The following is a 56,682-nucleotide window of genomic DNA, read 5'->3' as shown; positions in this document are numbered from 1 at the left end:
TATCACCGGCACCGGCAGCTATCTGCCCCCGCGCCGCGTGACCAATGACGATCTCGCCAAGGAATTGGCGTTGCGCGGCATCGAAACCTCCGATCAGTGGATCGTCGAACGCACCGGCATCCATGCGCGCCACTTTGCCGCGCCGGATGTCGGCAGCAGCGACCTCGGCCTCGAGGCCGCGAAGCACGCACTCGAAGCGGCGGGCCGCAAGGCCAGCGACGTCGACCTGATCATCGTCGCGACCTCGACGCCCGACATGGTGTTTCCGTCGTCGGCTGCCATCTTGCAGAACAAGCTCGGCATTGCCGGTTGCCCGGCATTCGACGTCCAGGCTGTCTGCAGCGGCTTCGTTTATGCGCTGACCGTGGCCGACGCCATGATCCGCACCGGCACCGCGCGCTGTGCGCTGGTGATCGGCGCCGAAGTGTTCTCCCGCATCCTCGATTTCAATGACCGCACCACCTGCGTGCTGTTCGGCGACGGCGCGGGCGCCGTGGTGCTCGAGGCCAGCGACGAGCCCGGCATCCTGTCGAGCGACCTTCACGCGGACGGCAAGCACGTCGGCATCCTGTGCGTGCCGGGTCATGTGTCCGGCGGCAACGTGCTGGGCACGCCGCTGCTGCACATGGATGGCCAGGCCGTGTTCAAGCTGGCAGTCCGGGTGCTCGAAGAGGCCGCGCGCGCCGCGCTGACCAAGGCCGGCAAGACCGAGGCCGATATCGACTGGCTGATTCCGCACCAAGCCAACATCCGCATCATGGAAGGCACGGCCAAGAAGCTGAAGCTGCCGCGCGAGAAACTGATCGTCACCGTCAACGAGCACGGCAACACATCGGCCGCCTCGATCCCGCTGGCGCTCGACGAAGCGGTGCGGTCCGGCAAGGTGAAGAAGGGCGAAACCCTCATGCTCGAAGGTGTGGGCGGCGGTTTCACCTGGGGCGCCGTGCTATTGAATCTGTAGCGTGTTGCAGTCCTGCCGGGGCTGCGATGCGATATGACGCATAGAACAATGAAATCCTTTGCTTTTGTTTTTCCGGGTCAGGGCTCGCAGGCTGTCGGCATGCTCGACGCCTGGGGCGACCATCCGGCCGTGGCCGAAACGCTGCGCGAGGCTTCCGAAGCGCTGGGCGAAGACATCGGAGCGCTGATCAAGAACGGCCCCAAGGAAGATCTGGCGCTCACCACCAACACGCAGCCCGTGATGCTGGTCGCCGGTGTCGCGGCCTGGCGCGCCTGGCTGTCCGAAGGCGGTGCAACGCCTTCCGTCGTGGCCGGCCATTCGCTGGGCGAGTACTCGGCGCTGGTGGCTTCCGGCGTGCTGACGCTGGCGCAGGCCGCGCCGCTGGTGCGTTTTCGTGCGCAGGCCATGCAGCAGGCTGTGCCTGTCGGTGTCGGCGCCATGGCTGCCGTGCTGGGCATGGAGTCCGGCAAGGTCGTGGCAGGCTGCGCGGAAGCGACGGCCTCCTTCGGCGCAGGCAGCGCCGAAATCGTCGAAGCCGTGAACTTCAACGATCCGGCGCAGACCGTGATCGCCGGCAGCAAGGCCGCGGTCGACAAGGCCTGCGAGCTGCTCAAGGCCAATGGCGCCAAGCGCGCGCTGCTGCTGCCCGTTTCGGCGCCTTTCCATTCGAGCCTGATGAAGCCCGCCGCCGAGGCGCTGCGCGAAAAGCTCGCCACCCTCACGCTCGCTGCGCCGCAGATTCCGGTGCTGAACAACATCGACGTGGCCGTCGAGACCGACGCAGACCGCATCCGCGACGCCCTGGTGCGCCAAGCCGCCGGCCCGGTTCGCTGGGTCGAGAGCGTGCAGGCCTTGAAACTGCGCGGTGTAGCCGCCATCATCGAGTGCGGGCCCGGCAAGGTGCTGGCCGGCATGGTCAAGCGCATCGCCCCCGATCTGGAAGCCGCGTCGGTGTACGACCCGGCGACGCTCGCAGACACCCGACAATCGCTCGCCGGCTGAACGGCGCAAGGCCCCGATACTTTTTATATGAGCATTCCCAAATTCGAAGGGCAAGTCGCCCTGGTCACCGGCGCGTCGCGCGGCATCGGCGCAGCGATTGCGCTCGAGTTGGCGCAGCGTGGCCTGAAGGTCGTCGGCACCGGCACCACCGAAGACAGCGCGGCGAAGATCACTTCGGCACTGAGCGCGTTCGATGGCCGTGGCCGTGCACTCAACGTGAATGACGCCGCCGCCGTCGAGGCGCTGATCGACGAGATCGTCCAGGCCTACGGCGCGATCCACGTGCTGGTCAACAACGCCGGCATCACGCGCGACACACTCGCCATGCGCATGAAGGACGACGACTGGGATGCGGTGCTCGACACCAATCTCAAGGCCGTGTTCCGCCTCTCGCGCGCTGTGATCCGCCCGATGATGAAGCAGCGCTACGGCCGCATCATCAGCATCACGAGCGTGGTGGGCGCCTCCGGCAATGCCGGCCAAGCCAACTACGCCGCCGCCAAGGCCGGCGTCGCGGGCATGACCCGCGCCCTGGCCCGCGAACTGGGCAGCCGCAACATCACCGTCAACTGCGTCGCGCCGGGCTTCATCGAAACCGACATGACGGCGAGCCTCCCCGAGGCGCAGCAACAAGCACTTCTGCAGCAGATTCCGCTGGGACATCTGGGCAAGCCGGCCGACATCGCGCATGCGGTGGCGTACCTCGCATCGCCCCAGGCGTCCTACGTGACCGGGCAGGAGTTGCATGTGAATGGCGGCATGCACATGTAGCCGCAAGGCGCAATCTTTCCCGTACCGGGGGTGCGGCAAATGCCACAATCCGCCCGGCTAAAATCCACCGATTACCTACAACCCTCAGAGGGAACCAAATGAGCGATATCGAAGCACGTGTCAAGAAAATCATCGCCGAGCAACTCGGCGTGGAAGAGTCCCAAGTGACGAATGAAAAGGCTTTCGTGGCCGACCTCGGCGCTGACTCGCTCGACACGGTCGAACTCGTGATGGCACTCGAAGACGAGTTCGGCATCGAGATCCCCGATGAAGATGCCGAGAAGATCACCACGGTGCAAAACGCCGTCGACTACGCCACCAAGAATCAAAAGGCCTGATTGGCCAGCTGACACTGCGACTGCGGCCGGCGGCTTTTTCCTGAACCGCACGCGCCGACCAGCAACTGTTCAGCGCTTCCAGAAAGGTTTGCCGGCATGACCAAACGCCGCGTCGTCGTGACCGGACTCGGTTGCATCGCTCCTGTCGGAAACACCGCAACTGAATCCTGGGCCAACTTGTTGGCCGGGAAGTCGGGTATTGCGAACATCACCGCGTTCGATGCAAGCGCCTTCGCCTGCAAGTTCGCCGGTGAGGTGAAGGGTTTCGACATCACCAAATACATCTCGGAGAAAGAAGCGCGTCACATGGACCGCTTCATTCATCTGGGGCTTGCCGCCGCCATCCAGGCGGTGCAAGACAGCGGACTGCCGACCGGCGAAGCGCTGTCCTATGAAGAGGCCGTTCGCATCGGCTGCAACATCGGCTCGGGCATCGGCGGTCTGCCGATGATCGAACAGACGCATGGCGAGTACGCGAGTCGCGGCCCGCGCCGCATCTCGCCGTTCTTCGTGCCGGCGTCGATCATCAACATGATCTCGGGCCACGTGTCGATCAAGTACGGCTTCAAGGGCCCGAACATCGCCGTCGTGACCGCCTGCACCACGGGCCTGCATGCCATCGGCACGTCGGCACGCATGATCGAGTACGGCGATGCCGACGTCATGATCGCCGGCGGCGCCGAGTCGACCATTTCGCCGCTCGGCATCGGTGGCTTCACCGCGCCGCGCGCGCTGAGCACGCGCAACGACGATCCCGCCACGGCCTCGCGCCCGTGGGACAAGGATCGCGACGGCTTCGTGCTGGGCGAGGGCGCAGGCGTGCTGGTGCTCGAGGAGTACGAGCATGCCAAGGCGCGCGGCGCCAAGATCTACGCGGAAGTCGCGGGCTTCGGCCTGACCGGCGACGCGTACCACATGACCGCGCCCGACGTCGACGGCCCCCGCCGTTCGATGGCGATGGCGCTGGCCAATGCAGGGGTCAATGCCGACCAGGTCCAGTACCTGAACGCGCACGGCACCTCGACGCAGATCGGCGACCTCAACGAGACCAACGCGGTCAAGCTCGCCTTCGGCGATCACGCGAAGAAGCTCGTCGTGAATTCGACCAAGTCCATGACCGGCCACTTGCTGGGCGGCGCGGGCGGCATCGAATCGGTGTTCACGGTGCTTGCGCTGCACGAGCAGAAGAGCCCGCCGACCATCAACATCTTCAACCAGGATCCGGAGTGCGATCTCGACTACTGCGCCAACGAGGCGCGCGATCTGAAGATCGATGTCGCGGTCAAGAACAACTTCGGCTTCGGCGGCACCAACGGCACGCTGGTGTTCAAGCGCGCTTGAGCATTGCTCTCCCATGCACAGCGCGCCGTCGGTGACCTATCCGGTGGGGCGCTCACGCGGTGCTACCCGGATTCTTGTTGTTCTCTGGACCTTGGGCGCTTGCTGCGCGGGCGCATCCTGCTATCTCTTCGATAGCGCTGGATGGCGCCAGCTGCTGCTGGTCCTCAGCGTCGTGTTCTCTGGCATTGCCGCGGGCTTCGGCTTGCGGCGCGAAGGCGCTGCCACGCTGCACTTCGACGGGCTTCATTGGTCCCTGACGGGGGCTGATCCGACCCGTGGCGTTCGCGCGGCGCGGGCCACGGTTGCGCTCGATTTCCAATCGCTGATGCTGGTCAGGCGCTCGGAGCCGGGCCGCGCTGCGCGCTGGGTCTGGCTCGAGCAGAGCTCCATGCCCGAGCGCTGGCGCGATGTGCGCCGCGCGGTGTATGCACGCGCGCCCGCCGCTGAGTCTGCCGGCGATCCGTGGCGCGCGACGGCCCCCGCCGACGCGCCCTGAAATCCCGTCGATGACAACTTCTCCCCCGCCAGTGCCACCGGATTCCGGCCTGACCGACGCGCCGCCCGAGGCGCCGCGCCCGGGCGAGGTCGATTTCCAGCTGGTCCAGCGCACGGTCGCGGGGGACCAGAAGGCTTTCGAGCTCTTGGTCATCAAGTACCAGCGCCGCATCGAGCGGCTGATCGGCCGCATGGTGCGCGATGTCGACCTGGTCGAGGACATCGCCCAGGAAACCTTCATCCGCGCCTACCGCGCGCTGCACCAGTTCCGCGGCGAGGCGCAGTTCTACACCTGGCTCTACCGGATCGCGGTCAACACCGCCAAGAAGGCGCTGGTGGACATGAAGCGCGATCCGACCATCTCCGAAAGCGCGCTGCGGCCGTCTTCTGACGACGACGATGAAACTTACCGTCCCGGAAACGAACCAATCAGCGACGAAACCCCCGAATCGGTCATGGCAGCGAACGAAATCGCCAGTGCCGTCGAGGCAGCCATGGAAGCGCTCCCAGCCGAGTTGCGCCAGGCAGTCACGCTGCGCGAGATCGAGGGAATGAGTTACGAAGAAATTGCCGAGGTCATGGATTGCCCTATCGGCACGGTGCGCTCACGTATTTTCCGGGCGCGCGAAGCCATTTCGGCCAGGGTCAAACCGCTTCTGGACAACCAGTCCGGCAAGCGTTGGTAAGTAAGCAGGTGAATGAAATGAATCAGACGATGACGGTTCGTGAACAGGTGTCCGCACTTGCGGATGGTCATTTGCAGGGCGAGGCGTTCGCGCAGGCGATCGATGCGGTCTGCACCGAGGGCGATTCGCGCGCAGCCTGGCACACCTACCACGTGGTGGGCGACGTGTTGCGTTCGGGCTCTCATTCGACGTGCAGCGACAGCTCGGCGTTCCTCGCGCGTTTCCAGCAACGACTCGCCGCCGAACCCGTGATTGCGATGCCGGCGCTGGTGCCAGCGGCCGCGCCTGCAGCGATCCAGATTCAGCGCAGGGTCGATGCGGCCAACGAGCCGGTCTTCCGCTGGAAACTGGTGGCGGGCGCCGCTTCGATGGTGGCCGTGGCCGCCATCAGCTGGACGCTCATCGGCAGTGGCACCGCTGGTTCGCAAGCTGGCGCGCAGATTGCGGCCCAGCAACAACCTGCGACGAATTCGGTCCTGGCGGCAGCGGCTATCGGCAGCCAGCAGCCGGCCGGTGCCACGTTGACGCCGACCCGCGTGATGGTCGGCAACGGCAATCCGCAGGTCATGCTGCGCGATCCGCGTCTCGATCAATTGCTCGAAGCGCACCAGCAGGCTGGCGGTGCTTCGCAAATGCCTTCCGGTTTCCTGCGCAACGCCACCTTCGAGGGACCTACGCGCTGAGGCGCGTCCGTAACCGCCCGCAATGACCGTTCAGATGCCGATCTCCGCACGCGCGTTCGTGCTTGTGTTTGCAGCCTTCTGCTTCGCGCAGGTTGCCACCGCACAAAACCGCTCCGGCCCGGCGACCGCCAAGGGTGCGGCTGCGGCGCAGACGGACGAGCCACCGGCGATGAGCGTGGCCGACTGGCTGCAGCGCATGCACACTGGCGCGCGGCAACGCAACTATGTGGGCACCTTCGTGGTGTCGGCGCCCGGCGGCGACCTGTCGAGCGCGCGCATCTGGCATGTGCGCGACGGCGATCATCAGATCGAGCGCATCGAGGCTCTCTCAGGCCCGCCGCGCTCGACCTTCCGGCGCAATCGCAATGTCATGACTTTCCTGCCCGAGGCGAAGGTCGTGAAGGTCGAAAAGCGCGAGAACCTCGACCTCTTCCCCAACCTGCCGGACAAGACCGATTCGTCGATCGGCGACTTCTACGACGTGCGCGCGATCGGCAAGGACCGCGTGGCCGGCTTCGATGCCGACGTGGTTCAGTTGGTGCCGCACGACGGCCTGCGCTTCGGCTACCGCATCTGGAGCGAGCGCCGCTCGGGCCTGGTGGTGAAGCTGCAGACCATCGACAGCGAATCGCGGGTGGTGGAGCAATCGGCATTCTCCGAACTGCAGCTCGATGCGCCCGTGAAAGCGCAGGCGCTGGCGCAGATGATGACCAACACCTCGGGCTACCGCATCGAGAAGCTGGAGCTCGAGCGCACCACGGCACAGGACGAAGGCTGGACACTCAGCGCGCCCGTGGCGGGCTTCAAGCCCCGCAGCTTCTTCCGCCGGCCGACCGCTGGTGGCGACAAGTCGAAGCAGGATGCGGCAACGGTCCAGTGGACTTTTTCGGATGGCTTGGCCTCGGTGTCGCTTTTCATCGAGCGCTACGATGCCGCCCGTGCGCCGCGCGACGGCATGCTGACCATCGGCGCCACCAATGCGATCCGCCGGCGGTTGCCCGAACCCGCGAGCGACTGGTGGCTGACCGCGGTGGGCGAGGTGCCGCCGCAGACGCTCAATGCATTTGCCCAAAGCCTTGCACGCACACGCTGACAAGCCATTCAAGCGCAGATGGCGCTGAACCAAGCGCGCAGCGCCAACTCATAGCTTCTGTTGTTTAGCCGCTCTCTGTTCTTTTGAAAGAAAACCGATGATGTTCAAAGTCGAGGGACACAAGCTTCGTTCCGGTGTGCTGGCTTTCGCGCTCGCATTGACAGCCGGAGCCACCTTCCTTCCCGTGGAGCCCGTCCACGCGCAAACGCGCACGCTGCCCGACTTCACCGACCTGGTCGACCAAGTCGGTCCCTCCGTCGTCAACATCCGCACCGTCGAGAAGGTCGCGCAACGCGGCACCGGCAACGGCGAGATGGACGAGGAAATGCAGGAATTCTTCCGTCGCTTCTTCGGGCAGCCCGCGCCGGGCACGCCGCGCCAGGGGCCGCGCCCCAACAGGCCGCAGCAGCCCCAGGAAGAGGAGCGCCCGCGCGGTGTCGGCTCCGGCTTCATCCTGACGGCCGACGGGTACGTCATGACCAATGCGCACGTGGTGGAAGACGCCTCCGAGGTGCTGGTCACGCTGCCCGACAAGCGCGAGTTCAAGGCCAAGATCGTCGGCGCCGACAAGCGCACCGACGTCGCGGTCGTCAAGATCGAAGCCACCGGCCTGCCCGCGGTGAAGGTGGGCGACATCTCCAAGCTGCGCGTTGGCGAATGGGTGATGGCCATCGGCTCGCCCTTCGGCCTGGAGAACACCGTCACGGCCGGCATCGTGAGCGCCAAGCAGCGCGACACCGGCGAATACCTGCCGTTCATCCAGACCGACGTGGCCATCAACCCCGGCAACTCGGGCGGTCCGCTGATCAACATGCGCGGCGAAGTGGTTGGCATCAACAGCCAGATCTACTCGCGCTCGGGTGGCTTCATGGGCATCTCGTTCTCGATCCCGATCGACGAGGCGATCCGCGTGAGCGAACAGCTGCGCACCACGGGGCGTGTTTCCCGCGGCCGCATCGGCGTGCAGATCGACCAGGTCACGAAGGACGTGGCCGAAGCCATCGGCCTGAGCAAGGCGCAGGGCGCGCTGGTGCGCGGCGTCGAAGCCGGCTCGCCCGGCGAGAAGGCCGGTGTGGAGCCGGGTGACGTCATCACCAAGTTCGACGGCAAGCCCATCGAGAAGCCGAGCGATCTGCCGCGCCTCGTGGGCAACACCAAGCCGGGCACGAAGAGCACGCTCACGGTGTCCCGTCGCGGCAGTTCGCGCGACCTGAGCGTGACCATTGCCGAGATCGAGCCCGACAAGCCAGCCAAGCGTGCCTCCGATCGTGACGAACCGGCACCGAAGCCATCGGCCTCCGCGGCGGCCAAGTCGCTCGGTCTTGCTGTCAGCGATCTCAACGATGCGCAGAAGAAGGAGCTCAAGCTCAAGGGCGGCGTGAAGGTCGACACGGCCAGCGAAGCTGCTGCGCGTGCCGGCCTTCGCGAAGGCGACATCATCCTGGCCGTGGGCAACATCGAGGTGGCCAACACCCGCGAGTTCGAGTCGGCGCTCGCCAAGGCCGACAAGAACAAGGCGCTCAGCGTGTTGTTCCGGCGTGGCGATTGGGCGCAGTACGCTTTGATCCGCCCCACACGCTGATCCGGCGCCGCCGTCAAGTGGCCCCACCCCGCAGTCGGGTTTGGGGCCATTTTTTTGAGGTGTTTACGACGTTCGGGCGTGGATCCCTAAAAAAATCTGAGACTCCAAAAGTCCTGATTTTGGTTTGCAGCCACTAACTTTCTGAGAGGCTAAGGACGGTTTTCGGTAGAATAGAGCACTTGCAGCGGCCGGTCAGCGCATAAGGAGTGCAACGACCTTCACGATGCGAGATGTCAGACAGCAGTCCACCGGTGCTCCACAGATCGCCCACAAGTTGTTCAGTGAGTGCTCCACCGATCCTGTGGATAACCTGTTTGTATCTTTGATGTTGTGGACCCGCAACGAGCCCTTTGGACCCTGTTCCCGGATGTACGTGCCTCCCTTTTTGCCTACAATGAAGTTCCAACTACTGCAGTTGCCATTGCTTGTTGGTTCAGGGCGCGTCTCCAGAAGACGCGCCCTTTTTTCTTGCCCGCTCACCGCTGGGCACGAGCCAATTCAAGTACTTAAGCGTTCCCGTTGATGAATCACATCAGAAATTTTTCGATCATTGCGCACATCGATCACGGCAAGTCGACGCTCGCAGACCGTTTGATCCAGCGTTGCGGCGGCCTCGCAGAACGCGAGATGGAAGCGCAGGTGCTCGACTCGATGGACATCGAAAAAGAGCGTGGGATAACCATCAAGGCGCAGACCGCTGCGCTGCACTACAAGGCACTCGATGGACAGGTCTACAACCTCAATCTGATCGACACGCCGGGCCATGTCGACTTCTCTTATGAAGTGAGCCGCTCGCTGTCCGCATGCGAAGGCGCGCTGCTTGTCGTCGATGCATCGCAAGGCGTCGAAGCGCAGACGGTGGCCAACTGCTACACCGCGCTCGACCTCGGCGTCGAAGTGGTGCCGGTGCTCAACAAGATGGATTTGCCGAACGCCGATCCCGACAACGCGCGCACCGAAATCGAAGACGTGATCGGCATCGACGCGACCGATGCGATTCCGTGCTCCGCCAAGACGGGCCTGGGCATCGACGAGATCCTCGAAGCCATCGTGCACAAGATGCCGGCGCCGCGCGGCAATCCCGACGGGCCGTTGCGCGCGATGATCGTTGACAGCTGGTTCGACGCCTACGTCGGCGTCGTCATGCTGGTGCGCGTTGTCGACGGCCGACTGGTGAAAGGCGAGCGCATCAAGATGATGGCGTCCGGCGCCATGTACAACGCCGACAACATCGGCGTCTTCACGCCGGCCACCGAACCGCGCGCTTCGCTCGAGGCGGGCGAGGTGGGCTTCATCATCGCGGGCATCAAGGAATTGCAGGCCGCCAAGGTCGGTGACACCGTCACGCTGATCAAGGCGGGCACAGGTGGTGCGGCCGCCACCGCCACCGAGGCGCTGCCGGGCTTCAAGGAAATCCAGCCGCAGGTGTTTGCCGGCCTCTACCCGACCGAAGCGAGCGAGTACGACTCGCTGCGCGACGCGCTCGAGAAGCTCAAGCTCAACGATTCGTCGCTGCGCTACGAGCCCGAGGTGAGCCAGGCGCTGGGCTTCGGTTTCCGCTGCGGCTTCCTCGGCCTGCTGCACATGGAAATCGTGCAGGAGCGGCTGGAGCGCGAGTTCGACCAGGACCTGATCACGACCGCGCCGAGCGTGGTTTACCAGGTGGTGCGCAACGACGGCGAAGTCATCATGGTGGAGAACCCGTCCAAGATGCCCGACGTCGGCAAGATGAGCGAGATCCGCGAGCCGATCGTGACCGTGCATCTCTACATGCCGCAGGAATACGTGGGCGCTGTCATGACGCTGGCCAACCAGAAGCGCGGCGTGCAGATGAACATGGCCTACCACGGCCGCCAGGTCATGCTGACCTACGAGATGCCGCTCGGCGAGATCGTGCTGGACTTCTTCGACAAGCTCAAATCGGTCAGCCGGGGCTATGCCTCCATGGACTACGAGTTCAAGGAGTACCGCGCCTCGGACGTGGTCAAGGTCGACATCCTGCTGAACGGCGAGAAGGTCGATGCGCTGTCCATCATCGTGCACCGCACCCAGTCGCAGTACCGCGGCCGGGCGGTGGTCTCGAAGATGCGCGAGATCATTTCGCGCCAGATGTTCGACGTTGCGATCCAGGCTGCCATCGGGGTCAACATCATTGCGCGTGAGACAATCAAGGCCCTCCGCAAGAACGTGCTGGCCAAGTGCTACGGCGGCGACATCACCCGCAAGAAGAAGCTGCTCGAGAAGCAGAAGGCGGGCAAGAAAAGAATGAAGCAGATCGGTTCCGTCGAGGTTCCGCAAGAGGCCTTCCTGGCGATTCTGCAAGTCGAAGACTGATCAAAAAATGGCACTCATCACTTCCCTGGTCCTTGCGGCGTTCGCCAGCTATGTCGGCGCCTGGTATTTCGGCGCGATCGAAGGCAACTTCGCATTGCTGCTGTTCGTGGCCACGGTGGTCACCGGTCTCTACTGGCTGGCCGAGCGTTTCTATTTCCTGCCGAAACGCGAAGCGGCTGCCGCCCGGCTCGAAGCCTCGATGGCCGAGCGCAATGCGCGGCTGGCCGGCCAGGGCATCACCCAGGTCGACACCGCCGACACCAAGGCCAGCGAGCGCCTGCTGATGCAGCCCTGGTGGCTGGACTGGACGGCGGGCCTGTTCCCTGTGATCCTGGTGGTGTTCCTGCTGCGGTCGTTTCTCTACGAGCCCTTCAAGATCCCGTCGGGTTCGATGATGCCCACGCTGCTGACCGGCGACCTGATCCTGGTCAACAAGTTCACCTACGGCCTGCGCCTTCCGGTCATCAACGCCAAGATCACCGAGGGCACGCCGCTCGCGCGTGGCGACGTGGTGGTGTTTCGCTATCCGCCCAAGCCGAGCATGGATTACATCAAGCGCGTGGTCGGCATCCCGGGCGACGAGGTGGCCTACCTGAACAAGAAGCTCACGATCAACGGCCAGCCGGTGTCCAAGGATGCGGCGCCCGACTACCTCGACAGCGAATCGATGCGCCTGCTCAAGCAGTTCGACGAGAACCTCAACGGCAAGCAGCACAAGATCCTGAACGACGAAGGCGCGCCTTCCTTCGTGCCGGGCGCCAGCGACTTCCCGTTCCGCGAAAACTGCCGCTACTCGGTCGAAGGCGTGGTGTGCAAGGTGCCTGCCGGCCAGTATTTCATGATGGGCGACAACCGCGATAATTCGGCGGACTCCCGCTTCTGGGGCTTCGTGCCGGACAAGAACATCGTGGGCAGGGCGTTCTTCGTCTGGATGAATTTTGGCGATTTTGGTCGCATCGGTCCATTTCAATAAACAAGCAGTCATTCAACACTGTTCGAGGGGTAAGAGGGCATGAGAGCTAACGGGTCCATCCGCAGCAGGGCCGCGCACCAGCGCGGCATCTCTTTCATCGGTCTGCTGTTCGTCGCAGTGGTACTGGGTTGCCTGGGCGTTGTCGTCGCACAGGTCATCCCGACGCTGATCGAATGGCAAGCCATCGACAAGGCCGCCAACAAGGCCAAGGAAGGCGCAACCGTGCCCGAAGTGCGCGCCATTTTCGATCGCGCCCAGGCCATCGACGACTTCAAGTCGGTCAGCGGCAAGGACCTCGACATCAAGAAGGTCGGCGACAAGGTCGTGGTCTCGTACGCCTACGAGCGCGAGATCCCCCTGTTCGGCCCGGCCTACCTGACGCTCAAGTACAAGGGCGAGACCCGCTGAACGCGGCGCTGAAAAAGGTGGACGGCAGCCTCGTCGCGCTGCAGGCGCGCCTCAAGCATTCGTTCTCCGACACGCGGCTGCTCCAGCTCGCGCTCACGCACCGCAGCTTCTCGGCCGACCACAACGAGCGCCTCGAGTTCCTCGGGGACTCAGTGCTCAACCTGGCGGTATCGCACCTGCTGTACACCCGGCTCTCGGCCTTGCCCGAAGGTGATCTGTCGCGCGTGCGGGCCAACCTGGTCAAGCAGGACACCCTGCACCGCCTGGCGCTCGAACTCCAGCTGTCGCCGCTGCTGCGCCTGGGCGAAGGCGAGGCCCGTTCGGGCGGCCCGAGCCGGCCCTCGATCCTGGCCGACGCGCTCGAAGCGCTGATCGGTGCGGTCTACCTCGACGCCGGCTTTTCGGCCGCCGAGGCGCTGGTGCGCCGGCTCTACGAATCGGTCGAGATCAATCCCCGCATGGAAGCGGCGGCCAAGGACCCCAAGACCGAATTGCAGGAATGGCTGCAGGGCCACAAAATGAAGCTGCCGATGTATCGCGTGGCCGCGACGCTGGGTGCAGCGCACAAACAGACTTTCGATGTCGAGTGCGAGGTGCCCGAGTTGGGCCTTCGCGAACGCGGCATCGGCGGCTCGCGCCGCGCCGGCGAGCAGGCCGCCGCGGCCGCCATGCTGATCCGGCTCAAGGCACGCGGTGCTGCGTGAAATCACAATGAACGACGCTATCCATCCAGAAGCTGCCCCCGAAGACGCCCCAGGCGACACGGCGGCAAGCGGACCCCAACACTGTGGCCTCATCGCCATCGTCGGCAAGCCCAATGTGGGCAAGTCGACCCTCCTCAATGCGCTGGTCGGCCAGAAGATCAGCATCACCTCGCGCAAGGCACAGACCACGCGCCACCGCATCACCGGCATGCGCACGCTGGGTGCGACGCAGTTCGTGTTCGTCGACACGCCGGGCTTCCAGACCCTGCATGCCAACGCGCTGAACAAGTCGCTCAACAAGACCGTGCAGGGCGCGGTGGGCGATGTGGACCTGATCCTGTTCGTGGTCGAGGCCGGCAGCTTCACGCCCGCCGACGAGCGGGTGCTCAAGCTGCTGGGCAAGGGCATTCCGACCGTGCTGCTGGCCAACAAGCTGGACAACGTGCACCGCCGCGGCGACATCGCCCCCTGGCTGCAGACCATGCAGGCCAAGCACGCCTTCGCCGAGTTCGTGCCGATGTCGGCCAAGAACGCCAAGGACGTCGAGCGCCTCTTCGGCATCTGCGAGAAATACCTGCCGGAGCAGCCCTGGTTCTACGCCGAAGACGAACTCACCGACCGCAGCGAGAAATTCCTGGCCGGCGAGCTGGTGCGAGAAAAACTGTTCCGCCTGACCGGCGACGAACTGCCCTACACCTCGACCGTCATCATCGACAAGTTCGAGGAAGAGCCGCCCCAGAAAAAGGGCCAGAAGCGCCTGCTGCGCATCGCCGCCACCATCGTGGTCGAGCGCGACGGCCACAAGGCCATGGTGATCGGCGACAAGGGCGAGCGCATCAAGCGCATCGGCATGGAAACGCGCGTCGAGCTCGAGAAGCTGGCCGATGCCAAGGTGTTCCTCGAACTGTGGGTCAAGGTGCGTTCCGGCTGGGCCGACGACGAAGCCCGGGTCCGGTCGTTCGGCTACGAATGAAGTGGCCGCTGCCCACCGCGTTTCGCATGAACCGGCGTACGTGCTCCATCGCTACGACTGGAGCGAGTCGAGCCTGATCCTGGAGGTCTTCACCCGGCACCACGGGCGCATCGCGCTGGTGGCCAAGGGGGCGAAGCGGCCGAGTTCCAACTTTCGTCCGGTGCTGCTGCCATTGCAGCCCCTGCAGCTCAACTACGGCGGCGACGCCGAGATCCGCACGCTCAAGGGCGCCGAATGGATGGGCGGCCATGTCATGCCGACCGGTGAAGCCCTGCTTTCGGGCTATTACGTCAACGAACTGCTGCTGCGTCTCCTGGCGCGGGACGACGCGCACGAGGCGCTGTTCGATGCCTATGCCGGCGTGGTGCAGGTGCTGGCTGGCGATCACGTCGGCGCGCAGGCAGCGACCCAGGCTGCCGCGCTGCGAGCTTTCGAGCTGATCCTGCTGCGCGAGGTCGGCCTGCTGCCCTCGCTCGACGTGCAGACGCTGACCCTGGAGCCGCTCGACGCTGCCGTGCGCTACAGCCTCGTGCCCGAGGCGGGACTTCGTTCGGCGGCGGACGGGGAGGCCGGGCTGGCCGGCGGCGACTGGCAGGCCCTGCAATCCGTGCTCGACGACCGCGCCCCCTTCACCGCGACCTTGCGCGAAATCGCCACCATGAGCGCCGGCAGCAACAGCGCCCTGCGAAACCAGTTGCGCGCCTTGCTCAACTACCATTGCGGCGTGTCCACGCTGCGCACGCGGCAAATGATGAGAGATCTGCAAGCACTATGAGCACTTCAGGCAACGCCGGCACTACCTCCCTCTCGGTCAACCTCAACAAGGTGGCCTTGGTCCGCAACACGCGCCATCTGGGCATTCCGAGCGTGCTGACTGCCGCCAATGCCTGCCTGGCCGCCGGCGCCCAGGGCATCACCGTCCACCCCCGGCCCGACGCGCGCCACATCCGCGCGCACGACGTGAGCGACCTTTCTGCACTGCTCGCCAAGGACTGGCCCGGCATCGAGTTTAACATCGAAGGCAACCCCTTCCACAACCTCATGGACTTCGTGCGCGAGCTGCGTCCGCACCAAGCGACCTTCGTGCCCGACAGCGAATCCCAGTCGACCAGCGACCACGGCTGGAGCTTTCCCGACGACGCCGAGCGTCTGCGCCCGCTGATCGCTGAAGCCAAGGCCCTGGGCGTGCGCGTCAGCCTGTTCATGGACCCGATCCCCGAGATGATGGCGGCGGTCAAGGCCGTGGGCGCGGACCGCGTCGAGCTCTATACCGAAGGCTATGCCGCATCGCGCGGCACCGCCGACGAGGCGGCCGTGCTCGCGCGCTATGTCGAATCGGCGCGGGCGGCCCAGGCTGCGGGCCTTGGCGTCAATGCCGGCCACGACCTGAGCCGCGACAACCTCACCGCATTCCTGAGCGCCGTTCGCGGCGTCCACGAGGTCTCGATCGGCCACGCCTTCGTCGCCGATGCACTCGAACTCGGCTACACCGCCACGACGCGCGAGTACCTGCGCTGCATCACCGAGGCGCAACAGGCACGGCCTGCATGATCTACGGCATCGGCACCGACATCTGCGACCTGCGCCGCATCGCCGCGACCTTCGAGCGCCAGGGCGAGCGCTTCGCCCGCAAGGTGCTGAGCGACGCCGAATTCACGGTCTGGCAAGCCCGCAGCGCGCGCTGGCCCAAGCGGGGCCTGAGCTACCTCGCCACCCGGTTTTCCGCCAAGGAAGCATTCAGCAAGGCCATTGGCCTCGGCATGCGGATGCCGATGACCTGGCGCTCGTGCGAGATCGCCAACCTGCGCAGCGGCAAGCCCGTCATCGTGCTGCACGGCGAGCTCAAGGACTGGTTCGAGGCCAAGGGCCTCACCGCCCATGTCACGGTGACCGACGAAACCGAATACGCCGCGAGTTTCGTCGTGGTGGAACACAAAGACAGCAAGAACGACGCATGACCCTGACGACAGGCAGCCACACCCACGCGCCGCTCATCATCGATGTGGCGGGCACCGAACTCAACGACGCCGACCGCCGGCGCCTGGCCAATCCGCTGGTGGGCGGCGTGATCCATTTCACCCGCAACTGGCAGGACCGCGCGCAGATGACCGCGCTGAATGCCGAGATCAAGGCGATCCGGCCCGACATGCTGATCTGCGTCGACCACGAAGGTGGGCGCGTGCAGCGCTTTCGCACGGATGGGTTCACACGGCTGCCGTCGATGCGTTCGCTGGGCGAGCTGTGGATGGAAGACGCCATGCGCGCCACGCAGGTTGCAACGGCAGCGGGGCAGGTGCTTGCCGGCGAATTGCGTGCCTGCGGCGTGGACTTCAGCTTCGCGCCGGTGCTCGACCTGGACTACGGCGGCAGCAGCGTGATCGGCGACCGCAGCTTCCACCGCGACCCGCGCGTGGTGGCGCTGCTGGCCAAGAGCGTGATGCACGGCATGTTGCAGATGGGGATGCGCAACTGCGGCAAGCACTTTCCCGGGCATGGGTTCGTGAAGGCGGATTCGCATGTCGAGATTCCGGTCGACAGGCGCAGCCTCAAGGCGATCCTCGAAGACGATGCGCGGCCGTACGGCTGGCTGGCTGGTTCGCTTGCGGCGGTGATGCCGGCGCATGTGATCTATCCGAAGGTCGACAAGCGACCGGCGGGGTTTTCGTCGAAATGGCTGACGGACATCCTGCGCGGACGGCTGGCGTTCAACGGCGCTGTTTTCAGCGATGACCTGAGCATGGAAGCCGGGCGCTACATCGACGGCAAGCTGCTCAGCTACGCCGACGCTGCATTGGCGGCACTCGAGGCTGGTTGCGATCTGGCGTTGCTGTGCAACCAGAGCATGGGCGATGGGCAATCGCTCGACGGGTTGCTCGCGGACTTCGACGCGGCGAAGGCGGCGAGGCGCTGGTTGCCCGACGCCGACAGCGAGAAGCGGCGACGGGCGCTGCTGCCGAGCGAAGTGGCAACCGATTGGCCGGCGATCGTCGCATCGCACGGATACCGCGACGCGCAGCGACGATTGCAGGCGATCTAGAAACCCGGCGAATCCGGGCGGTTTGCACACAACTGACGGCACCTCTTCCATGGCACACATTGGTTACTCCTGGCCGACCTTCGATGCCTTGACGCAGCAAGTGGTCAAGACGATCAATCCCAAGCGCATCCTGGACATCGGGGCCGGTGGGGGCAAGTACGGAGCCCTGCTCAAGAACATCGTGCCGGAGTGCGAACTGACGGCACTTGAATGCGACGATGCCGCATTCCCCCAACTGCGCGAAGTGGGGTATCACCATATTCTTCCCATCACCGCCGACAAGCTCTACGAGCGCGGCGGCGACCTCTATGACGTCGTCATCCTGGGAGACGTCATCGAGCACATGCTCCACTCGCAAGGGCGGGACCTGCTGGAATTCCTCAACTACCGCTCGCGCTACATCATCATCTCGACGCCCGAATGCATGCCGATGAGCCGGGCGGTGTTCTTCGAGGGCCACAACTCTTTGTGGCGACCCGATTCCTTTGGCTGGCACGACTACTGGGCGCACCAGCAATGCGGCCTGATGCATTTCTATCTGCTGAGGGGTCACGACAACTGGGCCGGTCCGGGACTGGCCGAGGTCGTCGATGCCGCGAACGCGGCAGGGATCTTCAATCACTATTCCGAAGAGAAGCGGTTGCCCGTCAAATTGACCCTCCGGGACACGCGCTACAAGGAGCCGCTGGACGAGAACAACGTGACGCTGTTCCGGCCTTTTTGATTCTGACGGGGCCCCGCGCAAGAACTCACGAGCTATGGCGGATATCGAAAAAACCTCTCTGCGCGACATCGACATCATCGTGTCGTACCGGGAAGCCAATGAGGAGCGGCGAGAAAACCTGTACGCCGTTTTGGCGCATCTTGCGTACACCTACTCCGACTACCGGTTGTGGTTGATGGAAGCCGCGGCCACGCCGAGCTTCGACTGGCAACGGCTGAAGGACCCGAAGATCCGGCACGTCTTCATTCCGCACGATGGCCCGTTTCCCAAGTCGATGCTCTACAACGTCGGCGTGCGCTTGTCTCGCAGTCCCGTCATCTGTTTCCACGATGCCGATTCGCTGGCGCGGCCGGTGATCCTGCGGCAATGCGTCGATGCATTGCTCGATGGCCAGAACAGCGATGTGCTCTGCCCCTACTGGAACGTCATCAACGTGTCCGGTGCGCTCAAGCAGAGCTTCATGGAGGTGCCCGACTACGAGCGCTTCACCTCCATCTACAACGAGTCACTGCCGACTGATGCGAACGAGATGTATGCGAGCGCCAACGGGGGCATCGTGTTGTTCAGGAAGCAGGAATACATCCGGGTCGGCGGCTACAACTCGAGGCTCGAAGGATGGGGCGGCGAGGACGATGAACTGCTGCGTCGCGCCGGGCGGCTCGGCCTGCGCTGGCATTCTTTCCATACGCCGCTGGTTCACCTGCACCACGATTCCAGTTCGCGCGCTGCGCACATCGAAGGAATTCGCGGTACCGAAAACCTCCGGGCCTCGTTGGCCATCGAAGACATGTCGCAGGAAGGGCTCGAGACGCTCGCACGCGAGTTGGCCGACTTCTTTCGCTGAATCAATCGATCAGTCAGCGAGCGACCTGGTTGTCGCGCCACGCAAAGAACTGTTCCAGCGCCGGCTGGATGAAAGAGGCCTGCGACTTCGCGGTGAACAGGCGGTGCCCCAGGTCGGCGCGTTCGCGTCGCGCCGCGGGCTCGGAAATCAGCCGCACCGCGGTGTCGGCCAGTTCTTCATAGGGAGCACAGAAAAGGCCTTGCCGCAATTCGGCGCGCAATTCACTGTCGTCGTAGATTTCCGTCAGGATGGCTTTCCTGGCAACGAAGCCGACGGCCAGCCGCGGAAGCTCCACCGTCCGCGTGGTGTCGAGATAGCTCACGTTGAGCATCAGCTTGCTTCGCAGCAGGAGCGCAGATCTTTCTTCGGCGGGAATCGAATGATGCGCCACGAGCTGCAAACCTCGCGCGCGCAATTCATCGAGGAGGCGATGCCGCCGCGTATTCAGGCTCCCGAAGAAAAGCACGTCGATGTCCTCCACGGGAGGGATCTCGGGTTCCGGCGGAACCAGAATGGCCCCGGCCTGATGCCCGAGCGGAACGAGGCTGGCATGCGAAATCTCCAACTCCGCATACCTTCTGAAGTTCAGCTCGCTGTACTCCCAAACGTAGCTGTTGCGCAGAACTTCGAGGTAGGTCGGATTGAAAGCGTTTCCACCCTCCACGAGCTGCTCGATGTTCACGACGATGCAGTTGGGCGCCAGATGGGCGATGGCGTTCCACTGAAGCGACGCGGCCCCGAACATGATGATGTTGACCCGGGACGCATCGATCTGGGCGTACTTCCACGAAACGTCGTAACCCAGCTCGCACAATCCCAGCCGGAACCCTTCAACGATCTCCCCGACCATTTGCGGGTCGCCGACGGAGGTCAGGTGCAATTTGTGGCTCATCGAATGCTCACGCTCCAAGGGCCCTTGGCAGGGCATGCAAGGTGCCGGGGCGAGCCCGGCCGAAAATTTCGCCGGCCCACAGCATAGCCACCAGTTCTTCCGTGTCTGCCTTGAATGTATCGGCGCCGTGATCAGGAGCGGCCCTTCGGTGCCCAGAACCGCGCTCCACCTGAATCCAGGTGCGTCAGGTACAGGCGCAGGTCCAGCTCGAGCCGTGGGTAATCCGGCGCCATGTACGTGCACAACGCGTAGAACGCCTTGTCATGGTCCCGCTCCTTCATGTGCGCCAACTCGTGCACGACGATCATGCGCAGCAGGTCGAGGGGCACTTCCTTGAACAGGCTGGCCACCCGGATCTCCCGCTTGGCCTTGAGCTTGCCGCCCTGGACGCGCGAGACCGTGGTGTGCGTGCCCAGTGCGTTGCGGATCACATGCAGCTTGCTGTCGAACATCACCTTGGACAACGGGCCGGCCTTGCGCATGTACTCACCCTTGAGTTCGTTCACATACACGTACAGCGCATGGTCGGTCTGCACGTCGTGCGACGGCTGCGGGTAGCGTTGACAGAGCAGCGCGCCGAGCTTGTCCGCGGCCATCAACTCGGCGACCTGGGCCTGCAGGGAGGCCGGATAGCCCGCCAGGTACTTCACCGTGTGCGCGCGTCGAAGGCCAGGCCGGTTGCCACGCCGCCGAACAGATCGCCCTCGACGAGCGGCACGCCGGCAAAGCTCTTGCGCAAGGCATGCTGGAAGGGACGCAGCGCGGACGAGCCGCCGGTCAGGTAGATCGCGTCGAGGTCTCCGCTGCGCAGGCCCGCACGTTTCACACAGGCGTGTGCGCACGCGATCACGTTCTCCAGCTGCGCGGCCAGTTGCTGCGCCATGTCGGCAGGCGAAAGCGAGGCTGTGAGGCCAGGCTCGGCGCAGGACAGGTCGATGGCGACGTCGGCGTCAGTCACCGAACTCTGGATCTTGGCCTGTTCGACTTCGCTCGCAATGCGATGCCCGTGGCGCTCTTCCAGCACGGTCATCAGGCGGTCGTGAAGCTGCGTGTCGGCATAGCTGGTGCGCAGCTCCCTGGCCTGTCGCATCGCCTTTGCGGCGTAGAGCCAATTGATCAGGTGCCACGACGACAGCTCGAAGAACACCTTGCTCGGCACCTCGCGGCCCTGCGGGCCGTGGTGGCGAAAGCCGAACTGCGGCATCACGCGGTCGAGGTTCAGGCGCTGGTCGAAGTCCGTGCCGCCGATGTGCACCCCGCTGGTGGCCAGCACGTCGTCGCTGCGGTCGATTCGCGTGGCACGGTCGGGGCCCACGCGCACGACAGTGAAGTCAGAGGTGCCGCCGCCGATGTCGACGATGAGCACCAGCGATTCCCTCGTGATGCGTTGCTCGTAGTCGAAGGCGGCTGCGATCGGTTCGAGCTGGAAAGCGACGTCGCGAAAACCCGCCGCACGGGCGGCATGGCGCAGGCTCTCTTCGGCGCGGTCGTCGCGCTTCGAATCGTCGTCCACGAAGTGAACGGGCCGCCCGATCACGACCTGCTCGGGTATGCGGCCGAGCTCGCGGCCGGCGCGCACCGCCAGCTCGCGCAGAAAGCGCGCGATGATGTCCTCGAAGCTCACGAGCCCGTCGTAGACCGCCGTTTTCTCCTGCATCAGCGCGCTGCCGAGCAGGCTCTTGAGCGATCGCATCAGGCGGCCCTCGATGCCCGAGAGATACAGGGCGACGGCCTCGCGGCCGAAATGGGTCGTGCGATCTTCGGCGTTGAAGAAGATCGCCGTGGGCAGCGTGGTGGCCGTGCCTTCGATGGGCAGCAGGCGGGCCACGCCGTCGACCCGGCAGGCCACGGCGGAATTGGAGGTGCCGAAGTCGATGCCGATCGTCGGCAGCGACGACGGTGAGGGCACGCTCAAGACTCCCTGCGCAGCGCCGGGAACAGGATCACGTCGCGGATGCTCGGCGAATCGGTCAGCAGCATCATCAGCCGGTCGATGCCGATGCCGCAGCCGCCGGTGGGCGGCATGCCGTACTCGAGGGCGCGCACGAAGTCGTGGTCGTAGAACATGGCCTCGTCGTCGCCGCTGTCCTTGGCGGCGACCTGCGCGTTGAAGCGCGCGGCCTGGTCTTCGGCGTCGTTCAGCTCGCTGAAGCCGTTGCCGAACTCGCGGCCCGTGATGTAGAGCTCGAAGCGCTCGGTGACCTCGGGGCGCTCGTCGTTGGCGCGTGCCAGCGGCGAGATCTCGGTCGGGTGCTCCATGATGAAGGTCGGCTGCCAGAGCTTCTCTTCCACGGTCTCTTCGAAGTACATCACCTGCAGGCTCGCGAGGCTGCGCTGCGAGAGCTTGTCCTTCTCTTCGTTCAACCCGATCTTGCGCAGGGCGTTGATGAGCCAGGCGGTGTCGTCTACGCCATCGCCGGCGTCGGCGTACTTCAGGATGGCCTCGCGGATCGTCAGGCGCTCGAAGGGCTGGGTCAGGTCGACGGGCTTGCCTCCGTACGTGAGCTGCTGCGTGCCCACGGCCTTGTCGGCGATGGTGCGGATCAGCGTCTCGGTGAAGTCCATCAGGTCGCGGTAGTTCCAGTAGGCCGCGTAGAACTCCATCATCGTGAACTCGGGGTTGTGCCGCACCGAGATGCCCTCGTTGCGGTAGCTCCGGTTGATTTCGAACACGCGCTCGAAGCCGCCGACGATCAGGCGCTTGAGGTAAAGCTCGGGCGCGATGCGCAGGAACATCTCCTGGTCGAGCGCGTTGTGGTGCGTCTTGAAGGGCTTGGCGTTCGCGCCGCCCGGAATGGGGTGCAGCATGGGCGTCTCGACTTCGAGGAAGTCGTTGGTGACCATGAATTCGCGCAGGGCGCTCACGGCCTTGCTGCGTGCGGTGAATCGCACGCGGGCCGACTCGTCGGTGATCAGGTCGACATAGCGCTGGCGGTACTTCTGTTCCTGGTCGGCCATGCCGTGGAACTTGTCGGGCAGCGGACGCAGGCTCTTGGTGAGCAGGCGCAGCCTGGTCACCTTGACCGAGAGTTCGCCGGTCTTGGTCTTCATCAGCGTGCCTTCGGCGCCCACGATGTCGCCCAGGTCCCAACGCTTGAATTCGGCATACGCTTCTTCGCCGACTGCATCGCGCGTCACGTACAGCTGGATGCGGCTCGTGGCGTCCTGCACGGTCGCGAAGCTGGCCTTGCCCATCACGCGCTTGAGCATCATGCGGCCCGCAATGCTCACTGCGACCGCTTGTCCCTCGAGCGCCTCGGCCTCGGTGGCGCCGTGCGCTTCGACGAGCGCCGCTGCACGATGGCCCGGCTTGAAATCGTTGGGGAACGCCACGCCCTTGCCTTCGGTCTGCGCGGTGCGCAGCAGCTTGAGCTTTTCGCGGCGTTCGGCGATGAGCTGGTTGTCGTCGACGGCAGGCGCGGCGGCCGGGGCAGCGGCGGGCGTGGGGATGGAAGGTGTCAGGTGATCGGACATGAGAGGCAGGTGAGGCGCAACAGGAGCGTGCGCGAGCCGGGGATTTTAGCCGATCGGGTCCCAGCGAAACGGCCCGGCAGCGCCCGTCAATCCTGCGCAATACGCTATGAAAAAAGTAGCTGACTATTCAGCGATGCCTGCGCGCTCCAACAGATCGCTGACCAGTTCGAGCCGCATCAGCGGGCTGTCGAGCTCCATCAGACGTTGCCGCAGTTCGAGCTGCATCGGCACCAGCTCGCACCAGCGGTTGGCCACCCAGCCGCAGTCGTTGAAGCGGTAGGGCTCGCCGATGGGCAGCCGCACGGTCTCGGGGCCCTGCGCGCGGCGGCGTTCTTCGAGCGTGTCGACCAGACGCCGCAGCGCGGTGGCGGTGTGCTGGAGGTCGTCGGGGATGTCGAGCGCGACGTCTTCGATCACCGCTTCGACTTCGGCGACCCAGAGGCCGTATTTCTGGAGCTCGGTGCTGCGAACCCGAAAGCGCTGGGTGCCGACGCATTCGATCTGGAGCAGGCCGCTCTGCGGCGAATCGAATTCGCGGATGACGGCGAGCGTGCCGATGGCGGCGAAGCTTTCCGCATCGGCGCCGGCCTTGCGCACCTCGCTGCCGCTCGTGAGGCTGACCACGCCGAAGGGCACGTCGGCCTTGCGGCACTTGCCGATCATGTCGAGATAACGTACCTCGAAAATACGCAGGGGAAGCACGCCGTCCGGGAACAGGACCGTACCGAGCGGGAACAATGGCAGTGAATGCAGAAGGGGCTGTGTCGTCATCGAAAAACCTTGCATGGCTATCATCGCATTCCGCTCACGACCGCGCCCCATGCTCTACCAGATTCCTTCGTTCCTTCTCGACGTGATCGTCGGCCTTCTCGGCGGCGCCTGCCTGCTGCGCCTCTACATGCAGTACCACCGGGTGCCGTTCGGCAATCCGCTCGGGCGCTTCGTGTTCGCGATCACCGACTGGATCGTGCTGCCGCTGCGCCGCATCGTGCCTTCGGTCAAGCGCTGGGACCTGGCGAGCCTGATCGCGGCCTGGCTGCTGGTGTTGCTGAAGTTCCTGCTGCTGTGGCTGCTGATCGGCAACCTGGGCCGCATCGCCACCTTGCCGCTGGTGTCGCTTGTGGGATTGCTGCAGCTCGCGATCTCGGGGCTGACCGCGCTTCTGGTGGTCTACGCCGTGCTGTCGTGGGTGCCGGGCGCCTCGCCGATGCTGCTCGACCTGATTTCCCGCCTGGCCGAACCGCTGGTGCGGCCATTCCGCCGCTTCATCCCGCTGATCGGCGGCGTGGACCTGTCGCCCCTCGCGGCCATCGTGGTGTTGCAGGTGATTGCGATCGTGCTGAGCAATCTGCTGGTGTTTGCCTACCAACTGACTTTCTGAGTCGCAGCAGACAAAAAAAGGGCCCGGGTGCATTGCACCCGGGCCCTTTAGCTTTGGCCTGTGTCGTTCAGCTCACCGCGTCGGCCGGCTGGCGCAGCAGCATCGCGAGCGTGCTGGCGATGGTTTTCCGCAACTCGCGCCGGTCGCTGATGAAATCGATCGCGCCCTTGGTCTGCAGGAACTCGGCGCGCTGGAAGCCTTCAGGCAGCGTCACGCGCACGGTCGACTCGATCACGCGCGGGCCGGCAAAACCGATCAGCGCCTTGGGTTCCGCAATGACCACGTCGCCCACGAACGCGAAGCCGGCGCTCACCCCACCCATGGTCGGGTCGGTCAGCACGCTGATGTAGGGCAGGCCCTTCTTCGCCAGGCGCGTGAGCGCGGCGTTGGTCTTGGCCATCTGCATGAGCGAGAGCAAGCCTTCCTGCATGCGCGCCCCGCCGGTGGCGGTGAAGCAGATGAAGGGCACCTTCTGCTCGATGGCGGTCTCGACGCCGCGCACGAAGCGCTCGCCGACCACGCTGCCCATGCTGCCGCCCATGAATTCGAACTCGAAGCAGGCCACGACCACGTTGATGCTGTGGACCGAGCCGCCGATGACGACCAGCGCGTCGGTCTCGCCGGTGTTCTCCAGCGCTTCCTTGAGCCGCTCGGGGTACTTGCGGCTGTCCTTGAACTTCAGGGCGTCGACCGGGAGCACTTCCTGGCCGACTTCGTAGCGGCCTTCGGCATCCAGGAAAGCATCGAGGCGCGCGCGGGCGCCGATGCGGTGGTGGTGGCTGCAGCTCGGGCAGACGTTCTGGTTGTGTTCCAGGTCGGTCTTGTAGAGCACCGTCTCGCAGGCCGGGCATTTGATCCACAGGCCTTCGGGCACCTGGCGGCGCTCGGCAGGGTCGGTTTGTGCGATCTTGGCGGGTAGCAGTTTTTCAAGCCAGCTCATAGGACTCCGGAATTAGCTCCCCTCTCCTTGGGGGAGAGGGGCTGGGGTGAGGGCAGGCCAGATTATCGGCCAGCCGCATTCTTGGGGGTAGCCGCCGGCAGGGCGTCCAGCGCCTCGCGGATGCCGGCGAGGAATTCGCGCACCGCGGGCACCACCTTCTCGCGCGGTTGCCCGTCGATCAGCTGGATGATCCTGGTGCCGATCACGACGGCGTCCGCCGCCGAGCCGACCGCCTGCGCCGTGCGCGCGTCGCGGATGCCGAAGCCCACGCCGACCGGGATGCTCACGTGCTGGCGGATGCGCGGGATCATCTGGCCGACCGCCTCGGTGTCCAGGTGGCCCGCGCCGGTCACGCCCTTGAGCGACACGTAGTAGACGTAGCCGCTCGCGATGCGCGCGACCTGCGCCATGCGCTCGTCGGTGCTCGTGGGGGCCAGCAGGAAGATCAGGTCGATGTTCGCGGCCTTCAAGTCGGCGGCAAAGGCCTCGCACTCTTCCGGTGGGTAGTCGACCACCAGCAGGCCGTCGACGCCTGCCGCCGACGCATCGCGAATGAAGGCTTGCTTGCCGTGCACGAGGTCATAGCGCTCGACCGGGTTCGCATAACCCATCAGCACCACCGGCGTGGTCGCATTCTTCTGGCGGAATGCGGCGACGATGGCGAGCACCTGCTTCATGCCGACGCCCAGTGCCAGTGCGGCCTCGCCGGCCTTCTGGATCACGGGGCCGTCGGCCATCGGGTCGGAGAAAGGCACGCCCAGCTCGATCACATCCGCGCCCGCCTCGACCATGCCGTGCATCAGCTCGGGCGTGATGTCGGCGAAGGGGAAGCCGGCGGTGACGTAGGGAATCAGCGCCTTGCGGCCCTGCGATTGAAGCGCCTTGAAGGTGGCGGCAATGCGGCTCATCACTTGCCTCCCTTCACGCTCAGGCCGCGCATCGAGGGGCGGTCGTAGAAATCGACGCCCGACAGGTCGGCCACGGTGCCGATGTCCTTGTCGCCGCGGCCCGAGAGGTTCACCAGGATCGACTGGTCGGGGCGCATGGTCTTCGCGAGCTTCAGCGCATAGGCCACGGCGTGACTGGATTCGAGCGCGGGGATGATGCCCTCCGTTCGACACAGGTAGTGGAAGGCTTCGAGCGCCTCGACGTCGGTGATGCCGACGTACTCGGCGCGGCCGATATCGGCCAGGTACGCATGCTCGGGGCCCACGCCCGGGTAGTCGAGGCCGGCGCTGATGCTGTGGGTCTCGGTGATCTGGCCGTCTTCGCTCTGCAGCAGGTAGGTGCGGTTTCCGTGCAACACGCCGGGGCTGCCGCGCAGGATCGAGGCCGCGTGCTTGCCGCTGTCCAGGCCTTCGCCCGCCGCTTCCACGCCGATGAGCCGGGTGTTGGCGAACGGAATGTAGGGATGGAAGATGCCGATCGCATTGCTGCCGCCGCCCACGCAGGCGACCACCACGTCGGGCTGCCTGCCCTCGGCCTCGCCGGTGATGCCGTCGGCCGCGAGCATGGCGGGCATCTGGTCGATGCACTCGGTGCCGATCACGCTCTGGAAGTCGCGCACCATCGTCGGATAGGGGTGCGGGCCGGCCACGGTGCCGATGATGTAGAAGGTGTTTTCCACGTTGGTGACCCAGTCGCGCATCGCCTCGTTGAGCGCGTCCTTCAGCGTCTTGCTGCCAGATTCGACGGGCACCACGGTCGCGCCGAGCAGGTTCATGCGGTAGACGTTGGGGCTCTGGCGCTTCACGTCCTGGCTGCCCATGTAGACCACGCATTCGAGGCCGTAGCGCGCGCAGATGGTGGCCGTGGCCACGCCGTGCTGGCCGGCGCCGGTCTCGGCGATCACGCGGGGCTTGCCCATGCGGCGCGCGAGCATCGCCTGGCCGATCACGTTGTTGATCTTGTGCGCGCCGGTGTGGTTGAGGTCTTCGCGTTTGAGGTAGATCTGCGCGCCGCCCATCTCGCGGCTGGTGCGCGCGGCGTGATAGATCGGCGAGGGCCGGCCGACGAAGTGCTTGAGCTCGTAGTGGAATTCAGCGAGGAACGCCGGGTCGTCCTTGAACCTGGCGTACGCGTCGCGCAGTTCGTTGATGGCGTGGGTGAGCGTTTCGCTCGCGAAGGTGCCGCCGTAGTTGCCGAAGTGGCCGGTGGCATCGGGTTGCTGGTAATCCTGGAAATTGCTTTGCATGTTTCTCGATCGTTGGGCCGCAGCCCGAAACGATCGGGTGCGGCGGCTAACTGGAGAAGGACGAGGCGTCTGCCGCTCTGACGGCTGCGACGAATTGCCGGATCTTTCCGGCGTCCTTCAAGCCCTTGTTCCCGGGGCCGTCGATTTCGACGCCCGAGCTCACATCAACGGACAGCGTCTTGCAGCGCGTCCGCAGGATGCGAATGCCATCGCTCACGTTTGCAGGTGTGAGCCCACCACTCAAGACGAGGTGAGCGTCGACGACGGGTGGAAGAAGTGACCAATCGAAAGCCTTGCCGCCACCGCCATAACCTTCGACATGCGCGTCGAGCAGGATGGCCTGGGCGTGGGAGTAATCGGACGTGTATTTTACGAGGTCGAAGCCGGCCCCGGCAGCCCCCAGCGGAATCCGGGCGGCGCGCATATAGCGAAAGCGTCCCGGGCCGGTGGCTTCCTCGCACTGTCCGGGCGTTTCTTCGCCGTGGAACTGTGCGATGGCGCCCTTCACGCGGGCGAGCGATGCTATGACTTTGGGAGCATCCTCGTTCACGAAAAGGAGCACCGGCGTGATGAAAGGAGGCAGTCGCGAGGCGAGTTCGGCGGCACGTTCAGCCGTGACGGCGCGAGGGCTTTTGGCGTAAAGCACGAAACCGACGGCATCGACACCGGCTTCGACCGCGGCATCCACGTCGGCCTCGCGCGTGAGGCCACAGATCTTGATGCGGGTGCGGGGAAGCGATGACGTCATGGCGGGCCATCATAAGGAGCGCCGCCGGCCTGCAGCGTGGCTTCGGCCGGCAGACCCCACTTGGCGTCGTACAACGGGCCGAGGAAGTACAGGCCGTCCGCCGAGAACGTGGGCGCCGCGACCTTGCGGCTGCGCGCCTCGAGCACCTCGGCGATCCACTCGGGGCGCTCGTCGCCGCGGCCGATGCGCACGAGGCAGCCCATGAGGTTGCGGATCATGTGGTGCAGGAAGGCATCGGCTTCGAACTCGAAATGCCAGCGGCAGCGCTCGCCTTCGCCGACCCGCGTGATCTCGATGCGGCGCAGGTTCTTCACGGGCGACCTGGCCTGGCAGGCCGAGGCGCGGAACGAGCTGAAGTCATGCGTGCCGATGAGCACGGCGGCGGCTTTTCGCATCGCATCGCCGTCGAGCGGATGCATCGACCAGCCGACGCGGCCGGCATCGAGGCTCGGCCGCACCGGCGATTGCGACAGAACGTAGAGGTAGCGGCGCGCGAGGGCGCTGGCTCGGCAATGGAACTCGTCGGGCACCGGCTGGGCCCACTGCACAGCGATGTCGTCGGGCAGGAAGCGGTTGGTGCCGCGCATCCAGGAGAAGGCTTCGCGCTCGACCTCGGTGTCGAAGTGCACCACCTGCATCAGCGCGTGCACGCCGGCATCGGTGCGGCCGGCGCACAGCGTGCCGATGCGGCCGGATGGGTCGGCGGCGAACTTCGCGAGGGCCGCTTCGAGCTTGTCCTGCACCGTGCGGCCCGAGCGCTGGCTCTGCCAGCCCTCGTACGCCTGGCCGTTGTAGCGGATGCCGAGCGCCAGCCTCACGAATTCAGGAACGGGAACAGCAATGGCTCAGCGCAGTTCCGCGAGCAGTTGCTTGGCTTGCGACTTGAGGTCGCCAGCGCTTTCGGCTTCGACTTCCTCGACCAGCGAGCGGGCGCCTTCGACGTCGCCGATGGCCTGCAGTTCACGTGCGAGCGACAGCTTGACGGCGTGCGGGCTGTCTTCGCCTTCGTCGTCGAGTGCGCTGGCAGCGCGTGCAGATTCGGGCGCGCCGTTGGAGCGGACCGGCAGGCCCGCCAATGCGCTCATGTCGAACTCGATGAAGCCCGAGTCGGCAGGCAGCGCGTTGCGCAGCATGGCCGGACGCGTGTTGTGCTCCGTGTCCCCCAGGCCCGACGGCAGGGTATGGGGCGCCAGGGCGCCGGGAGCCGTGTCGAAATCGTTCTCGAGGTCGACGGGCGCTGCGGCGTGGCCGTTCGACAGCGGCGCTGCGGGGCGTGCCGTCGTCGGAGCGGGCGTATAGGCCGACTTCGGCAGGCTCGCGCCGACCGGGGAATGGCTCGGGGCCGGTGCGATCGGCTGGCTCAGGTCCAGGTCGAAGTCCAGCGGAGCGACCGAGGGCATGAAGGCCGGCGGCGCCGAGGCGATCGGCGGCGGTGCAACGGGTGTCGGCACTGCGGCGACCGGTGCCTTGACGGCGGAGGCCAGGGCTCCCGCGAAAGCAGCCGTTTCGGCCTGGCTCGCACTGCGGGGTGCGCCCGATTCGTACAGCGGGTTGCCCGGGTCGAGGTCCTTGCCCATGTCGACCACGCGGTTCCAGTCGGACCCCGCGCCGCCGGTCAGCTTGTGCACTTCGGTGGCCAGGCCTTCGTAGGCCCGCACATCGCGGCGCTTGGCGTGGATCTCAAGCAGCTTGAGATGGATGGCGGTGCGGTCCGGGTTCAGGCGGAGCGCTTCACGCAGGATTTCCTCGGCTTGCAGGTCGCGACCGTAGGCCAGGTACACATCGGCTTCGGCAACGGGGTCGACATCGCCCGCATCGAGCTGGCTCGGCGAGTACGACAGTGACGACACGCTGGAGTCGCCGCGGTGCTTGGTGTCGACCGATTCGCCGCCGCTGGCGCCGAAGAACGAGTCTTTCGGGATGCGGCTTTCGAGGAACACGCTTTCGCTCATTTCCTCGCGCCGACGGCCCAGCACGCGGTACAGCAGGAAGCCGACCAGCAGCGCGATCAGCGCGGCGCCCGCCAACATCAGCGGGTTGTCGAGCAGCTCTTCGAAGAAGCCGCGTTCCGGCGGCGGCGCGGGCGGTGCGGCCTTGACCACCGGTTTCGCGGCGGCAGCCGGTGCAGTCGCTGCCACTGCGGCGCTGGCGGCGGCAGCGGGAACTGCGGCGGCCGAGGGTGCGAGCGTGGGATCGGTTCCGGCAGGCGCTGCAGGAGTGGCCGTCGCTTCGGGCGTCGGCGCGGCCGGCGCAGCGGCTGCAACCGCGGGAGCGGGCGCAGGCGCAACTGCAGGAGCAGCTGCGGGCGCCACTGCTGCAGGTGCAGGACTTGCGGCAACCGGGGGCGCGGTCGTGGCACCGGTGGAGGGCGTCGGAACGGGGATGCCCGGGGCGGCAGGTGCCGGTGCCGCAGCTGCGGCGGGCGCCGACGAGCCTGCGCCGGCCTTGAGCTTGTTCAGCTCGTTGATGTTCTTGGACAGCTCCGCCACGCGGTTGCTGTTTTCCTGCGCCTGGCGGGTTTGCGCGACCTTTTCGTCGGCCGCGCGGGTGGAGGCACTGCCCTGCGAGATCGTGAGCTTGTCGGGTGCGCTGGCAGCCGCGTTGCGGTCTTCGACGTTCGCTTGCAGCTTGCCCGAAGCCTTGCGGCTGGCGGCGGCAACGTTCGACGTCGGCGCGTTCTCTGCGAGGCGCTGGCGATAGTTGCCGAAATCGCGGCTTTGCGCGGTGACCGTACGGCGCGCTTCCGCGGCAGGGACGGCATTGGCTTCGGCGGAACCCGGCAGATCGAGCACCGCACCGGCCTTCATGCGGTTGATGTTGCCGCCAATGAACGCGTCGGGGTTGGCGAGCAGCAGGGCGACCAGCATCTGGTCGAGCGACACGTCGGCCGGCTTGTAGGCGCCAGCGATCTTGCTGGCGGTATCGCCACGCTGCACGGTGACCTGCTCGCCACCACCGCTGGCGCGGGGGGCGGTCGGTGCCGCTGCGGGCGCAGCAGCGGGAGCTGCCGGCGTCGGAGCCGAGGCGACCGGCGGCGCGGCAGTTGCGGCGGCCGCGGCCCGCTCACGGCGCGCGCGGGCCGCCGTGACGGCGGGGCGCTCGACCGGTGTGCTGATCTGGGGCGCCACGGGGGCGATCGGCGTGCTGGCTGCCGACTGGCGCGCGACCGGCGGATCGAGCAGGACGGTGTAGTCGCGAACGACGCGGCCCGAGGAGCCGTTGGCTTCGAGCAGCAGATCGATGAACGGGTCGCTCATGGGGCGGCTGCCGCTCAGGCGCACCACGTACTGGCCGCCCGCACGGCGTTGCAGCGTCGCCTTGACGTCGCTCAATGCCGAGTTGTAGGGCACGCCCGCATTCTTGAAGGCTTCGGCGGTGGCGATGTTGATCTTCAGGCCGTCCGCTTCGGCAGCGGCGATTTCGGTCACGTCGATCTCGGCCCGCAGCGGTTCGCCCAGTGCCGATTGCACCTTCAGCTGTCCCAGTGTGAAAGCGCTGGCGTCGGTGCTGGCCATTCCCAAGGCCACGGCGGCTGCCGCACCCAGGATGGAGAGGCGCCAGCCGCTGGACGATGGGGAGGGGCGAACGGCCGATGGGCGGGCCGCGGGCAACAGATGTCTTGTCATGCTGATAGGGGGCGGCTCAGGCCCAGAATTTGTAAGAGGACGTTAGCACCATCACCCCGGACTGACAAGGCAATGCGCCTCTTCTACCCAGTGCGCGCATACTTACGAACACACTTTTCGTTGCAAAATGGCAACAAAAGCGGTTTCAAGGGCCTGAGCAACCCGCATCAGGCTTCAAGCAGGATGCGCAGCATGCGGCGCAGCGGCTCCGCGGCACCCCACAGCAGCTGGTCGCCGATGGTGAAGGCGCCGACGTATTCGGGGCCCATTGCCAGCTTGCGGATACGGCCGACCGGGATGTTCATGGTGCCCGTCACGGCCACCGGCGTCAGGTCCTTCAGGGTGGCTTCGCGGGTGTTCGGCACCACGCTGGCCCACGGGTTGTCCGCGGCGATCATCGCTTCGATGTCGGCCAGGGGCACGTCCTTCTTGAGCTTGAAGGTCAGCGCCTGGCTGTGGCAGCGCATGGCGCCGATGCGCACGCAGAAACCGTCGACCGGCACGGCAGCGGTGCCGAAGCCCGCGCCCTGGCCGAGGATCTTGTTGGTCTCGGCGCCGGCCTTCCATTCTTCCTTGGACATGCCGTCGCCCAGGTCCTTGTCGATCCAGGGGATCAGCGACCCGCCGAGCGGGGCGCCGAAGTTCGCGGTTTCGGCGGCGCTCAGGTTCTGCTGCTTGTGCAGCACCTTGCGGTCGATTTCGAGGATGGCCGACTTGGGATCGTCCAGCAGGGCGCGCACTTCGGTATTGAGGGTGCCGAACTGGGTCAGCAGCTCGCGCATGTGCTGCGCGCCGCCGCCCGAGGCTGCCTGGTAGGTCATGCTGGTCATCCACTCGACCAGGCCCGCCTTGTAGAGGGCGCCCACGCCCATGAGCATGCAGCTCACGGTGCAGTTGCCGCCGATCCAGTTCTTGCCGCCGTTGGTGAGCGCGTTCTGGATCACAGGCAGGTTGACCGGGTCCAGCACGATGACCGCGTCGTCCTGCATGCGCAGGGTGGAGGCGGCGTCGATCCAGTGGCCGGTCCAGCCGGCGGCGCGCAGCTTGGGGAAGACTTCGCTGGTGTAGTCGCCGCCCTGGCAGGTGATGACGATGTCGCACTTCTTCAGGGCGTCGATGTCGTTCGCATCCTTCAGCGCGGTTTCGTTCCTGGCCATCGCCGGGGCCTTGCCGCCGGCGTTGGAGGTCGAGAAGAAGACCGGTTCGATGAGGCCGAAGTCGCCTTCGGCCTGCATGCGGTCCATCAGGACCGAGCCGACCATGCCGCGCCAGCCTACGAGGCCGACCAGAGGTTGAGATGCGTTCGCCATTTCAGTTTGCCCTTATGAAAAAGAAAAAAGTTGTCTTTTCTTGCCCCCGACTCGTCGAGCCGGGGAGGGGCGTGACGAAGCGGGCTGCGGTTAGCCGGTAATCGTCTTTTTGGTGATTGCTGCAACGACCGCGTCGCCCATTTCGCGGGTGCCGACGCGCTTCGTACCTTCTGACCAGATGTCACCCGTGCGCAGCCCGGAAGCGAGCACGTCCTTGACCGCCGACTCGATACGGTCGGCAGCTTCGGGTTGGTTGAGTGAAAAGCGGAGCATCATGGCAGCGGACAGGATTGTAGCCAAAGGATTGGCAACCCCTTTGCCGGCAATGTCTGGCGCGCTGCCGTGGCTCGGCTCGTACAGGCCCTGGTTGCTCGAATTGAGCGATGCCGAGGGCAGCATGCCGATCGAGCCGGTGAGCATCGCGGCCTCGTCCGAAAGGATGTCGCCGAACATGTTGCCGGTGACCACCACGTCGAACTTCTTGGGTGCCTTCACGAGCTGCATGGCGGCGTTGTCGACGTACATGTGATCGAGTTCGACGTCCGGGTACTCCTTGCCGACCTCGGTCACGATGTCCTTCCAGAACTGGAAGGTCTCCAGCACGTTGGCCTTGTCCACGCTGGTCACGCGCTTGCTGCGCTTGCGCGCGGCCTCGAAGGCGACGCGGGCGATGCGCTCGACCTCGGGGCGCGAGTAGCGCATCGTGTCGAAGGCTTCTTCGGCGCCGGGGAAGTGCCCGTCCACCGCGGTGCGGCGGCCGCGCGGCTGGCCAAAGTAGATGTCGCCCGTCAGCTCGCGAATGATGAGGATGTCCAGGCCGGCGATCAGCTCGGGCTTCAGGCTCGAGGCATCCACCAGCTGCTCGTAGCAGATCGCCGGGCGGAAATTCGCGAAAAGGCCCAGGTTCTTGCGCAGCCCCAGGATCGCCTGCTCGGGGCGCAGCGGCCGGTCGAGCTTGTCGTACTTCCAGTCGCCGACCGCGCCGAACAGCACCGCGTCGGATTCCTTGGCGAGCTTGAGGGTGGCTTCGGGCAGGGGGTGGCCGTGCGCCTCGTAGGCCGCGCCGCCGACCAGCGCCGACTCCATCTCGAACTTCAGGTCGAGCACGTCGAGCACCTTGACGGCTTCCGCCACGATTTCGGTGCCGATGCCGTCACCCGGGAGAACTGCGATTTTCATAAATTGGTCTGAGGTTTGAATACGGAAATGATGCGGGCGATCACGAGATCATCGTGTGCGCGAGCCAGGGCTTCTGCGCCAGGCGCTCGGTCTCGAAGGCCTTGATCTTGTCCTTGTGGCGCAGCGTGAGGCCGATGTCGTCCAGCCCGTTGATCAGGCAGTACTTGCGGAAGGCCTGCACGTCGAACGCGAGCTCGCCGCCGTCCGGCTTCACGACCACTTGGCGCTCCAGGTCGATGGTCAGCGTGTAGCCCGGGAAGGCCAGCGCCTCGTCGAACAGCTGCGCGACTTGCGTCTCGGACAGCACGATCGGCAACAGCCCATTCTTGAAGCTGTTGTTGAAGAAGATGTCCGCATAGCTCGGCGCGATGATCGCGCGAAAGCCGTACTGGTCCAGCGCCCACGGCGCGTGTTCGCGCGACGAGCCGCAGCCGAAGTTCTTGCGCGCCAGCAGCACCGAAGCGCCCGCATAGCGCGGCTGGTTCAGCACGAAGTCGGGGTTCGGCTTGCGGCTGGCCGGGTCCTGGCCCGGGAAGCCGGCGTCCAGGTAGCGCCATTCGTCGAACAGGTTCACGCCGAAGCCGGTCTTCTTGATCGACTTGAGGAACTGCTTGGGAATGATCGCGTCGGTGTCGACGTTCTCGCGGTCCATGGGGGCCACGAGGCCCTTGTGCACGGTGAATTTCTGCATGTGGATCTCTCTGGGTTCAGGCGAACGTACGGACGTCGACGAAGTGGCCGTGCACGGCTGCCGCGGCGGCCATGGCCGGGCTCACGAGGTGGGTGCGGCCACCCGCGCCCTGGCGGCCTTCGAAGTTGCGGTTCGAGGTCGATGCGCAACGCTCGCCCGGCTCCAGCCGGTCGGCGTTCATCGCGAGGCACATCGAGCAGCCGGGCTCGCGCCATTCGAAGCCCGCGGCCTTGAAGATCAGGTCGAGCCCTTCGCGCTCGGCCTGCTCCTTCACCACGCCCGAGCCGGGCACGACCATCGCGAGCTTCACGTTCTTCGCGACCTTCTGGCCGAGCTTCTTCACGATGGCAGCGGCTTCGCGCATGTCCTCGATGCGGCTGTTGGTGCACGAGCCGATGAACACCTTGTCGACGAAGATGTCGTTCATCGCCTTGTTCGGCTCCAGGCCCATGTAGACCAGCGCGCGCTCGATGGCGCCGCGCTTGTTGGCGTCTTTTTCCTTGTCGGGATCGGGCACGCGGCCGTTGATGTCGACCACCATTTCTGGCGAGGTGCCCCAGGTGACCTGCGGCGGGATCTGCGCGGCGTCGAGCTCGACCACAGCGTCGAAGGCCGCGCCGGGATCGGACTGCAGCGTGCGCCAGTAGGCCGCGGCCTGGTCCCATTCCACGCCGCTGGGCGCGAGCGGGCGGCCCTTGATGTAGCTGATGGTCTTTTCGTCGACCGCGACCAGCCCCGCGCGCGCGCCGGCCTCGATGGCCATGTTGCACACCGTCATGCGGCCTTCCATGCTCAGGTCGCGAATGGCGGAGCCCGCGAACTCGATGGTGTAGCCCGTGCCGCCGGCGGTGCCGATCTTGCCGATGATGGCCAGCACGATGTCCTTGGCGGTGCAGCCCAAAGGCAGCTTGCCTTCGACCTTCACGAGCATGTTCTTGGCCTTCTTGCCCAGCAGCGTCTGCGTGGCCATGACGTGCTCGACCTCGCTGGTGCCGATGCCGTGCGCCAGCGCGCCGAACGCGCCGTGCGTGGAGGTGTGCGAGTCGCCGCAGACGACCGTCATGCCCGGCAGCGTGGCGCCCGACTCGGGGCCGATCACGTGCACGATGCCCTGGCGCTTGCTCAGGAATGGAAAGAACGCGGCGGCGCCGAATTCGGCGATGTTCTTGTCCAGCGTCGTGACCTGCTCCTTGCTGGTCGGGTCGGCGATGCCTTCGTAGCCGCGCTCCCAGCCGGTGGTCGGCGTGTTGTGGTCGGCCGTGGCGACGACCGAGCTGATGCGCCACAGCTTGCGGCCGGCTTCGCGCAGCCCTTCGAAGGCCTGCGGGCTGGTGACCTCGTGCACCAGGTGGCGGTCGATGTAGAGGATCGCGGTGCCGTCTTCCTCGGTGTGGACGACGTGTTCGTCCCAGATCTTGTCGTAGAGCGTGCGTGCCATGTCGGTCTCTTCTTTCGTGGGGAAATGGATTGTCTGTCTATGCGGCCCGGGCCGCGAGTTCTTCGACGGCGCCCGACGAATCGGCCGCCGCGTGCAAGTGGTTCACCAGCGAGCGCGCCGCCACCGGCAGGGTGGAGAAGTCGCGCGCCACCAGGCGGATCTCGCGCGCCGCCCAGGCGTCGTTGAGCGTCACGCTCACGAGGCCACGGCCGATGCCGTTCTGCATGAGTTCGAAGGCGCGCTGCGGCATCACGCCGATGCCCAGGCCGTTTTCGATCATCCGGCACATGGCATCCAGGCCGGTGACGTGGATGCGCAGCTTGACGCTGCGCCCGGCGGCCAGCGCCGCTTCGTGCATCGCCACATAGATCGAGCTGTTGGTGTGCAGGCCGACGTGGTCGAAGTCGAGTGAATCGATGAAGTCGACGGCGCCGCGCGACGCCAGTGCGTGCCCCGTGGGCACGATCAGCGCGAGGCGGTCGTGCCGGTACGGCAGGCTCTGCAGCTCCCCCGCGCCGCCCGCCACATGGCACACGCCGAGGTCGGCCGCGCCTTCCTGCACCGCGCGGATCACTTCGCTGCTCAGGTGCTCCTCGAGGTCGATCTTGATGGCTTCATGCGCCCGCGTGAACACGCCCAGGTCCTCGGGCAGGAATTGCACGATGGCCGAGATGTTGGCGTGCACCCGCACATGGCCGCGCACGCCGTCGGCGTATTCGCTGAGTTCGCCCTGCATCTTTTCGAGGCTGTAGAGCACCGAGCGGGCGTGGTGCAGGAGGCTTTCGCCCGCGGGCGTGAGGTCGACGCCGCGCGCATGGCGGTATAGCAGGGTGGTGCCCAGCGTGGCTTCGAGGTCCGACAGCCGCTTGCTGATCGCCGAGGCCGCGATGAATTCGCGCTCCGCCGCGCGCCCGATGCTGCCGAGCTCGCACACGGCCACGAACAACTGCAACGACGTAAGGTCGATGCGGCGGGCAAAGTTGCGTTCGGAGGTGCTCATGGGGCTTGGACATCGCGTTTGGCGATGAGTTGGCTATTTTCTCGCCGTTTTAACCCCATTGCCATCGTCATCTGAGATGGCCTTGCTGCCAACCTGCGAAGAGGGGCATGCCGATCGGGCAATAAAAAAGCTGCCCGAAGGCAGCTTTTGAGGGGGGCGAGGTTTTCGCCAGTCGGTCAGCGTGCCGAAATCGGCTTCACATCGCGCTTGGGCGAACCTTCGAACAGCTGGCGCGGGCGGCCGATCTTGTACTCGGGGTCGCCGATCATTTCGTTCAGCTGGGCGATCCAGCCGACCGTGCGGGCCAGCGCAAAGATCGCGGTGAACAGCGGCACCGGGATGCCGATGGCGCGCTGCACGATGCCCGAGTAGAAGTCCACGTTCGGGTAGAGCTTGCGCGAGACGAAGTATTCGTCTTCGAGGGCGATCTTTTCCAGTTCCTTGGCCAGCTTGAACAGCGGGTCCTGTTCCAGGCCCAGCTCGGTCAGCACTTCGTTGCAGGTTTCCTGCATCAGCTTGGCGCGCGGGTCGTAGTTCTTGTACACGCGGTGGCCAAAGCCCATGAGCTTGACGTTCGAGTTCTTGTCCTTGACCTTCTTGATGAACTCGCCGATCTTTTCCACGCCGCCTTCGCGCTGGATGTCGTACAGCATGTTGAGCGCCGCTTCGTTGGCGCCGCCGTGGGCCGGGCCCCAGAGGCAGGCCACGCCGGCTGCAATCGCCGCGAAGGGGTTGGTGCCCGACGAGCCGCACAGGCGCACGGTGGAGGTGGATGCGTTCTGCTCGTGGTCTGCGTGCAGGATGAAGATGCGGTCGAGCGCGCGCTCGAGCACCGGGTTCACCTTGTACTCCTCGCACGGCGTGGCAAACATCATGTGCAGGAAGTTGCCGGCATAGCTCAGGTCGTTCTTCGGGTACATGTACGGCTGGCCGATCGTGTACTTGTAGGCCATGGCCACGAGCGTGGGCATCTTCGCGATCAGGCGGATCGCGGCGATCTCGCGGTGCTCGGGATTGTTGATGTCCGTGCTGTCGTGATAGAAGGCCGACAGCGCGCCCACCAGGCCGGTCATGATGGCCATCGGATGGGCATCGCGGCGGAAGCCGCGCAGGAAGAACTGCATCTGCTCGTTCACCATCGTGTGGTTCGTCACGAGCTTGGTGAAATTGGCCTTCTTGGGTGCGTCGGGCAGTTCGCCGTACAGCAGCAGGTGGCAGGTTTCCAGGAAGTCGCAGTTGGTCGCGAGCTGCTCGATCGGGTAGCCGCGGTACAGCAGCTCGCCCTTGTCGCCATCGATGTACGTGATGGCCGACTGGCAGGCGGCGGTCGACATGAAGCCCGGGTCATAGGTGAACATGCCGGTCTGTGCGTACAGCTTGCGGATGTCGATCACATCGGGACCGACGGTGCCCTTGTAGATCGGCAGTTCGACGCTGTCGCCGCCGTTGCTGAACGACAGCGTGGCCTTGGTATCGGATGCTTTCATTTCGATTTACTTTCAAAAGGAGGATTCAGGACGAAGGAGAGATTGCAGGGCGCTGGGCGCCGTCGGTGCGCATCAGATGCAGCAATGCGACCACCTCGGCACCGGCCCATTCGGGCTCGGGCTCCTTCCTGCGCAGCAAAAGGTCGAGGAGGTCGTTGTCCGACAGGTCCATCAATGTCTCCATCGCTCCCGCCTGACCGTTGGTCATGTGGGATTCGTGCCGCTCGAAGAAGCGGGCGATGAACAGGTCGTTCTCGAGCAGGCCGCGCCGGCAACGCCATTTCAGCTTGCTCAGCGCACGTTCGCTGAGCGGCTGCTGGAGTTCGTCGGCGGTTTGCATGGGGTGATTTCTCGAAGAAGAAGGATCAGATGGCGCGGCGCACCATCAATTCCTTGATCTTGCCGATGGCCTTGGTGGGGTTCAGGTTCTTCGGGCACACGTCCACGCAGTTCATGATCGTGTGGCAGCGGAACAGGCGGTACGGGTCTTCCAGGTTGTCCAGGCGCTCGGCGGTGGCTTCGTCGCGGCTGTCGGCGATGAAGCGGTAGGCCTGCAGCAGGCCGGCCGGGCCCACGAACTTGTCGGGGTTCCACCAGAAACTCGGGCAGCTGGTGGAGCAGCTCGCGCACAGGATGCACTCGTACAGGCCGTTGAGCTCTTCGCGCTCTTCGGGGGACTGCAGGCGCTCCTTCTCGGGCGGCACGTTGTCGTTCTGCAGGTACGGCTTGATCGAGTTGTACTGCTTGAAGAACTGCGTCATGTCCACGATCAGGTCGCGAATGACGGGCAGGCCCGGCAGCGGCTTCAACACGATCGTGCCCTTGAGCGTGAGCATGTTGGTCAGGCAGGCGAGGCCGTTCTTGCCGTTGATGTTCATCGCGTCGGAGCCGCAGACGCCTTCGCGGCACGAGCGGCGGAACGACAGGGTGGGGTCTTGCGCCTTGAGCTTCATCAGGGCGTCCAGCAGCATGCGTTCGTGGCCGTCGAGTTCGATCTCGATGGTCTGCATGTAGGGCTTGGCGTCCTTGTCCGGGTCGTAGCGGTAGATCTGGAATGTGCGCTTCATCGTGGTGACCTTGTGAATGCTTATATGGGCTGGCTGTGAGCCGTGACTTAGAACGTGCGAACCTTCGGCGGAACCGAGGCCACGGTGAGCGGCTGCATCTTGACGGGCTTGTACGAGAGGCGGTTGTCCTGGCTGTACCAGAGCGTGTGCTTCATCCAGTTGGCGTCGTCGCGGCCGAGCGGCGCGACCGGGTCGTCCGCGGGACGCTCGTAGTCTTCCACCGTGTGGGCGCCGCGGCATTCCTTGCGGGCGGCCGCCGAGACCATCGTGGCCTGCGCCACTTCGATCAGGTTGTCGACTTCCAGCGCTTCGATGCGGGCGGTGTTGAACACCTTGGACTTGTCCTTCAGGCCGATCGCGTTGACGCGCTCGCGCACGGCGGCGATCTTGACCACGCCTTCGTCCATCGAGGCCTGCTTGCGGAACACCGCGGCATGCTGCTGCATGACGGCGCGGATCTCGCCGGCCACGTCCTGCGCGTATTCGCCGGTGGTGGTCGATTCGAGGCGGTTCAGGCGCTCCAGCGTGCGGTCGGCCGCATCCTTGGGCAGGTCCTTGTGTTCCTTCAGCTTGTCGTTGAATTCGACGATATGGTTGCCGGCCGCGCGGCCGAACACCAGCAGGTCGAGCAGCGAGTTGGTGCCCAGGCGGTTCGCGCCGTGCACGCTCACGCAGGAGCATTCGCCCACCGCGTAGAGGCCGTTCACCACGGCGCTGTTGTCCTCGCCCTTCTGGATGACGACCTGGCCGTTGATGTTGGTCGGGATGCCGCCCATCTGGTAGTGGATGGTCGGCACCACGGGAATCGGTTCCTTGGTGATGTCGACATTGGCGAAGTTGACGCCGATCTCGTACACCGAGGGCAGGCGCTTGTGGATGGTGTCGGCGCCCAGGTGGTCGAGCTTGAGCAGCACGTAGTCCTTGTTGGGACCGCAGCCTCGGCCTTCCTTGATTTCCTGGTCCATGGAGCGCGAGACGAAGTCGCGCGGTGCCAGGTCCTTCAGCGTGGGCGCATAGCGCTCCATGAAACGTTCGCCGTTGCTGTTCAGCAGGATGGCGCCTTCGCCGCGGCAGCCTTCGGTCAGCAGCACGCCCGCGCCGGCCACGCCGGTCGGGTGGAACTGCCAGAACTCCATGTCCTGCAGCGGAATGCCCGAACGCGCCGCCATGCCCAGGCCGTCGCCGGTGTTGATGAAGGCATTGGTCGAGGCCTGGAAAATGCGGCCCGCGCCGCCGGTGGCCAGCAGCACGGTCTTGGCCTGCAGGATGTGCAGGTCGCCGGTTTCCATTTCGAGCGCGGTCACGCCGACCACATCGCCTTCATCGTCGCGGATGAGGTCGAGTGCCATCCATTCGACGAAGAACTGGGTGCGGGCTTCGACGTTCTTTTGATAGAGCGTGTGCAGCATCGCGTGGCCGGTGCGGTCGGCCGCGGCGCAGGCGCGCTGCACGGGCTTCTCGCCGTAGTTGGCCGTGTGGCCGCCGAACGGACGCTGGTAGATCGTGCCGTCGGGGTTGCGGTCGAAGGGCATGCCGAAGTGTTCGAGCTCGTACACGACCTTCGGTGCTTCGCGGCACATGAACTCGATCGCGTCCTGGTCGCCGAGCCAGTCGGAACCCTTGATCGTGTCGTAGAAGTGGTAGTGCCAGTTGTCCTCGCTCATGTTGCCCAGCGATGCGCCCACGCCGCCTTGTGCAGCGACCGTGTGCGAACGCGTGGGGAACACCTTGGAGAGCACGGCCACGTTGAGGCCGGCGCGTGCCAATTGCAGCGATGCGCGCATGCCGGAGCCGCCGGCGCCGACGATCACGACGTCGAACTTGCGCTTGGTGATTTGTTCTTTTGTATAGGTCATGGTGGGGATGTCAGGTCAGATCTTCCAAAGCACTTGAATGGCCCAACCCGCACAACCGACAAGCCAGACGATGGTGAAAATTTGCAGCACGAGACGGATGCCGACGGGCTGGACGTAGTCCATCCACACGTCGCGCATGCCGACCCACACGTGATAGAGCAGGGCGACGATGACCGAGAAGGTCAGCACCTTCATCCACTGCGCGGCGAAGATGCCGGCCCAGAGGTCGTAGCCGATGGGGCCGCGCGAGAAGATCAGCTGTGCGAGCAGGATGACCGTGAAGAGCGCCATCAGGCCGCCCGTGATGCGCTGGCTGAGCCAGTCGCGCAAACCGTAATGAGCGCCGACGACGATGCGCTTGGAGCCGTAATTCACAGACATGGGGGCTCCTTCTCAGTAAAAACCGAACAGCTTGGCGGCGAGCACCAAGGTGAGCAGGACGCTCAGGGCCAGCGTGACGACGGCCGAGGTGTGGCCGAATTCCTTGGTTACCGCTGCGTGGCTCACGTCCATCCAGAGGTGGCGCAAGCCAGCGATGAAGTGGTGCAGGTAGGCCCAGATCAGGGCCAGCGCCACGAGCTTGAAGAACCATCCCGGAGCAAAGCCGATGCCGGTGTTGAACGCGGCCTTGAATTTGGCGAACGAATAATCAGATGACAGCGACGTGTCGAACATCCAGATGATGAACGGCAGCAGCAGGAACATGATCACGCCGCTGACGCGGTGCAGGATCGACACGATGCCGGCGGGCGGCAGGCGGTAGGTCCTGAGATCGGTGAACGCATTGATGTTTCGGAATTCGCGACGCGGCGGCCGGGGGGGAGTTGCAAGCTCTGTCATTGAGGGGATGCTTTCGTGGCTTTGTGACTTGTTGGCTTGTTGGCTTGTTCTGAGAGCGAACGCTTTTGTTTCTTCTGCGGAAATGCAAACAACGCAAAATTCTATTGCAATGCACCATCGCGCATCGGACTTGCCCGAGTCGGCGCACTGCGGCAGTGGGTTGCTATTGAGTTCGGAGCATGTTGCGCCCGGGGTGCGGGCGATGCAAGGCGATTGAATCGATGTTCCATGTCGATGCGCTGTCAGCCCAGCTGGTTGCGATAGTGGTGCGTGTCGGTGCGATAGAGGCCGCGGCGCAGTTCCATCGGCATGTCGTGGTACGTGTGGGCCACGCGCTCCACGCTCAGCAGCGGCATCTGCCGCGTCACATCGAGCAGCAGGGCCTGCTCCGCGTCGGGCAGCACCGCGCGGATCTTTTCTTCGGCGCGCACCATGCGAACGCCGAACTCGGTTTCGAAGAGCGAATACATCGGCCCGGGCCAGGCGCGAAGCCGTTCGGCCGTGAGTCCCTTGAAGGGCGTGCCGGGCAGCCAGAGGTCTTCGAGGATGGTCGGCACCCCCGCGTAGGCGAGCACGCGGCGCACCTGCAGCACGGCGTCGCCGGTGCGAAGGCCGAGCGCCCGGGCCACGTCGGCCGACGCGCGCAGGCGCTTGCAATCGACGATGGTGCGGTCCGCGGGGCCTTCGGTGTTCGGATCGCCGGCATCGGGCACCAGCTTGAGGAAGCGGTACTGCACATGCTGCTCGGCATGCGTGGCGACGAAGGTGCCTTTGCCCTGGCGCCGCACCACCAGGTTTTCGGCCGAGAGCTCGTCGATGGCCTTGCGCACCGTGCCCTGGCTCACGCGATAGCGCACGGCCAGGTCCATCTCGCTCGGGATTGGCTCACCCGGTTTCCACTCGCCCGCCTGCAGGCTCTGCAGGATCAATGTCTTGATCTGCTGGTAGAGCGGACTGAAAGACGGCGTCGCGGGCTCGTCGAGGGCGGTGGGGGTGTTCATGGCAGCGGTGGGTGCGCCGTGGCGGGGCCCCCGAGGATATCTTATATAAGACATAAGACGAGGCTCATTGAATCGGCTTAAAATGCGGGCCGGTCTCGCGCCGCGGGACACTGTTTCCCCCGTCGGACCTTGGCGCCCCACGAGAGCGCCGACACCGTTTCATCACCTTCTGGAGTCTTCCCATGAGCAAAAAGCCCGTCCGCGTTGCCGTCACCGGTGCCGCCGGTCAAATCGGTTACGCCCTGTTGTTCCGTATCGCTTCCGGCGAAATGCTCGGCAAAGACCAGCCGGTCATCCTGCAACTGCTTGAAATCCCCGACGAGAAGGCCCAGAAGGCGCTCAAGGGCGTGATGATGGAACTGGACGACTGCGCCTTCCCGCTGCTGGCCGGCATGGAAGCCCACGGCGACCCGATGACCGCCTTCAAGGACGCCGACTACGCCCTGCTGGTCGGTTCGCGTCCCCGCGGTCCCGGCATGGAACGTGCCGAGCTGCTGGCCGTCAACGGCGCCATCTTCACGGCGCAAGGCAAGGCCCTCAACGCCGTCGCCAGCCGCAACGTCAAGGTGCTCGTGGTCGGCAACCCCGCCAACACCAACGCCTACATCGCCATGAAGAGCGCACCGGACCTGCCGCGCAAGAACTTCACCGCCATGCTGCGCCTGGACCACAACCGCGCCGCCAGCCAGATCGCCGCCAAGACCGGCAAGGCCGTGGCCGACATCGAGAAGCTCACCGTCTGGGGCAACCACTCGCCCACGATGTACGCCGACTACCGCTTCGCCACCGTCAACGGCGAAAGCGTTGCCAAGCTGATCAACGACCAGGAATGGAACGCCAACACCTTCCTGCCGACCGTCGGCAAGCGCGGTGCGGCCATCATCGAGGCCCGCGGCCTGTCGTCGGCTGCTTCGGCCGCCAACGCCGCCATCGACCACATGCGCGATTGGGCCCTGGGCACCAACGGCAAGTGGGTCACCATGGGCATTCCGTCGGACGGCCAGTACGGCATTCCGAAGGACGTGATGTTCGGCTTCCCGGTCACCTGCGAAAACGGTGAGTACAAGCTGGTCGAAGGCCTGGAGATCGATGCATTCAGCCAGGAACGCATCAACAAGACCCTCGAAGAACTCGAAGGCGAACGCGCCGGCGTGGCCCACCTGCTGTAAAGCCAAGGCCCGCCCGGCATGCTCGACTGGAACCCCACGCTCTACCGTCGCTACGAGGACGAGCGCACCCGCCCCGCACAGGAACTCCTGGCGCGGGTGCCCCTGGCCGAAGCCGACCGCGTGGTCGACCTCGGTTGCGGGCCGGGCAACTCCACCGAGCTGCTGGTCAACCGGTTTCCGAAGGCAGAGGCCCTGGGAACCGACAACTCCGAAGCCATGCTGGTCAGTGCGCGCGAGCGCCTGCCCAATGCGCGCTTCCAGTTGAGCGACATCGCGACCTGGGCGCCGCAAGACCAAGCGCCCGACCTCATCTACGCCAATGCGTCCCTGCAATGGGTGCCGGATCACGAAACGCTGATCCCCCGCCTGTTCGACGCGCTGGCCCCGGGCGGCGTGCTCGCCGTCCAGATGCCCGACAACCGGCAGGAACCCACGCACCGCCTGATGCGCGCGCTGGCCGCCGAAGCGCCCTGGGCCGAGCCCATCGGCGATGCCGACCGGCTGCGCACCCAGCTGCTGCCGCTCGGCGGCTACTACGACCTGCTGGCGCCGCAGGCGGCCAACGTCGACGTCTGGCACACGATCTATCAGCACCGCATGGCCGACGCGGCATCCATCGTCGAATGGGTGCGCGGCACGGGCCTGAAGCCCTTCGTCGACCGGTTGCCGCCCGACCTGCAGGCGAGCTATCTGGCCGAATACGAAGGCCGCGTGAACGAGGCCTATCCGGCGCGCACCGACGGCAAGCGGCTGCTGGCGTTCCCGCGCATGTTCATCGTGGCGCAAAAAAAAGCATGACGAAAACGGTCCACCCAGGTGAAGTGCTGCTCGGCGCGCAGGCCGGCGCGGTGACATTGCCCGTGTGCGACCACTACAGCGGCGTCGAGGCGCGCATGAAGAAGAGCCTCGCGCTCCAAGCCGAGATGGCCGAGGAGTTCGGCGCCTGCGTGTTCGACGTCACCCTCGATTGCGAAGACGGTGCCCCGGTGGGCGGTGAGGCTGAGCATGCCGCGCTCGTCACCGAACTGGCGCTCGTGGCCAAGCCGGGCATGCGCGTCGGCGTGCGCGTGCACCCGGTCGACCATCCGGCCTTTGCCGGCGACGTGATCACCATCGCCGGACGAGCCGGCCAGCGCCTGAGCCACCTGATGGTGCCCAAGGTCGAATCGCTGGCCGATGTGTTGCAGGCTGTCGCAGCGCTCGAAGCGGCCGATGCCGATGCGCTGCCGCTGCACGTGCTGATCGAATCGCCCCTGGCAGTGCACAACGCCTTCGAGATCGCCGCGCACCCGCGCGTGCAGTCGCTGAGCTTCGGCCTCATGGATTTCGTGTCGGCGCATGCCGGTGCCATTCCCGCCGACGGCATGGGCGCGGCCGGGCAGTTCACCCACCCGCTGGTGGTACGCGCCAAGCTGGCCATCGCCTCGGCGGCGCACGCCTATGGCAAGGTGCCCTCGCACTGCGTGGTGACCGAGTTCAACAACACCGACGCGATGCGCGTCGCGGCCCGCAAGGCAGCCACCGAATTCGGCTACACGCGCATGTGGAGCATCCATCCGAACCAGATCCGCCCCATCCTCGAGGCCTTTGCGCCCGACGAGGCGCAGATCCAGGTTGCTACACAAATCATTGCAAAAGCCGCAGCTGCGGATTGGGCGCCGACACAAATTGATGGCACATTGCACGACCGCGCGAGCTACCGCCACTTCTGGCAGGTTCTGACGCGCGCCCACGCAACAGGGCGCGCGTTGCCTCCCGAGGCGAAAGCCTGGTTTGCATTCGCGGCCTCCTGAAACGAAACCTTCGAACCCAGCCTCAAGGAAACCCACACATGAAGAAAATTGCCCTGATCGCCGCACTGGCCCTGGCTCTGCCGTTCGGTGCCATGGCACAGACGGCGGCGCCCGCCAAGCCGGCCGCCAAGTCCACCGAAGCCAAGAAGGCGCCGCCCAAGCGCCAGGTCACCCGCAAGGCCGCCAAGGCTGTCGAGGAAGTCACGCCGATCGCTGACGAAACCAACATCGTGCTCACCGACGCCGATCTGGCTGTCGCCCAGCGCGTGTCCATCGGCAAGGCCCAGTGCGAACTCGGCGCCGACGTGACCGTGACGCCCGACGAGAAGAAGCCCGGCTTCTTCAACATCACCACCAAGGGCCAGAAGTTCCGCATGCACCCGGTCGAAAGCCGCACGGGCGCCATCCGCCTGGAAGACCCGCGTGCCGGCGCCATGTGGCTCCAGCTGGGCAACAAGTCGATGCTGATGAACCAGAAGGCGGGCCTGCGCATTGCCGACGAATGCCAGACCGACGCGCAAGTCGCGTTTGCCGCCGAAATGAAGAAGAACCCGCCGAAGGCCCTTTTCGAAGGTGCGGACGGCTCGAAGTAAGCGTACCGAACACGGGGTGCGGCGCGGCTCTTGCTTGACCGCAGGGGCCGCCTCGCTCGCCCGTCAGACCAGTTTCCGGAGAAAAAAAGATGTTGCAAGCCTACGTTGACCATGTTGCCGAACGCGCCGCGCTCGGTATCCCGCCGCTGCCCCTGAGCGCGAAGCAGACCTCTGAAGCGATCGAACTCCTCAAGAGCGCGAATGCCAAGGACGGTGCCTTTCTGCTGGACCTGCTCACCTATCGCGTGCCCGCCGGCGTCGACGACGCCGCCAAGGTCAAGGCGAGCTACCTCGCGGCCGTGGCCCACGGCACCGAAAAGAGCGAATTCCTGTCGCGCGCACGCGCCACCGAATTGCTCGGCACCATGCTCGGCGGCTACAACATCAGCCCCATGATCGACCTGCTGGACGACGCCGAAGTCGGCGCGGTGGCGGCCGAGGGCCTGAAGAAAACCCTGTTGATGTTCGACCAGTTCCACGACGTCAAGGAAAAGGCCGACAAGGGCAACGCCAACGCCAAGGGCGTGCTGCAGAGCTGGGCCGATGCCGAGTGGTTCACCAGCCGCCCCGAAGTGCCCGAGAGCATCACCGTCAGCATCTTCAAGGTGGCTGGCGAAATCAACACCGACGACCTGTCGCCCGCACCCGATGCGACGACGCGTCCCGACATCCCGATGCACGCCCTGGCGATGCACAAGAACGCACGTCCCGGCATCGTTCCCGAAGAAGACGGCAAGCGCGGCCCGGTGAAGTTCATCGAAGACCTGCGCGCCCGCGGCCACCTCGTGGCCTATGCCGGCGACGTGGTCGGCACGGGTTCGTCGCGCAAGAGCGCCACCAACTCGGTGCTGTGGTTCACCGGCGAAGACATTCCCTTCGTGCCGAACAAGCGCTTCGGCGGCGTCTGCCTCGGCGGCAAGATCGCGCCGATCTTCTACAACACGATGGAAGACTCGGGCGCACTGCCGATCGAGCTCGACGTGACGCAGATGAACATGGGCGACGTGGTCGAGCTGCGCCCCTATGAAGGCAAGGCGCTGAAGGACGGCAAGGTCATCGCCGAATTCCAGGTCAAGAGCGACGTGCTGTTCGACGAAGTGCGCGCCGGCGGCCGCATTCCGCTGATCATCGGCCGCGGCCTCACGGCCAAGGCGCGCGAAGCGCTGGGCCTGCCGGTCTCCACGCTGTTCCGCCTGCCGACCAGCCCGGTCGACACCAAGAAGGGCTACTCGCTCGCGCAGAAGATGGTCGGCCGCGCCTGCGGCCTGCCCGAAGGCACGGGCGTGCGCCCGGGCACGTACTGCGAACCCAAGATGACCTCGGTCGGCTCGCAGGACACCACCGGCCCGATGACGCGCGACGAGCTCAAGGACCTGGCCTGCCTGGGCTTCTCGGCCGACCTCGTGATGCAGTCGTTCTGCCACACGGCGGCGTACCCGAAGAAGGTCGACGTCAAGATGCACCACGAACTCCCCGAGTTCATGGCCAACCGCGGCGGCGTCTCGCTGCGTCCGGGCGACGGCGTGATCCATTCCTGGCTCAACCGCCTGCTGACGCCCGACACCGTGGGCACCGGCGGCGACAGCCACACCCGCTTCCCCATCGGCATCAGCTTCCCCGCGGGCTCCGGCCTCGTGGCTTTCGCGGCCGCCACCGGCGTGATGCCGCTGGACATGCCCGAATCGGTGCTGGTGCGCTTCAAGGGCAAGATGCAGCCGGGCGTCACGCTGCGTGACCTGGTCAACGCGATTCCGCTGTACGCCATCAAGGCGGGCCTGCTGACCGTGGCCAAGCAGGGCAAGAAGAACATCTTCTCGGGCCGCATCCTCGAAATCGAAGGTCTGCCCGACCTGAAGGTCGAACAAGCCTTCGAACTGAGCGACGCCTCGGCCGAACGCTCGGCCGCCGGCTGCACGGTGCACCTGAACAAGGAACCGATCCAGGAGTACATCAACAGCAACATCACGCTGATGAAGTGGATGATTGCCGAAGGCTACGCCGACGCCCGCACGCTCGCACGCCGCATCGCCGCCCAGGAAGCCTGGCTGGCAGACCCGCAACTGCTCAAGGGCGATGCCGACGCCGACTACGCCGCCGTCATCGAGATCGACCTGGCCGAGATCCACGAACCCATCGTGGCCTGCCCGAACGACCCCGACGACGTGAAGACACTGAGCGACGTGGCCGGTGCCGTGATCGACGAAGTGTTCATCGGTTCGTGCATGACCAACATCGGCCACTTCCGCGCCGCATCGAAGCTGCTCGAAGGCAAGCGCGACATCCCGGTCAAGCTGTGGATCGCGCCGCCGACCAAGATGGATGCGCAGCAGCTCACCGAAGAAGGCCACTACGGCGTGTTCGGCAATGCCGGCGCCCGCACCGAAATGCCGGGCTGCTCGCTGTGCATGGGCAACCAGGCGCAGGTGCGCGAAGGCGCGACGGTGATGTCGACCAGCACCCGCAACTTCCCCAACCGCCTGGGCAAGAACACGAATGTGTACCTCGGCTCGGCCGAACTGGCTGCGATCTGCTCGCGCCTGGGCCGCATCCCGACGCGCGAGGAGTACATGGCCGCGACGGGCGTGCTCGATGCCTCCGGCGCGCAGATCTACCAATACCTGAACTTCGACAAGATCGACGACTACAAGGTGGCGGAGACGGCGGCGGCCTGATCTTCTTCAGGTTCGCGAATTGAAAAAGCCCCGTTCGACGGGGCTTTTTCGTGGGCGCTGCTTTGGTTTATCCCGGCACGTTGGGCTTCAGGTGTTCCTGGCCCTTGAGCACCATCGCGGCGCCGGCCGGGCCGCCCACGGCGTGCGGCAGCGAGGTCAACAGCGAGTTGGCGAAATCGCCGCGGTACATCTTGGCGCCCTGGTGGCTCAGGTTGGAGTTCGCATCGATGTAGATCGACTCGCCCAGCCCCGACCACAGCCGGCAGAAGCCGTAGTCTTCGGACAGGTAGCGGCGCGTTTCCGGGTCGACCATCACGTCGAAGAAACGGTAGTGCAGGCCCCGGTCGGCCTCGCCGATGCTGTCGGGCACGTAGTTCAGGTCGGGATAGCTCGCCATGAGGCGCTCGAACACGGCGCGCCTGATCACCATGAAGCCTGTCGGCGCCTCGGTCATCTTCATGAAGCCGTCGGGCTGCACTTCGAGCTCGACCTGCGAGGTGACCTCGGACGCCTTCGCATTGACCGTGTAGCGGGTGAAGGTGGCTTCGAACTGCTGCTGCGTCGTGCCCGCGGGAACGCCCTCGGCGGGCCAGTTCTCGCGCTTGAGCGGATAGACGCCGGCCGCGATGTCGTAGCCCGACAGCAGCAGCCGGAACGCGGCCTGTGCCGAGAAGCCGATGTCGGCGTCGATCCAGAACAGGTGCGTCCACTCGGGGTTGGCCAGGAACTGGGCCACGCAGTTGTTCCGGGCGCGCGTCACCAGGCTCTCGCCCTGGTGGAACAGCACCTGCATGCGCATGCCGGCGCGTTCCGACTCGATGGCGAAGTTCAACAGCGAGGTCACGTAGTTCTGGAAGAACTTGCCGTCGTGGCTGGGTGACACGATCACCGGGAAAAACTGCCGGAGTTCGGAGGGGTCAAGCATGAAGGGTTCCGTTCATCGGGCGGGGCGCTGCATCAGGCCGAGCAGCAGGTTGTTGTAGACGTCGGTGGCCGCTGCGTTGCCGGGAAGGTAGCGATCGATCAGTCCCCGCTGGCGCTCGCGGTATGCAGCCGCCTGCGCGTCGTGGGTGTCGACGGCTTCGAGCACGCGGGCACTGCCGGCGGCCACGTCGTTACCCTGGTAGTAGTAGCCCAGGTCCGCGCAGAGGTGCGCGTTGTGCACCAGCGGATAGCCCTGCCAGCAGGTCTCGAGGTAGAAATAGTTGAGCGGGTTCTCCCACTGGTGGGAGACCACGATGTCGGTGTTCTGCGCGAGGAACACGGGCGTTTCATGCCGGCCCAGGAACACCGCCTTGTGCTGGCGGACCAGGTCGAGCTGGTTCATCAACGTGATGAACTCCATGTTCTCCTTGGCCATCCGCTCGGCATTGGTGACCTGCAGCAGCGCAATGGCCTCGGGCCGTGCGCGGTAGGACAGCTCGGCAATCAGGATCGGATAGAGGCAGAACTTCACGACGTTGATGTTCGGCTCCATCACGCTGAGCCGGCGCGGCCCGCTGCGCGGCTGGTACACGCCGGCCTCGGGCAGGGTGCGGGTGCGTTCGTCGAGGAACACCGGGCTCCAGACGAAAGGCACGGGGCGTGCCTCGGTGCGGCGAAGCACCTCGAAGTACGGCTGGCTGATGTTGGCGACCTGCGGAACCATCCAGATGTCGTCGTAGCGCTGGTTGATGTACAGGTTCCGGCCCCAGAGGGGCTTGTTGAACAGCATCGACTCCATCGCGTGCACGTACTCGAAGCCGCAGCAGTACGACACGAGCCGCGCGCCGCGCTGCTTCAGGTAGTCGGTCTGGGCGCCGTCGATCTGGCCGCCGAGCTCGATCAATACGTCGACGCTGTCCTTGGCCGACTCGAAGGTCACGGTGGGCCAGCGCGACTGGTCCCAGGGCAGGGCGGGGGTGATGGGGGTGGCCGTGGTGTTGACCAGCACGACCGAGGCGACGCTCGGGCAGTGCTTGAGCGCTTCGGCCAGGAACACGGCGTTTTGCTTGATGCCGTTGTTCCAGAGGGTCTCGGCCTCGTGGTGGAGGCCGATGGTGATGCCAATGCGGAGCTGGCTGGTTTTGGGCATCGCGGCCGTCATTTCAGGCTATTGATCCTGCTTCTGGCGGGGGATGTAACCGGTCAGGCGCCAGATGCTGCCCTCCTGTCGGAAGCTCACCAGTTCGAACACCGTGCGCCCGTCTGCCAGCTTCGTCGAGAGATCGACATTGGCATAGAGGCCGGCCGGCGTGTCCGCCGAAGCGTCCAATTGGCGGATCCGGGTGATGCCGGCCCAGGTTCGTTGAGCGACGGCTCCGAACGACTCGCGCGAACGCGTCATGTCCTTTGCGAAGCGGTCTTTGGGAAAGCGCTCCTTGACAAAGGGTGCGGCCTCGTCCCAGAGGTCTCCGGCACGCCCGCTCTCGATTTGTGCAACTGCAGTGAGCGCCGCGTTGACAAGGGCATCTGCAGATTCGGTGCCCTGTGCTGCAACGCCGCAAGCTGCCATGGCGATTGCGCCGGCAGCCATCCATCGAGTCCAGAAATGTTTCAACGCCGTCCTCCATGAATTTGCCAACACCGCGGAAAGCCCCTTTTCCGGGGCGGCCGCGATTCTAGGTTGCGCGATGGACGCCTGTTGACTGGGCACCACACCCTCCACGGCCCTTCGTAAGCCAATTGCTACCTTCTGTGAACTAGCTCATGGATCAACGAGTTTATGGCCGGCGTTTTGGCGTGTGAATGTAAACATCCAAGTACATTGCAAGACGATTTCAAGTTTTGGCGTTCCACGTCCGCTCAATGCGGCGAGCCAATCGAGGGCCCCGCAGCGTAACCCTCCTCCACCCGTCGTCAACCGAGTCCGAATCACATGAATAAGTCACACCGTAGCCTATGGAACGAAGCGCTTGGCGCTTGGGTGGCTGCATCTGAAATCACCTCGGCACGGGGGAAACCTTCGAAGAGCCGGAGCACGGTGGTAGCGGCCGCCGCACGTGAAGCATCTTCAGGGCGCATTGGAGTCGTGACGCACGCGGCAATGGCGCTGGTCTTGATGGCCGGCGGGTTGGCGGGGAGCAATGCGGTCCATGCTCAGTACTCTAGAGGCGGGGGCACCGCTTCAGGAAGCAATAGCATTGCAATCGGCGCGAATCCTCTCGACGTAACTACCACAACATCGGCCGTTGCCACCAATGGAGGGGTTGCGATTGGCGGAGTCGCTACGGACGGTACTCGAACTTCGGCGCAAGGTAACAACTCGGTGGCGCTCGGCACCGGAGCCAATGCCTCGGCCGGAGGGGCGGTGGCCATCGGGCAGCTCGCCAATGCCTCGGGGACCAATGCATTTGCGTTAGGCCTCAACGCCAATGCGTCGGGAGCTGCGAGCATGGCCCTCGGGCAAGGGGCGGCAGCGAGCAATTCGTTTACAACGGCAATCGGTAGCGCTGCGCTGGCAACTGGGAATAATTCGACGGCGATCGGCTCGACCACGGTCACCCGTCCTGCCGACGTCACGCTGGCGTCGGGTGACGGCTCTGTTGCCATTGGCGCAAACAATGTTCGAGGCGCTCAATCGCTGGGTGCCAATTCGGTTGCCATCGGTGCCGAATCCATCGTGACGGCCGCGTCGCCGTCGGGTGTTGCCATTGGCCAGAACGCCAACGCCACCAGGGGCTCGGGGGCGATGGCTTTCGGGCTGAACAGTTTGGCCAGTGGCACCAACGCGGCGGCTGTCGGTGTGGGTGCCAGGGCCAACGGTGGCGGTGCGACGGCTTTCGGCAGCAACGCCAATGCCGCCTTCGGCAACGACATGGCCTTTGGTACGAATGCACTGGCCGTAGGTGACTCATCTGGCTTGGCGCCTTCCGCGGCCTTCGGCAACAGCGCCAACGCCACGGGAAGGGGCTCCGCCGCATTCGGCACGATTGCGACGGCGAAAGGCGCGACATCTGCTGCGTTCGGCTATTCCGCTACTGCCATCGGGGCAAATGCCCTGGCGCTCGGCACCAACTCCATCGCCGGCGGGGATCGCAGCGTTTCCATTGGCACTGGAGCCAATTCCAGCGGCGACTTCTCCTCGGCCATAGGCCGGACGACGAATGCTTCCGGCGCCGGGGCCACGGCGCTTGGGACGAACGCCGTTGGCGGGGCGTCGGCGGCAGCGGCCGACTCGATCGCGATCGGCGGGCAGTCTTCGGTGGCCGCGGCGGCCATCTCGGGCATCGCGGTCGGACGCGGTGCGGTCGTCAACAGCATCTTCGGCCTCGCCATCGGTGAAGGGGCCAATGCCTCCGGCAGCGGCAGCGGCATCACCGCCATCGGCAATGGCGCGAAAGCGAGCGTTGGAACCAGCACGGCGATTGGCGTCAACGCCAATGCCGCCAACACCGACGCGACGGCCCTCGGCAACGGCGCGTTGGCATCGGGAACACAGGACACGGCGGTCGGCGTCACCGCCAGGGCCACTGGCGGGTCGAGCTCCGCATTGGGCAACGGTGCCAATGCCAGCGGCGGCAATTCGCTGGCGCTGGGTGTCGGCAACGTTGCCTCGAATTTCGCCGCGGTGGCCGTGGGCAACCAGAGCAAGGCATCGGGCTTGCGCAGCATCGCACTGGGCGACCAGGCCAACGCCAGCAATACCAGTGCGGTCGCCTTGGGCTCCAACGCCAATGCCACCCAGTCGGGTGCCATCGCGATGGGGCAGGGCGCCCAGGGTGCCGGGGTGAATGCCATCGCCCTGGGCGCCGGAGCGCTGGTGCGGACCGACAACTCGGTGGCGCTGGGTTCAGGCTCGACCACCGCCGCGACTTCGCCGACCGGTACCGGGTACATGACCGGCACGGCAGTTCCGGCGTCTGAAGTCTCGGTGGGGGCATCCGGTGCCACGCCAACGCGACGCATCACCAACCTGGCCGATGGCGCCGCGCAGCAGGACGCGGTGACCGTGGCGCAGCTGAGCACCAGCAACACCAGCCTTTCGACCAGCATCGCGAGTCTGTCGACTTCGACGTCGAGTGGGCTGAGCACTGCGACGAGCAGTATTGGCAGCCTGTCGACCTCGACTTCCTCTGGTCTGAGTACGGCGACCAGCAGCATCAGCAGCTTGTCGGCTTCGACGTCTTCTGGTTTGAGCACCGCGACGAGCAGCGTCGCTAGCCTGTCGACATCTACCTCGAGCGGCATCAGCAGCCTGTCGACCTCCACATCGAGCGGCTTGAGCACTGCGACCAGCGGCATTGGCAGCCTGTCGACGGGTCTGAGCACGACCGACAGCAATCTGGGCGCCCTGAGCACAACCGTCAACACCATCAACGACAAGGGCACCAAGTATTTCCATGCCAACAGCACGGGGGCCGACAGTCAGGCACTCGGCACGGACAGCGTGGCGATCGGACAGGGGGCTATCTCGAACGGCAATGACAGCGTTGCCATCGGCAGGGGCGCGGTGACCAACATGCCCAACAGCGTGGCCCTGGGGGCAGGGTCCGCCGCCAACGTGGGCGCCTTGGCCAACTACCTCGCTTTCGGCCTGGCCAGCAAGCAAAGTTCGGCAGGCGAAGTGAATGTGGGCAATCGCCAGATCACGGGCGTGGCTCCGGGCAGTGCAGACCAGGATGCAGTCAATGTCTTGCAGCTGAAAACCGTCACCGCCTCATTGTCCAGCGGCCTGAGCACAGTCAGCAGCAGCGTTGACAGCCTGTCCACGTCCACGTCGTCGGGGCTGAGTACGGCGACCAGCAGCATCAGCAGCCTGTCGACTTCGACCTCCTCTGGTTTGAGCACGGCGACCAGCGGTATCGCAAGCCTCTCCACGGGCCTGAGCACGACCAACAGCAACGTGAGCAGCCTGTCGACGTCCACCTCGAGTGGCCTGAGCACCGCTACGAGCAGCATCGATAGCCTGTCGACTTCGACCTCCTCCGGTTTGAGCACGGCGACCAGCGGTATCGCAAGCCTCTCCACGGGACTGAGCACGACCAACAGCAACGTGAGTAGCCTGTCGACTTCCACGTCGTCCGGTCTGAGCACTGCCACGAGCAGCATCGGCAGCTTGTCGACATCTACGTCGAGCGGCATCAGCAGCCTTTCGACGTCTACCTCCTCTGGTCTGAGCACGTCGGCCAGCAGTATCAGCAGCTTGTCGACTTCGACGTCGTCCGGCCTGAGCACCGCGACGAGCAGCATCGACAGTCTGTCGACTTCGACTTCCAGTGGTTTGAGCACTGCCGCCAGCGGCATCTCCAGTTTGTCGACCTCTGCGTCGAGCGGTCTGAGCACGGCAGCCAGCGGCATCTCAAGCCTGTCCACGGGCTTGAGCACGACCAACAGCAACGTGAGCAGCCTGTCGACGTCTACCTCCAGTGGGCTGAGCACCGCCACGAGCAACATCGACAGT

54 protein-coding genes (1 of these 54 only partly in view) are annotated in these 56,682 nt (G+C 65.3%); 28 read left to right on the top strand and 26 right to left on the bottom strand.

Going from position 1 to position 56,682, the window contains the following annotated elements:
• The 21 genes from M2282_RS24355 to M2282_RS24255 form a co-directional block, all read left to right on the top strand.
• A protein-coding gene (locus M2282_RS24355) for a beta-ketoacyl-ACP synthase III (RefSeq protein WP_280811341.1) crosses the window boundary here: on the top strand, positions 1 to 961 show its 3' portion. It extends 17 nt beyond the left edge of the window; 961 of the gene's 978 nt are visible here — the last part of the coding sequence; its start codon lies beyond the left edge, outside the window; it ends in the stop codon at positions 959 to 961.
• A 48-nt stretch (positions 962 to 1,009) separates the two neighbouring features.
• Positions 1,010 to 1,963 (top strand): ACP S-malonyltransferase, encoded by a 954-nt coding sequence (gene fabD / locus M2282_RS24350; RefSeq protein ID WP_280811340.1) that lies wholly within the window; start codon positions 1,010 to 1,012, stop codon positions 1,961 to 1,963.
• 27 nt (positions 1,964 to 1,990) lie between these two features.
• The gene (gene fabG, locus M2282_RS24345) at positions 1,991 to 2,734 is read left to right on the top strand and encodes a 3-oxoacyl-ACP reductase FabG (protein ID WP_093434874.1); all 744 of its coding nucleotides are present in this window, start codon (positions 1,991 to 1,993) and stop codon (positions 2,732 to 2,734) included.
• 98 nt (positions 2,735 to 2,832) lie between these two features.
• Positions 2,833 to 3,072 (top strand): acyl carrier protein, encoded by a 240-nt coding sequence (gene acpP, locus M2282_RS24340; protein WP_007830471.1) that lies wholly within the window; start codon positions 2,833 to 2,835, stop codon positions 3,070 to 3,072.
• A gap of 96 nt (positions 3,073 to 3,168) precedes the next feature.
• Positions 3,169 to 4,413 carry a beta-ketoacyl-ACP synthase II gene (gene fabF / locus M2282_RS24335; RefSeq protein WP_280811339.1) on the top strand — a complete coding sequence of 415 codons (1,245 nt, stop codon included), beginning with the start codon at positions 3,169 to 3,171 and terminating at the stop codon, positions 4,411 to 4,413.
• Positions 4,414 to 4,426: 13 nt separating this feature from the next.
• Positions 4,427 to 4,909 carry a hypothetical protein gene (locus tag M2282_RS24330; RefSeq protein WP_280811338.1) on the top strand — a complete coding sequence of 161 codons (483 nt, stop codon included), beginning with the start codon at positions 4,427 to 4,429 and terminating at the stop codon, positions 4,907 to 4,909.
• Between the two features lie 10 nt (positions 4,910 to 4,919).
• Positions 4,920 to 5,594, top strand: a complete 675-nt coding sequence (gene rpoE / locus M2282_RS24325; protein WP_280811337.1) for an RNA polymerase sigma factor RpoE — start codon at positions 4,920 to 4,922, stop codon at positions 5,592 to 5,594.
• A gap of 17 nt (positions 5,595 to 5,611) precedes the next feature.
• Positions 5,612 to 6,277, top strand: coding sequence for a sigma-E factor negative regulatory protein (locus tag M2282_RS24320; protein WP_280811336.1), 666 nt, complete (start codon positions 5,612 to 5,614; stop codon positions 6,275 to 6,277).
• A 22-nt stretch (positions 6,278 to 6,299) separates the two neighbouring features.
• Positions 6,300 to 7,370 carry a MucB/RseB C-terminal domain-containing protein gene (locus M2282_RS24315; protein ID WP_432422937.1) on the top strand — a complete coding sequence of 357 codons (1,071 nt, stop codon included), beginning with the start codon at positions 6,300 to 6,302 and terminating at the stop codon, positions 7,368 to 7,370.
• A 97-nt stretch (positions 7,371 to 7,467) separates the two neighbouring features.
• Positions 7,468 to 8,952, top strand: coding sequence for a DegQ family serine endoprotease (locus M2282_RS24310; RefSeq protein WP_280811334.1), 1,485 nt, complete (start codon positions 7,468 to 7,470; stop codon positions 8,950 to 8,952).
• Between the two features lie 522 nt (positions 8,953 to 9,474).
• Positions 9,475 to 11,286 carry a translation elongation factor 4 gene (lepA, locus tag M2282_RS24305; protein WP_280811333.1) on the top strand — a complete coding sequence of 604 codons (1,812 nt, stop codon included), beginning with the start codon at positions 9,475 to 9,477 and terminating at the stop codon, positions 11,284 to 11,286.
• Between the two features lie 7 nt (positions 11,287 to 11,293).
• Positions 11,294 to 12,259: a signal peptidase I gene (gene lepB / locus M2282_RS24300; RefSeq protein ID WP_280811332.1), complete on the top strand. Its 966-nt coding sequence runs from the start codon at positions 11,294 to 11,296 to the stop codon at positions 12,257 to 12,259.
• Between the two features lie 39 nt (positions 12,260 to 12,298).
• The gene (locus tag M2282_RS24295; protein WP_280811331.1) at positions 12,299 to 12,667 is read left to right on the top strand and encodes a DUF4845 domain-containing protein; all 369 of its coding nucleotides are present in this window, start codon (positions 12,299 to 12,301) and stop codon (positions 12,665 to 12,667) included.
• Positions 12,668 to 12,684: 17 nt separating this feature from the next.
• The gene (gene rnc / locus M2282_RS24290; RefSeq protein WP_280811330.1) at positions 12,685 to 13,371 is read left to right on the top strand and encodes a ribonuclease III; all 687 of its coding nucleotides are present in this window, start codon (positions 12,685 to 12,687) and stop codon (positions 13,369 to 13,371) included.
• Positions 13,372 to 13,378: 7 nt separating this feature from the next.
• Positions 13,379 to 14,344 carry a GTPase Era gene (gene era / locus M2282_RS24285; protein ID WP_280811329.1) on the top strand — a complete coding sequence of 322 codons (966 nt, stop codon included), beginning with the start codon at positions 13,379 to 13,381 and terminating at the stop codon, positions 14,342 to 14,344.
• A gap of 1 nt (position 14,345) precedes the next feature.
• Positions 14,346 to 15,119 (top strand): DNA repair protein RecO, encoded by a 774-nt coding sequence (gene recO, locus M2282_RS24280; protein ID WP_280811328.1) that lies wholly within the window; start codon positions 14,346 to 14,348, stop codon positions 15,117 to 15,119.
• On the top strand, positions 15,116 to 15,895 hold the full coding sequence (locus tag M2282_RS24275) for a pyridoxine 5'-phosphate synthase (RefSeq protein WP_280811327.1): 780 nt from the start codon (positions 15,116 to 15,118) through the stop codon (positions 15,893 to 15,895). The genes recO and M2282_RS24275 overlap by 4 nt, the downstream gene beginning before the upstream one ends.
• Positions 15,892 to 16,302 (top strand): holo-ACP synthase, encoded by a 411-nt coding sequence (acpS, locus tag M2282_RS24270; protein WP_280811326.1) that lies wholly within the window; start codon positions 15,892 to 15,894, stop codon positions 16,300 to 16,302. Before M2282_RS24275 ends, acpS begins: the two co-directional genes overlap by 4 nt.
• Entirely contained in the window at positions 16,299 to 17,381 is a 1,083-nt protein-coding gene (gene nagZ / locus M2282_RS24265; RefSeq protein ID WP_280811325.1) for a beta-N-acetylhexosaminidase, read from the top strand. The genes acpS and nagZ overlap by 4 nt, the downstream gene beginning before the upstream one ends.
• Before the next feature lie 49 nt (positions 17,382 to 17,430).
• The gene (locus tag M2282_RS24260; RefSeq protein ID WP_280811324.1) at positions 17,431 to 18,105 is read left to right on the top strand and encodes a hypothetical protein; all 675 of its coding nucleotides are present in this window, start codon (positions 17,431 to 17,433) and stop codon (positions 18,103 to 18,105) included.
• Positions 18,106 to 18,139: 34 nt separating this feature from the next.
• On the top strand, positions 18,140 to 18,949 hold the full coding sequence (locus M2282_RS24255) for a glycosyltransferase family 2 protein (RefSeq protein WP_280811323.1): 810 nt from the start codon (positions 18,140 to 18,142) through the stop codon (positions 18,947 to 18,949).
• A 13-nt stretch (positions 18,950 to 18,962) separates the two neighbouring features.
• Here M2282_RS24255 and M2282_RS24250 read toward each other — a convergent pair whose 3' ends face one another.
• The 5 genes from M2282_RS24250 to M2282_RS24230 all read right to left on the bottom strand — a co-directional run bounded on the left by M2282_RS24250 (position 18,963) and on the right by M2282_RS24230 (position 24,086).
• Positions 18,963 to 19,841, bottom strand: coding sequence for a hypothetical protein (locus M2282_RS24250; RefSeq protein ID WP_280811322.1), 879 nt, complete (start codon positions 19,839 to 19,841; stop codon positions 18,963 to 18,965).
• A 131-nt stretch (positions 19,842 to 19,972) separates the two neighbouring features.
• Positions 19,973 to 20,491, bottom strand: coding sequence for a YgjP-like metallopeptidase domain-containing protein (locus tag M2282_RS24245; RefSeq protein WP_280811321.1), 519 nt, complete (start codon positions 20,489 to 20,491; stop codon positions 19,973 to 19,975).
• Complete coding sequence (locus M2282_RS24240; RefSeq protein ID WP_280811320.1) at positions 20,488 to 21,750, bottom strand: Hsp70 family protein; 1,263 nt, start codon at positions 21,748 to 21,750, stop codon at positions 20,488 to 20,490. The genes M2282_RS24245 and M2282_RS24240 overlap by 4 nt, the downstream gene beginning before the upstream one ends.
• A 2-nt stretch (positions 21,751 to 21,752) precedes the next feature.
• Complete coding sequence (gene lysS / locus M2282_RS24235) at positions 21,753 to 23,315, bottom strand: lysine--tRNA ligase (protein WP_280811319.1); 1,563 nt, start codon at positions 23,313 to 23,315, stop codon at positions 21,753 to 21,755.
• A 123-nt stretch (positions 23,316 to 23,438) separates the two neighbouring features.
• The gene (locus M2282_RS24230) at positions 23,439 to 24,086 is read right to left on the bottom strand and encodes an LON peptidase substrate-binding domain-containing protein (protein WP_280811318.1); all 648 of its coding nucleotides are present in this window, start codon (positions 24,084 to 24,086) and stop codon (positions 23,439 to 23,441) included.
• A 49-nt stretch (positions 24,087 to 24,135) separates the two neighbouring features.
• Here M2282_RS24230 and M2282_RS24225 point away from each other — a divergent pair, with 49 nt between their 5' ends.
• Positions 24,136 to 24,696, top strand: coding sequence for a YggT family protein (locus tag M2282_RS24225; RefSeq protein ID WP_042578091.1), 561 nt, complete (start codon positions 24,136 to 24,138; stop codon positions 24,694 to 24,696).
• A 67-nt stretch (positions 24,697 to 24,763) separates the two neighbouring features.
• On the opposite strand, the gene accD is transcribed toward M2282_RS24225, so the two are convergent.
• The 18 genes from accD to M2282_RS24135 all read right to left on the bottom strand — a co-directional run bounded on the left by accD (position 24,764) and on the right by M2282_RS24135 (position 44,073).
• Entirely contained in the window at positions 24,764 to 25,636 is an 873-nt protein-coding gene (gene accD, locus M2282_RS24220; RefSeq protein WP_013540010.1) for an acetyl-CoA carboxylase, carboxyltransferase subunit beta, read from the bottom strand.
• Positions 25,637 to 25,698: 62 nt separating this feature from the next.
• Positions 25,699 to 26,544, bottom strand: a complete 846-nt coding sequence (gene trpA / locus M2282_RS24215; RefSeq protein ID WP_280811317.1) for a tryptophan synthase subunit alpha — start codon at positions 26,542 to 26,544, stop codon at positions 25,699 to 25,701.
• Complete coding sequence (gene trpB, locus M2282_RS24210) at positions 26,544 to 27,830, bottom strand: tryptophan synthase subunit beta (RefSeq protein WP_280811316.1); 1,287 nt, start codon at positions 27,828 to 27,830, stop codon at positions 26,544 to 26,546. Before trpB ends, trpA begins: the two co-directional genes overlap by 1 nt.
• A 46-nt stretch (positions 27,831 to 27,876) precedes the next feature.
• Positions 27,877 to 28,578 (bottom strand): phosphoribosylanthranilate isomerase, encoded by a 702-nt coding sequence (locus M2282_RS24205; RefSeq protein WP_280811315.1) that lies wholly within the window; start codon positions 28,576 to 28,578, stop codon positions 27,877 to 27,879.
• Positions 28,575 to 29,396, bottom strand: coding sequence for a tRNA pseudouridine(38-40) synthase TruA (gene truA, locus M2282_RS24200; protein WP_280811314.1), 822 nt, complete (start codon positions 29,394 to 29,396; stop codon positions 28,575 to 28,577). The genes M2282_RS24205 and truA overlap by 4 nt, the downstream gene beginning before the upstream one ends.
• A gap of 27 nt (positions 29,397 to 29,423) precedes the next feature.
• Positions 29,424 to 32,204, bottom strand: coding sequence for a FimV/HubP family polar landmark protein (locus M2282_RS24195; protein ID WP_280811313.1), 2,781 nt, complete (start codon positions 32,202 to 32,204; stop codon positions 29,424 to 29,426).
• Between the two features lie 167 nt (positions 32,205 to 32,371).
• A complete protein-coding gene (gene asd, locus M2282_RS24190) occupies positions 32,372 to 33,514 on the bottom strand; it encodes an aspartate-semialdehyde dehydrogenase (RefSeq protein ID WP_280811312.1) in 1,143 nt (380 codons plus the stop codon).
• 90 nt (positions 33,515 to 33,604) lie between these two features.
• Positions 33,605 to 34,693 carry a 3-isopropylmalate dehydrogenase gene (leuB, locus tag M2282_RS24185; protein WP_280811311.1) on the bottom strand — a complete coding sequence of 363 codons (1,089 nt, stop codon included), beginning with the start codon at positions 34,691 to 34,693 and terminating at the stop codon, positions 33,605 to 33,607.
• 40 nt (positions 34,694 to 34,733) lie between these two features.
• The gene (gene leuD, locus M2282_RS24180) at positions 34,734 to 35,384 is read right to left on the bottom strand and encodes a 3-isopropylmalate dehydratase small subunit (RefSeq protein ID WP_280811310.1); all 651 of its coding nucleotides are present in this window, start codon (positions 35,382 to 35,384) and stop codon (positions 34,734 to 34,736) included.
• 16 nt (positions 35,385 to 35,400) lie between these two features.
• Complete coding sequence (gene leuC, locus M2282_RS24175; protein WP_280811309.1) at positions 35,401 to 36,822, bottom strand: 3-isopropylmalate dehydratase large subunit; 1,422 nt, start codon at positions 36,820 to 36,822, stop codon at positions 35,401 to 35,403.
• Between the two features lie 37 nt (positions 36,823 to 36,859).
• A complete protein-coding gene (locus M2282_RS24170; protein WP_280811308.1) occupies positions 36,860 to 37,822 on the bottom strand; it encodes a LysR substrate-binding domain-containing protein in 963 nt (320 codons plus the stop codon).
• Between the two features lie 176 nt (positions 37,823 to 37,998).
• Positions 37,999 to 39,309 carry a citrate synthase gene (gene gltA, locus M2282_RS24165; RefSeq protein ID WP_013540021.1) on the bottom strand — a complete coding sequence of 437 codons (1,311 nt, stop codon included), beginning with the start codon at positions 39,307 to 39,309 and terminating at the stop codon, positions 37,999 to 38,001.
• A 25-nt stretch (positions 39,310 to 39,334) separates the two neighbouring features.
• Entirely contained in the window at positions 39,335 to 39,649 is a 315-nt protein-coding gene (locus M2282_RS24160) for a succinate dehydrogenase assembly factor 2 (protein WP_099795593.1), read from the bottom strand.
• A 25-nt stretch (positions 39,650 to 39,674) separates the two neighbouring features.
• Entirely contained in the window at positions 39,675 to 40,376 is a 702-nt protein-coding gene (locus M2282_RS24155; RefSeq protein WP_013540023.1) for a succinate dehydrogenase iron-sulfur subunit, read from the bottom strand.
• Between the two features lie 47 nt (positions 40,377 to 40,423).
• On the bottom strand, positions 40,424 to 42,232 hold the full coding sequence (sdhA, locus tag M2282_RS24150; RefSeq protein WP_280811307.1) for a succinate dehydrogenase flavoprotein subunit: 1,809 nt from the start codon (positions 42,230 to 42,232) through the stop codon (positions 40,424 to 40,426).
• A gap of 15 nt (positions 42,233 to 42,247) precedes the next feature.
• A complete protein-coding gene (sdhD, locus tag M2282_RS24145) occupies positions 42,248 to 42,613 on the bottom strand; it encodes a succinate dehydrogenase, hydrophobic membrane anchor protein (RefSeq protein ID WP_280811306.1) in 366 nt (121 codons plus the stop codon).
• A 12-nt stretch (positions 42,614 to 42,625) separates the two neighbouring features.
• Positions 42,626 to 43,072 (bottom strand): succinate dehydrogenase, cytochrome b556 subunit, encoded by a 447-nt coding sequence (gene sdhC / locus M2282_RS24140; RefSeq protein ID WP_280811305.1) that lies wholly within the window; start codon positions 43,070 to 43,072, stop codon positions 42,626 to 42,628.
• Between the two features lie 242 nt (positions 43,073 to 43,314).
• A complete protein-coding gene (locus M2282_RS24135; protein ID WP_280811304.1) occupies positions 43,315 to 44,073 on the bottom strand; it encodes a GntR family transcriptional regulator in 759 nt (252 codons plus the stop codon).
• Between the two features lie 182 nt (positions 44,074 to 44,255).
• Between M2282_RS24135 and M2282_RS24130 the strand changes: the two genes are divergently transcribed.
• From M2282_RS24130 to M2282_RS24110, 5 genes are all read left to right on the top strand, one after another.
• Entirely contained in the window at positions 44,256 to 45,242 is a 987-nt protein-coding gene (locus M2282_RS24130) for a malate dehydrogenase (RefSeq protein WP_108137834.1), read from the top strand.
• Between the two features lie 18 nt (positions 45,243 to 45,260).
• Complete coding sequence (gene tam, locus M2282_RS24125) at positions 45,261 to 46,040, top strand: trans-aconitate 2-methyltransferase (RefSeq protein WP_280811303.1); 780 nt, start codon at positions 45,261 to 45,263, stop codon at positions 46,038 to 46,040.
• Complete coding sequence (locus tag M2282_RS24120) at positions 46,037 to 47,035, top strand: HpcH/HpaI aldolase/citrate lyase family protein (RefSeq protein ID WP_280811302.1); 999 nt, start codon at positions 46,037 to 46,039, stop codon at positions 47,033 to 47,035. The genes tam and M2282_RS24120 overlap by 4 nt, the downstream gene beginning before the upstream one ends.
• A gap of 38 nt (positions 47,036 to 47,073) precedes the next feature.
• A complete protein-coding gene (locus M2282_RS24115; protein ID WP_280811301.1) occupies positions 47,074 to 47,628 on the top strand; it encodes a hypothetical protein in 555 nt (184 codons plus the stop codon).
• 89 nt (positions 47,629 to 47,717) lie between these two features.
• A complete protein-coding gene (locus tag M2282_RS24110) occupies positions 47,718 to 50,300 on the top strand; it encodes a bifunctional aconitate hydratase 2/2-methylisocitrate dehydratase (protein ID WP_280811300.1) in 2,583 nt (860 codons plus the stop codon).
• Between the two features lie 67 nt (positions 50,301 to 50,367).
• Here M2282_RS24110 and M2282_RS24105 read toward each other — a convergent pair whose 3' ends face one another.
• The 3 genes from M2282_RS24105 to M2282_RS24095 are packed head-to-tail and all read right to left on the bottom strand — an operon-like array spanning position 50,368 to position 52,839.
• A complete protein-coding gene (locus M2282_RS24105) occupies positions 50,368 to 51,225 on the bottom strand; it encodes a hypothetical protein (RefSeq protein ID WP_280811299.1) in 858 nt (285 codons plus the stop codon).
• 12 nt (positions 51,226 to 51,237) lie between these two features.
• Positions 51,238 to 52,374: a DUF2827 domain-containing protein gene (locus M2282_RS24100; protein WP_280811298.1), complete on the bottom strand. Its 1,137-nt coding sequence runs from the start codon at positions 52,372 to 52,374 to the stop codon at positions 51,238 to 51,240.
• An 18-nt stretch (positions 52,375 to 52,392) separates the two neighbouring features.
• On the bottom strand, positions 52,393 to 52,839 hold the full coding sequence (locus M2282_RS24095; protein ID WP_280811297.1) for a DUF4019 domain-containing protein: 447 nt from the start codon (positions 52,837 to 52,839) through the stop codon (positions 52,393 to 52,395).
• 318 nt (positions 52,840 to 53,157) lie between these two features.
• On the opposite strand from M2282_RS24095, the gene M2282_RS31105 reads away from it, so the two are divergent.
• The coding region (locus M2282_RS31105) for an ESPR-type extended signal peptide-containing protein (RefSeq protein ID WP_432422936.1) at positions 53,158 to 56,682 on the top strand (3,525 nt) is incomplete at its 3' end.

This window comes from Variovorax boronicumulans, assembly GCF_029892485.1.
GTDB classification, from domain to species: Bacteria; Pseudomonadota; Gammaproteobacteria; order Burkholderiales; family Burkholderiaceae_C; genus Variovorax; species Variovorax boronicumulans_B.
Note: the sequence above shows the minus strand (reverse complement) of the source record. Positions and strands in the feature narration are given on the sequence as shown.

Bases quoted from the DNA above. Each gene is read 5' to 3' on its own strand.
- fabD (WP_280811340.1), top strand. From the start codon at position 1,010: ATGAAATCCTTTGCTTTTGTTTTTCCGGGTCAGGGCTCGCAGGCTGTC.
- era (WP_280811329.1), top strand. From the start codon at position 13,379: ATGAACGACGCTATCCATCCAGAAGCTGCCCCCGAAGACGCCCCAGGC.
- M2282_RS24155 (WP_013540023.1), bottom strand. From the start codon at position 40,376: ATGAAGCGCACATTCCAGATCTACCGCTACGACCCGGACAAGGACGCC.
- M2282_RS24205 (WP_280811315.1), bottom strand. From the start codon at position 28,578: ATGACGTCATCGCTTCCCCGCACCCGCATCAAGATCTGTGGCCTCACG.
- M2282_RS24100 (WP_280811298.1), bottom strand. From the start codon at position 52,374: ATGCCCAAAACCAGCCAGCTCCGCATTGGCATCACCATCGGCCTCCAC.
- M2282_RS24310 (WP_280811334.1), top strand. From the start codon at position 7,468: ATGATGTTCAAAGTCGAGGGACACAAGCTTCGTTCCGGTGTGCTGGCT.
- M2282_RS24110 (WP_280811300.1), top strand. From the start codon at position 47,718: ATGTTGCAAGCCTACGTTGACCATGTTGCCGAACGCGCCGCGCTCGGT.
- M2282_RS24225 (WP_042578091.1), top strand. From the start codon at position 24,136: ATGCTCTACCAGATTCCTTCGTTCCTTCTCGACGTGATCGTCGGCCTT.
- M2282_RS24330 (WP_280811338.1), top strand. From the start codon at position 4,427: ATGCACAGCGCGCCGTCGGTGACCTATCCGGTGGGGCGCTCACGCGGT.
- M2282_RS24135 (WP_280811304.1), bottom strand. From the start codon at position 44,073: ATGAACACCCCCACCGCCCTCGACGAGCCCGCGACGCCGTCTTTCAGT.
- lysS (WP_280811319.1), bottom strand. From the start codon at position 23,315: ATGTCCGATCACCTGACACCTTCCATCCCCACGCCCGCCGCTGCCCCG.
- acpP (WP_007830471.1), top strand. From the start codon at position 2,833: ATGAGCGATATCGAAGCACGTGTCAAGAAAATCATCGCCGAGCAACTC.
- M2282_RS24295 (WP_280811331.1), top strand. From the start codon at position 12,299: ATGAGAGCTAACGGGTCCATCCGCAGCAGGGCCGCGCACCAGCGCGGC.
- accD (WP_013540010.1), bottom strand. From the start codon at position 25,636: ATGAGCTGGCTTGAAAAACTGCTACCCGCCAAGATCGCACAAACCGAC.
- M2282_RS24320 (WP_280811336.1), top strand. From the start codon at position 5,612: ATGAATCAGACGATGACGGTTCGTGAACAGGTGTCCGCACTTGCGGAT.
- sdhD (WP_280811306.1), bottom strand. From the start codon at position 42,613: ATGTCTGTGAATTACGGCTCCAAGCGCATCGTCGTCGGCGCTCATTAC.
- fabG (WP_093434874.1), top strand. From the start codon at position 1,991: ATGAGCATTCCCAAATTCGAAGGGCAAGTCGCCCTGGTCACCGGCGCG.
- M2282_RS24170 (WP_280811308.1), bottom strand. From the start codon at position 37,822: ATGAGCACCTCCGAACGCAACTTTGCCCGCCGCATCGACCTTACGTCG.
- M2282_RS24255 (WP_280811323.1), top strand. From the start codon at position 18,140: ATGGCGGATATCGAAAAAACCTCTCTGCGCGACATCGACATCATCGTG.
- M2282_RS24230 (WP_280811318.1), bottom strand. From the start codon at position 24,086: ATGACGACACAGCCCCTTCTGCATTCACTGCCATTGTTCCCGCTCGGT.
- tam (WP_280811303.1), top strand. From the start codon at position 45,261: ATGCTCGACTGGAACCCCACGCTCTACCGTCGCTACGAGGACGAGCGC.
- M2282_RS24120 (WP_280811302.1), top strand. From the start codon at position 46,037: ATGACGAAAACGGTCCACCCAGGTGAAGTGCTGCTCGGCGCGCAGGCC.
- M2282_RS24130 (WP_108137834.1), top strand. From the start codon at position 44,256: ATGAGCAAAAAGCCCGTCCGCGTTGCCGTCACCGGTGCCGCCGGTCAA.
- M2282_RS24275 (WP_280811327.1), top strand. From the start codon at position 15,116: ATGAGCACTTCAGGCAACGCCGGCACTACCTCCCTCTCGGTCAACCTC.
- gltA (WP_013540021.1), bottom strand. From the start codon at position 39,309: ATGAAAGCATCCGATACCAAGGCCACGCTGTCGTTCAGCAACGGCGGC.
- sdhA (WP_280811307.1), bottom strand. From the start codon at position 42,232: ATGACCTATACAAAAGAACAAATCACCAAGCGCAAGTTCGACGTCGTG.
- nagZ (WP_280811325.1), top strand. From the start codon at position 16,299: ATGACCCTGACGACAGGCAGCCACACCCACGCGCCGCTCATCATCGAT.
- lepA (WP_280811333.1), top strand. From the start codon at position 9,475: ATGAATCACATCAGAAATTTTTCGATCATTGCGCACATCGATCACGGC.
- M2282_RS24115 (WP_280811301.1), top strand. From the start codon at position 47,074: ATGAAGAAAATTGCCCTGATCGCCGCACTGGCCCTGGCTCTGCCGTTC.
- M2282_RS24160 (WP_099795593.1), bottom strand. From the start codon at position 39,649: ATGCAAACCGCCGACGAACTCCAGCAGCCGCTCAGCGAACGTGCGCTG.
- acpS (WP_280811326.1), top strand. From the start codon at position 15,892: ATGATCTACGGCATCGGCACCGACATCTGCGACCTGCGCCGCATCGCC.
- M2282_RS24195 (WP_280811313.1), bottom strand. From the start codon at position 32,204: ATGACAAGACATCTGTTGCCCGCGGCCCGCCCATCGGCCGTTCGCCCC.
- M2282_RS24260 (WP_280811324.1), top strand. From the start codon at position 17,431: ATGGCACACATTGGTTACTCCTGGCCGACCTTCGATGCCTTGACGCAG.
- M2282_RS24250 (WP_280811322.1), bottom strand. From the start codon at position 19,841: ATGAGCCACAAATTGCACCTGACCTCCGTCGGCGACCCGCAAATGGTC.
- asd (WP_280811312.1), bottom strand. From the start codon at position 33,514: ATGGCGAACGCATCTCAACCTCTGGTCGGCCTCGTAGGCTGGCGCGGC.
- trpB (WP_280811316.1), bottom strand. From the start codon at position 27,830: ATGCAAAGCAATTTCCAGGATTACCAGCAACCCGATGCCACCGGCCAC.
- leuC (WP_280811309.1), bottom strand. From the start codon at position 36,822: ATGGCACGCACGCTCTACGACAAGATCTGGGACGAACACGTCGTCCAC.
- leuB (WP_280811311.1), bottom strand. From the start codon at position 34,693: ATGAAAATCGCAGTTCTCCCGGGTGACGGCATCGGCACCGAAATCGTG.
- rpoE (WP_280811337.1), top strand. From the start codon at position 4,920: ATGACAACTTCTCCCCCGCCAGTGCCACCGGATTCCGGCCTGACCGAC.
- lepB (WP_280811332.1), top strand. From the start codon at position 11,294: ATGGCACTCATCACTTCCCTGGTCCTTGCGGCGTTCGCCAGCTATGTC.
- trpA (WP_280811317.1), bottom strand. From the start codon at position 26,544: ATGAGCCGCATTGCCGCCACCTTCAAGGCGCTTCAATCGCAGGGCCGC.
- M2282_RS24315 (WP_432422937.1), top strand. From the start codon at position 6,300: ATGACCGTTCAGATGCCGATCTCCGCACGCGCGTTCGTGCTTGTGTTT.
- M2282_RS24105 (WP_280811299.1), bottom strand. From the start codon at position 51,225: ATGCTTGACCCCTCCGAACTCCGGCAGTTTTTCCCGGTGATCGTGTCA.
- sdhC (WP_280811305.1), bottom strand. From the start codon at position 43,072: ATGACAGAGCTTGCAACTCCCCCCCGGCCGCCGCGTCGCGAATTCCGA.
- leuD (WP_280811310.1), bottom strand. From the start codon at position 35,384: ATGCAGAAATTCACCGTGCACAAGGGCCTCGTGGCCCCCATGGACCGC.
- fabF (WP_280811339.1), top strand. From the start codon at position 3,169: ATGACCAAACGCCGCGTCGTCGTGACCGGACTCGGTTGCATCGCTCCT.